The sequence below is a fragment of the Christensenellaceae bacterium genome, from assembly GCA_031260975.1.
Taxonomy (GTDB): Bacteria; Bacillota; Clostridia; order Christensenellales; family UBA1242; genus JAISKJ01.
Genome location: JAISKJ010000004.1, coordinates 1 through 57,671, shown reverse-complemented (window position 1 = coordinate 57,671; position 57,671 = coordinate 1). Strand labels below are relative to the sequence as shown.

Here is a 57,671-nt window from a genome sequence, read left to right as displayed (position 1 = left end):
GGTGCTGCCTAGCACGGTGTTATCCGTCATCTCTATCACTTTGGTTTGTGCATTAGCAGTAAATGCCACATAAAGCATACCAACTGCCAAACATTCGGTTGTTGCCGGATTGTTGTCTATCTTTACGCTTACAAGTGAGTTTTTCAATGTATTGCCGACAAAACTCATTTGAGTATTGGCAGTACTGTAACCAATACCGTAAGCATGACCATAATTATAAGAATTGCCGTTAGAAAGGATTGGCGCGCTGTCAACTGTTACGCTCATCTTTGAATCTTCAACAGTATTGTCAAAGAACCCGCCTTCAAACACAAAAGTATTTTCCAAAGCATAGTCTCTGTTTCCAAAAGGTGCTTCCTGAGCATAGGCTGTTGCAACCAGCAGCGAACCTATTCCCACTGCATAAGCAACATACCCATGATTAACAATTTCTATACTGCATCTGGCTACCGTATTACCAATAAATTCCGAAGCCTGACCAATACCTCTTGCGTATGCAGTCGTAGTGGTTAATACCGGAACATAAACGAAAGTAGTGTCAGACACGCTGCAATCTTTAATAACTGCTGCATATGATGCAATTCCGTTTACACCATAACCGGCACTCCCGCGAACTACACTGTTTTCAACATTGATGTTTACAAAAACAGCATCATAGTTTGCAGTATTCTGGCTTATAATCGCAGCCGAATCCACAGTCGCACCTTCAGAGATATACGCGTTTGTTATAGTCAAATCCTTAACCTGCGCCTTTGGTGTAAGCCTTCCGAATATTGACGGATAAGCCAGCTGTGACGATGCATTATATGATTGCTTTACATAGGCATTACTTATAGTAAAGCCATTTCCGTCAAAATAAATTCTATTGTAATATACAGTGGAACTTACTGTATATGATTCAGCTGTTGCATATACAAAATGCGGCGGAACCCACCTTTTGCCTGCAAGGTCCAAATCGGCACCAAGCTGAAAATATGGCGCTGCGGCATAAGCATCTCTATAGTTGGTCGTATTGCCAACCAAAGAAAGATATCTTGCCCAAAAAGCAAATTCCCGTTCAGTTGATATAATCCATGGATTTGTAGCAGTTTGACCCCTTGTTGACAAATTCGTTGAATTTGCCGCATTAAGACGATAGTCCCCTATCAATGGGTCGGAATTTACATTTATATTGAAATGCGCAAATGTGGTCATACCAATAGTTGCGTAATAATCAATCCATGTATCAGTCCATGTAGTGGGCTCAGAAAGCGTGGCCCCCACCGAAGCCGGCTCCTTAAAGCCTGTTCCTTCAGTATAGTTGGTTTCCCGTCCGCTAAAAGCCTCTTGCTCAACCGATGTTGATGAGACCTTACTTACTGGTTCACGATTATCTCTGATTCCGTTCCCCAAATTAAGTAAAAAAATTCCGGCTATCATTGGCAGCATAATGACTGCGCAAATCAAGCTTTTTCCTAAAGCACTAAGTTGTTTTTTCATTAGTACTCCTCCTTAATGACTGATAATACCAATTTTTCGACAAAATAGCAATCAAATAACACCTTTTTTCTATCTTGCCCAAAAAAATAAAAAAATTTATATCTTTTGAAAATGTCATCAATTATACAAAAAACAAAAGAACTCCGTTTTATGAGTTCCTTTTCAATTAAATTTTCATTTAAAATACTTATCCAAGACTAATAATATATTGCTTTGCCCTGCCTTGGTCAAAGGCAGAGTCTTCCTCAAATCCTGTTCATCTATCCTTTCAAAATGCGGGTTTTCAATAAATTCTTGTGCGGCTTTCATTTTATTACTTCTATTATCAATTTTTAAAACATCTTCAATTTCTTTAGCAAATAATATGAGCTCATAATCATTCTCTCTGCAGTGAGTAGTTATTTCATCTAATTCCTTTTGTGCCACTCGACGTAAACTGCTAGGATTTCCATCCATATCAATGAAGTAAATTATGACAATATTCATACCAGATGAAAAAGCTTCTACTTTCTTGATTTGTCTTTTTGTACGGATTGATTTATAATTCCCTTTACCATCCATATAAACAGGCTGATAATCCGGTTTTACACCATAATAATATCTTATTATTTTTGATACGTAATCCTTATCTGTGGTTGAATTTTTACCATTACACTCTAAACAAAAAATTAATCTTTGGTTTGCGTCGCTCATTTATCATGCCCCCTAAATATGTCAATAAAATCAAACGCTTCCAACGAAAAAGGTAACCCTTTTATTAGACCTTTTTTATAAATATTTGACGGAGAATAACTACCCTTGTGTTTCCAAATTGTCAAATTGTTTTCAGTATCTAAGAAACAAATTTGACACTTATTTCTTCTATTTTGACAATTCATAACATCCATCGGCGAAGTATTATGTGTTGTGAAAATAATTTGTCCTTTTGAATAATCCGCAAAATATTCTATCATTTTTGAAAGATAGGCATCATTAATCGCTGAATCAAGTTCGTCAATGACAAGCACTTTTCCCGGTTTTGACAAATTCTTAAAAAACAAAAATAATTCAAAAAGTTTTTTTATCCCCACACTCTCCAAATCAACATCAATTCGGTAATCTGTATATACAAAATTAAGATAAGTATAATATATGTTTCTATCTTCTTTTTTTATGATTTCAATTTTCTTAAGGTCAGGCTTAAAAATTCTAAGAAAGTCCGCCGCATCTTTTACATCTTTTTCAAATTGAGAAAACATTTCTTTGGGAAGAATGCCCGCATGTAAATTATCTAAATCAATTTTTTTATCACTAAAAAATTTTTCAACTATTTGGATATGTTTTTCTTTATTAATTAAAAATTTTGCATGCGCATCCGCAAATTCCAACCGACAATGTAAATTTGTAATTAACTCACCAATCGGTTTTTGTATTTCATCAATAAGCAAATCTTCTTCTTTACTTACTAAGTTTTTCTGTTGAACATCAAAAAAAACTGTTTCAAAAAAACTTCTATTTATTAGTCTGTTTCTTAAAACCTCCTTTGTCTTAGGTCCCAATACACCCTCTTTAATATCACCGTTTTCTACAGATACAATCACACTAACATCGGGTTTCAATTGAATAAACTCTTCTTTGAGAATATCAATATCCTTTGTAAAAGGATTGTTTTTTTGAAGACTGATTAAATATCTATATTTCCTTGGTTTCTCAATCTGCTGTTCCGATACAAAAAACTCTACTGCCAACATCATTGAATTGGTTTTTCTATTCATAATGGCATTCAAATACTCTTGTCTCTCATTCATAAGTAAATAGTTTCTATCCAAAAGTATTCCTATTAAAATTTCAAAACCATGAATAATTGCACTCTTACCCGAGCCATTTGGGCCATAAATCGCTGTAGTGTTTTTATATGAAAAAACATTATGGTAATCTGGTCCATCTTTTCTATCATCAGCATAATTCATAAAGTCAATTTCAATTGGCTTTTCAATATTTTTTACTCCACAAACAGTAAATTTTGATAAAATAATTCCCATAATTTTTTCCTCTTTTGTATATTATACAGTAATTTCCACAACCACATTATAACATAAAAATCTGTTTTTTTCAAACATTTTTACTAATTTAGTAAAAAAATGTCAAATCCACATGATTATTATAGCATATATCAACTAAAAGTCAATGGACAAATGACAATCGGGACCTAACTGAAAATACATAAAACCAACAATTGCTTTTACTGTTTTTTGTTTTTGTGCTATACTAAAACTATGGAGGTCATTATAATGAACAAACAACTTAATGAAATTTTTAAAAACCATAAAGAAGGCAAAGATGTGTCTTCGCTGGTAAATAAACTTGCTGCAAAAATTATTCCGATAGGCAAAAAAGACCCTCTATGGGAAATCGGTGCACAAAATCTTTTGAAAGGCGTAATTATATCGCTGCTAAACAACCCCAAAACCACCGCCGAAACTTTTACTACTGACAAAATCAAAGAAATTTGTGAGCTTGGAAATCTCAAGGGTGACAAACTTGAAAAATTGCGCTCCTATTTTGAAAAGCAACCCCTTGCCTGCCGCCAGCTGGCAGACGCCGTTGTAAACAACTCCGACAACACCGCAAAGAGTTATCTGGGCGTTTTGTATAACTATTTGGCAAGACTGTAAAACTTCATCTTGCAAGACTAATAGTCTTGCTGCTTTACAACAACAAAAACATACAAAAAAATAGTAATTAAATTTACTGTTTTTTGTTTTTATGGTATAATGCGGTTGAACAAAGATTGGGGGGTATAGGTCACAGATGGATACAAAAGAAAAATTGAATTTTATTGTCAACCCAAATGCGGGCTGCGGAAAAACAACAAAGGCCATCGGGCTGATTGTTGACATTCTAAAAGAAAAAGGCATAGACTATCACATAGACTATGCCACAACTCCCGAACTCGCGAGGGAGTTTTCAAGTGCGCTTGAGGCTAAAGGGGAAAAGAAGATTATCATCGTTGGCGGAGACGGCACCTTCAGTGAGGTTTTAAACGGAGTGAAAAATCCGTCCGATTTGACTTTTGGGTTTATTCCCGCAGGAACAGGCAATGATTTTGCAAAAACGCTGGGTATATCCAAAGACCCCAAAAAAGCGCTTGAACATGTTTTAAACAGTAAAGTGACACAGTTTGATTATTTTCAGGGAAGATCCCGCAGAGCTCTTAATACTGTGAGCACCGGCATTGATATTGCCATAATACAAAAGTATAATTCTTATAAAAAACGCAGCAAGCTTAATTATTACCGTGCTCTGCTCGGGGCAGTTTTCAAGTTTAAATTTCCTTGCTTCAGGCTTAAAATTGATGACACAAAAGATATTCCCGAAAAAGATTACTTTGTTGTTTCGGTCTGCAATGGTCAATATTTTGGCGGCGGAATGAAAATCAGCCCCAACTCAAAACCAGATGATGGGAAAATAACTTTGGTCAGTATTCATGGCATGCCAAGACGAAAAATTTTTTTCCGGATGCTCGACGTTTTAAAAGGCAAGCACATCGGAAAATCTTATTCCGAAGAATATATCTGCGACCATATAACCTTAAACGACAACCAGCTCATGACAGTCAATTTTGACGGGGAACTTATCCCTAATGAGCCGTTTGATATTAAAGTTATAAAAAACGGACTGAATGTATTTCTTGATAAACAATAAAACTTAACTGTTTCAAAATTTAGGGGATAAAAAAGAATGACGCTTTTTCAGATTTTGGCTCAGGTAGTCGCAATAATAATAATTGTCATAATGGCGATCGGAGCGCAGGCCAAAACTCAGAGGTCTTTTTTGTTTTTTCAGCTTATTATCAACATTCTATACTGCGTGCATTATGCCTTTCTTTCTGCAACAACAGCCACTGTAGTTTGCATCATTTGTGTAATCCGCACCCTAATATTTTACCTCTATCGAAGAAAAGATAAAACAGTACCGATTTGGCTGCTGATTGTAATTCTTGCCGTTGTAATCGGATCCGGCGTATTTACGTGGGAAGGCTGGCTGAGCCTGCTGCCTATTGTCGCCACAATTTTGTTTACTTTTGGCCAATGGCAGTCAAACGTTAAGGTTACAAGACTGTTTGTAATCGCAGGCGACCTGACATGGATAGTCTATAACATTTTCTATCTTGCATATGCAGATATCGCAGGCAGAAGCGTTGAAGCACTGTCCTGCCTGATTGCATCACTTAGATACCGCGACGACACCAAAAAACAGCCTATGGAGGTTTCACCCAATATAAACCCCATAAGAGAAGTAAAGTTTTATAACCTTGAAGAAGTAGGTGAAGCACAGATTAAAATTGCTGTAGTAGCTGCTAAATACAAAAACAAATGGATTTTTTGCAAACAAAAATCAGGCACATGGGAGCTTCCCGGAGGGCACAAAGAAGAAAATGAGACTATTCTTGAAACGGCCAAAAGAGAATTATTTGAAGAAACAGGGGCTGCGAAATTTGATATCACCCCCGTCTGCATATATTATGTAACAAGACACGCTATGCTGTTCTATGCCAAAATAACAAAGCTGGGAGCCCTTCCGCCAACTGAAACCGAAATAGAGAGTATCGACTTCTTTGAAGATTTGCCGCCAAACCTCACCCTCCCGCAAATTCACCCCAAACTTTTTGAAAAAGCTAAAGAATTTCTGACTTCAACCAAAACTTAAATAATTCAATCAATAACTTAACAATAAATAAAAAAGACAGTATATATTTACTGCCTTTTTTGTTGTATTTTTTATTTATTCTTTTCAGCCCACAGGTCAGTCAAAGGCTTTGTCAGTGCCACAATTTCGGGGCTTGTCAAGCCATAGCTATTGGAGTCAAACACATCCACTACAACGGGAACTCCACCTATTACAAACTTGCCTAAGCAAACATTCTGGCAGCCTTGGCTCAGGCCGTTGCCTCTGATTGTGTTAGAAGCCACACTGTTTGAGGCCGTATCTGCAAATACATATGCTTTCACTGAATCGCTACCCTTTGTTATCAAAAAGACTTTCTCAAGACCCTCAAAATTTGTTTCACTTACAATTTCACTAACAGTGAACCCCGCACCTTCATATGCTTCTTTTGTTTCTGTAGCTGTTATTCTATCTTCGCTGGTACAGGCCGCCAGAGTAAATGCACAAAGCAGAAAAACCGCCGAGACCGCCAAGATTGTACTAAATTTTTTCATAATATTTCCTCCTTGATTTATAAACCGATTATATCATGAATTAAAAAATTATCAAACAAGTTTAATAATTAGTCAGAGCCCGGCTGATTATTTTCATCGTCGTCAAAACCTCTTATTCTTCGCCATAAATCTGCTTTATTAGTCCATCCAAAAGGTTGTTGGCCGCCAACAAACTTGCTATACTTTTTTTATCATAAAGGAGGAAATTATGAAAAAATTTGCATTTACCCTTGCCCTTTGTTTTACGGTAGCCATGAGCTTTGTTCTGGTTGGTTGCGGAGAACCAAAAACATATCTTGAGGGCACATTTGTTATGACATCTTTTGAGAAAGACGTAGGTATAAGCAGTCTGGACTTTGACAACGCAACTATGAACGAATATACCATAGAGCTTGACGAAGAAGGTAACACAACTTTTATATATGTCAAACCCGTAAGCAACACTTCAGGCGAAACTACAACCATTGATGCCCAAAAGGATACCATTGAAGGAAGTTATTATTTTCAGGGCAGCAAAATGACGGTGCTAAAAGATAACGCGGCGCAGGCAAGTATTCAGGTGAGCATCAATGATGCAGAGGACGAAATAACCGTCAAATATGTTTCAACGGGAACAACCTATTACACTGCAAAGTATACCAAACAATCAGCAGCAGAATAGCAAAAAAGAGAGCTTAGTCTCCCTTTTTTCTTTTAATATTTTTTTAATTCGTCTTTTATAATCTTTACAAGTTGCTCTTTTGCCATCAGTGTTTTTTCACGCGTCTTACGGTTTTCCACTTCAAGCTTATCACCGCTCTGTTTATTGCCCAACACTATAATATACGGAATACCATTTAGCAACATATCCTTAATCTTCACGCCAAGTGACATATCACGGTCATCCCAAAGCGTCTCTATATCCTCGCCGTTAAGATAGTCATACAGCTTTTGTGCTTTTGGAGCCTGCTCTTCACTCAGGTTTACAATGCCCACTTGATATGGTGCAATTGAAAGAGGAAAACATAAACCGTCGCTGTCGCAGTTAAGCTCAAGCGCCACATTTACGGCACGGCTCACGCCAAAACCGTAAGTTCCCATATAGCAATAGTCGCGCTTGCCCTCAGCATTAGTGAATTGAAGATTCATTGTTTTTGAATAGAATTGGTCAAGGTGAAAGATATGTCCCATTTCAACAGCACGTCTCTCAACCAGCTTTTTAAAGTCCACCTTGCCGTATTTTTTAAAGACATCCTGCTTCAGTTCTTCGTGCTCCAAAATCTCTTCGTTCAAAACCAATCCCGTTTTGTCATCACACAAAACCTTATCTTCGCCAATCTCACAAAAACACATAATCTCCTCTGAAATCTTTCCGCCATATCCGTTTACAGCACGCACAGCCACAACATTAATACCAAAAGCCTTGGCAAGCTCATAATAACACTGTTTCATTTTGTCATATTCTGCTTCCATAGCCTCTCTGCTGTCGTGAAAGGAATATCCGTCGTGCATAATAAATTCTTTGCAGCGCATAAGTCCGCCGCGCACTCTGATTTCATCCCTGAACTTTTTGCCTATCTGATAAACGTTAAAGTTAAGGTCTTTATAACTATTGATGTGAGTTCTTACAAGGTCAGCCATAAACTCCTCAGCCGTGGGGCTAAAGAAAAATTCATTATCTCTGCCTTTTGAATAAAAAGTTGTGTCGCTCGCCTTATACTTTTCCCACCTCCCGCTTTGCTGCCAAATAGTCTTTGCCTGAAGCTCAGGAAGACTCACATTAATGCAGCCATACTTATTTAAGTACTTTTTGGTGAGGTTTATCGCCTTGTCAAGCGAGCGCAAAAGCAATGGTCCTATGCTATAAATCCCCGCCGATGCTCTCTTCAGCTGTCCTGATTGAAACAGCATCTCCACCGACTTAAACTCCTCTTCACCTCTTGACTTACTGCTTTTAAACGGCACTTTGCTTAATCTCATATTTTTCTCCTTCTAACAAAACAACACGAGTTATTCGTGTTGTTAAAGTCTTTTTAATCTCTTCAAAGTGAGACCAGCCCCCAACACAAAAATACACATAATTTACGTGTGTGGAGCTGGGACAAAATTTGCTTTGATTGTTTTCATGCCTTCATTATATTCTTTTTTTTTATATAAGTCAATAAAAACGTCAAGCCCTTTGCTGCGGCATCCGGAAAATTTTGAGTATTGACAATCCTAGCATTTACATATATAATAACTATGCTAAGGAATTGTTATATTAACATCTCCCATGCCCATGTGTCCAAATTCATGAAGGAGCAATCCTTAGGGGGTATGCGTTTGGACACAGCAAACAAAAAGGCTTTGGTTTAATAAACCAAAGCCTTTTTTGAATGATAAACAAAATATGATATCAATTAAGTATAGCCTTAATCCTGCGAATGTTTGCCGCGGCACTTTCTTCTTTGATTATCTTAAAGCGGCCGAGCTCACCGGTGTTTTTCACATGCGGGCCGCTGCAAATCTCTTTACTGAAGTCTCCCATGGTGTATACCGTTACATCGTCGCCATATTTTGCGTCAAACAAACCTATTGCTCCGCTCTGCTTGGCCTGCACGGGCGTCATATGCTGACAAGTCACTTCAAGCTTTTGCGCTATGGCATCGTTAACCAGCTTCTCTATCTTTTCAAGCTCCTCGGGCAAAACCTTGCGCTCAAAATTAAAGTCAAAACGCAAACGTTCGGGTGTGATATTGCTGCCCTTTTGGCTCACATGCCCGCCCAGAACTTTTCTAAGCGCTGCATGCATAAGATGGGTGGCCGTGTGAAGCTTGATAGTTTCGGGGTCAGTATCCGCAAGCCCACTCTTAAACACAGCGTCTCCCGCCTTCGAAAGTTCTTTATGCCTGCTCAAAAGCTCATTAAAAGCCATATCCTCAACGCTAAACCCACGCTCGGTCAAAAGCTCACGGGTAATTTCTATAGGAAAGCCGAATGTATCATACAACCTAAAGGCGATTTCTGCCTTCAAGATTTTTGCGCCGTTTTTATACTCAAAACTGTCTTCAGACTTTATAGCATCCTCAAACACTTTAAGTCCCTGTTTGAGGGAGGCTGAAAATTTATTCTGTTCTGCAACAAACTTATCTACAATCTGAGCCTTTTCAAATCTCCACTTGGGCGACATGCCGATTGCAACGATATTATCAATCGTCCTTCCAACAAGCTCAGATGCTTTGCTTTCATCAAATTCAATGGTACGCATGTGCCTCAGGCTTCGTCTGATGAGGTTTCTCAAAACATACCCTGCTCTTACGTTGCTTGGTTCAGCTCCTGAATTCAAAATTAAAACCGCAGCTCTCACATGGTCAGCAATAATCCTTATTGACCTCGTGTTGGACACTTTTGAGCTTTCGTTCAAATATTTCATTATAGGCAAAAAGATTTCAGTTTCATAAACGCTATTTACGCCATTGAGCGTAGCCAATAATCTCTCAAGTCCAGCACCGGTATCTACACTTCTAAACTTTAGCGGCAGATACTTTCCGTCAATGGTCTGAAGATATTGCATAAACACTCCGGCGTTCCAAATTTCGGCATACCTGCCCTTTGTGTCAAACTCGCCGCCTTCAAGAAAGCTTTTCACCGGAGTTCGTCTGTCAAAAAACACTTCAGTGCAAGGCCCGCAAGGGCTTTCTCCGTCACCCATACGCCAGAAATTATCTTCAAACGGCAAACCTAATATATGAGATTTCTCTATTCCCGACTTTTCCCAAAACCCGCTGCTAAGGCTGTCAGGCACAAGGCCTCTCTTTTTATCTCCGGCAAAATAAGTCACAAACAACCTATCCTTTGGAATTTTCAGCCTATCAACCAACAACTCATACGCCTGTCTGATAACATGCTCATGGTCATAGTCTCCGATAAACCAGTTTCCCAACATATGAAAGGCCGTCAGGTGAGTGTCGTCACCAACGTCCTCAATGTCAATTGTTCGAATGCAAGTCTGAATGTTGCACATCTTGTCGCTCTCGGGTTTTTCTTCACCGGTAAACACCTTTTTGATTGGCGCCATGCCCGAATTAATAAAAAGCAAAGTCGGGTCATTTTCGGGCACGAGATTTGCGTTTTTTATTTTTTTATGTCCATACTCTACAAAAAAATCTATAAAAGCATCCACCACTTTCTTAGCCGTATACTTCATTGTCTTTTCCTTCTTTTCCCCTATCATAGGGGGCATATTACATATATCACTAACACCGCCAAAAGTCAACCTAAAATAAACAAAGTTGTGTCTGATAACACAACTTTGCTTCAACTTTTCTATTTGTTAATTATATCTTACAGCAAGTTAGTCAGCTTATCTTCCTCCTCAACTAAGAAATCCTTTTTCATCCATTTATTGTTGTTACTGCTAAAAACTATGCATGAATCCCCTTTCCTTAAATATTGTCTAAGCTGAAAAGAAAGGTCTAAATATTGTGCCTTATCAAGGTCTCCTTCAAAAACCGAGTTTTGAACATGCGTCAGAAACTTTTTACATATCTTAAACACATTGTTTGTAACATTGCCGCCGCCCTGGCTTTTTATGTCATAAACCAATACTACATACATACTCCACCTCACCACCAAATCTTAAAGGGCTCATACTCCTTGTCACCGATGAAATGCTTTATGAGTTTATACAGTTCCAGCCTGATTAAATATCTATATGAAACATCTCTCTTAAGACTTCTGTGCATGATTGTAGTCTTTAGTCTTTCATCAAATTTTTGCACTATAAGCTTAAGGGCACTATCCTTAAGCCTTATGCCGTTTGTGTCACTATAAAAATCACTTTCCCCAATCTCACCCTTATTGAGAAGTGAAAATATAAGCCTATCCACAATCAGCGGCTTAAAAATTTCGGTTACATCCAAAGAAAGTGAAAATCTTTTTACAAACGGTTCATGCAAATAACTTATAGACGGATTAAGCTGAGTTTTATATATCTCGCTCACTGTCTTACTATAAAGCATACTGTTTAAAAAAGAAATTAAACTGTTGACCATATTGTCAGGCGGACGCTTAATTCTTTTTTCAAAATTGATATCCTGATTAATTATATCATTCCATAGCCCATAATAAATCTTTCTGATATTCCCTTCTATCCCCATAATGGCCTGTATGTCGTCATACCGCTCAAGCGTAGAAAGCAGAGCTTCAATTTCATCAATAGCCTTGTCAAACTCACGGCCGCGGTTGTTATAATATCTGATATTTCTAAGAATGTTTTCACCGGCTCCTCTCACAAACTTACGAGCAAGCTCGCAGCGTTTGGTATAATCCATATAAAATCCAACCTGACTTACCAAAAGCGAACCCGAAATATGCTCTTCTTTAGGGTGAAAGCTGCCTATATAATGCTCATAATAGTTATAAAAATGAAGTACTATTTTGTTCTTATACAATATATTAAGCAATGCCGAATTTAGAGAAACCTGACCAAATATATGAATGTCATAGACCTTTTCTATAGGAATATCCTTCTTAATCCCGTCTTCTGTGCAAAGCCTTATGGTGTTGTCCTTTCGCATAATTTCACCATTTGAAAATATATAAAAACTCTCTTGCATATTGCCCTCCCAAATAAAAGTAAATCATACATAAATCATAATAAGCACATGCCCGACATACTTTAAGCGGTTCGATATGCGGCGGAAACTCACTATTTATTATTTTTTCTATCTCTTCAATTTTGCCGGCAATAATTTCCACGTCACCCTCTTCAAGCTCAACAGTTTCTGTCTTTTTTTGAAGCGGCAAATCAATTTTGCCCTTTATGTCTTTGACACCCCGCAAATGCAAGTGATACAAATAAAACTTAACCTGCCAAATGGCCGCGTCAAGCTGACTTTCGGACTTTTTAACTTCATGAACCGTATTATTTTTAAGATAGTCAATATTTGCAATATCCTCTATCATAAAATTATGTTTTTCCTCTTTATAAGTTGTTTGATCAATAAACTTGCCAACCTTTACAAGTCCGCTTTCATTTTCCATATTAAGGCGATGCGACGACAACCATACTTTACGTTTACAAATATGAAAATAGCCGAACATATATCCCGTAACCGCCATAACAACCTCCCAACACATAAAATAACATAAGTAACTTCTCTTACAAAATCCGCTTATCAACCCCCATATCAGCTTCATCATCAATTTTTGCCTGCAATCCTAGCTTACTGTCATATAGCAAATCAGTCAGATATAAATCCGCCTCTTCTCTATATATAAACTCAACATTTTTGCCCTTAAGTGTATACATGTTCTGTTCAGATATGCTTATCACAAAATCTTTTAATTTTTCTCTCGCGATAGCTTTTTGTCCCTTATTTTCATCTTTTAATCTTGGCAAAAGCTTTTCAACATCGTTTCTGAACTTATACGGCACAATAGTGACACTGTGTATCTCCCTAAATTTGTTCTTCGCTTCGCTTTTGTTATAGTCGCCTATCCTAAAGTTTTGTATCAGCCTGAGAGTGTTTTTAAATTCCTCATAATACTTACTGCTTTTGACACTCTCAAGCGAATAAACCTCTTCTATATACCTCTGCTTATCCTGCTCAGTAAAATATTTGTTGTCATATGGTTTCAGTGCTTCAAAACTTTTGTCATATATATACTTATCATACACCGAGCCTCTTCCAACACCGGAATTAAGTATAAATACATTGGGCTCCTCAGAACTATAATCTCGCTTTCTATAACACCTGCCAAGCCGCTGGATAAGCGAATCAGCCGAACACATATCCGTATAAAGCAAATCAAAATCAATGTCGAGACTAGCCTCCACAATTTGGGTACTTATAAAAATCCCGACCCTACCCTTGCTTTCAGCCTGTCCCGCTTCTCTTATTGCAATTTCTTTCCGGTCTCTATCAATCTTAGTAAATCTTGAATGCAGCAATGTGGCGTCTTTTTCAAACTTGCCATAAGCCTCCTGCGCCCTCTTTATAGTGTTGCAAATAACCAGCACGCGTTTAGTCTGAGCTGAGTGTCTGATTGCGTCATAGTCAAAGTCTTCACCCTCAAGCAGTTTTATCCTGTGTCTTATTCTATCCATCAAAAAAGCTTTGGGTTTGCCTTCTTCCAGCACAAGCGATATATCATTGCCATAAATGTCTTTTCCGCATATTTCCTGCTTCAGATGCTCCGTCAGAAACGGCGGCATAGTAGCCGTCATAATACAAAACCTGCCGCCCATTTTAGTAATAATTTTTAGTCCGTATATGATATAAGCCAAAATATTGGGTGAGTAGGCCTGAATTTCATCTATAATAACTCGGCTATAAGACAACGTCGCCGGCAAAATTTCCAATCCCGGAGCCTTAAACACAAACGTAAAAAGCTGATCTACTGTCGTAATTGTCATAGGGTGGATAAATGCTTTGGCACGCTTTCTAAAAAGCTCTGCATCATCATATTTTCCTTCGTCATATTTCTTGTCGTCCTGATTCATAAAAAAGCTTGTAGTATCACTGTGCAAATGCCCTAAAAGTTTACTCTTTCTAGGGCTTGTTCCCAGTGTCCCCTCAGCTCCATCAGAAGCCGGAAAATATCCGTTGTCAACAAATCTGTCATACATAGCATCAATCGACACTTTAAGCGGAAGTGTATAAAAAGCCTTCTCCTGCCCCGTCCACAAAAGAGCGCCTTCTGTTTTCCCGCTGCCGGTTGAAGCTATCACAATCACATTTTTGCCGCGATTTTCAAGCATATACCGCTGACAATCATTAATCTTCCATCCCTCTTTTGTTGCATAGGCCTCAACAAATTTATCATGCTCTATCGGAGCAATCTCACACCCCTCATTATATGCTCCTGCACCGTTAGCACTTCCCGCCCAATCAAACTTATTCAGCATGCCCTTAATTTTAAAATATTTTAGAAGATAATCTTCTTCTGCATTTTTATCTTCCAGACCAATTCTTCCAAGTCTGCCCAGAGACGTTATTCCACTCAGCTTAACCGAGCTGTCATTTATATATTTGGTTAGATTATTGCGGATATATTCTTTTATCATTTCATCGCTATAATTACTATAATCTCGTGTATGATGATTATAAATTGCCTGATAAATAATTCTCGTATATTCTTCTCCAAATTCTTTTATCAAATAAGAAGTATCCAAAAAAGCACAGCTTAAAATTCCATGCGGGATTTCACATGGAAGCATAGGTATCTTGGCTTTTTCATCTTTTAACTTAATCTGCATTCTTTGCTGAAACTCCCTGTTTTTCTTGCCTTCATCATGTTTCTCACACGCAAATCTTATCACTTGCCTTTCTTCCTCACTAAAATACTTGCCAAAAAGCAAGAAAAACTCCTCTGCGTTTTTCATAACATTTTCTATATGTTTTTCAAGCGTTTGTCCGTCTGATTTAGCTAAATATTCCATAAAAATTCCCTTTGTTTTTATAATATTTTTTTTGTCTTAAAACCAAAAAGCGGGCAATCCCGCTTTATGCAAAAAATATTCCGAATTTCTCTTCAGTATTCATTTCCTGATGCGCAACCTCGGCAGTCAACACTAAATCATTATCAGCCCTATAATGAAAGGCATGAACCTTCTCCCATTCTCTAAAGCCGCTTTTATCGTTTATATTATAAATTTTGTTTAGTGTATATCTTGAGCATGGTGCATAGCTTCCCATCAATCCCTTTGCTTTTGCATATATTACTTCAGGAATATACGCATCCAAACAAACTTTTGGGCTTTGGGTGGGCTCAAACTTTACAACGTCAACCTTATCAATTCTGAGCAAATCCTCATACCTTCCAAGCGATGGATAAATCGCTGGATTTTTCAGCCCACTCAAAATCCTGTCAAAATCCTCTTGCTCCTGCGGCAAAATATGAAGAACAAGGTTGACATCAATCAATAGTTCCATATCACTTGGCCCCACTGTTATGCCATCCCAGCCATCTCCGTTTTTAACTTTTAGTTGGTGACGGCCGCCTTCTTCATAAGCTATACCCATAAAATATCTCGTGTACATATCGCTTATCATAGTGGCATGCTCACCTTGAATACTTACCTTCATTGGCATATACGGCTTTTCTTTTGTAGGTCTAAAACCGCACATATTATGCACAAACCCAATCACCGTGGAGTATGGCGGCAGAGGAAAACTCTCGCCAATGTCAATGGAGAGCGGTTTTTTATAGTTTGCAGATATTTGGCTGCACTTTATCCTTATACACTTACTCACAGTTTTCTCCTATCTTTTTTGGATTAAAAACTTATTTTCTTTGTGAGACTGTCAAAAAATTCACCTATCATCTTGGGTTCCAGCTTGTCTTTAATTGCCTGCTCATTTGCAAATGTCCCCGTCAAATAACCTACTTCAGTGTTAGCTTTAACTTCCCCTTCAAGCGAAATCGCCTGCAACAATGTCTCTATATTCAACTGATTATTCTTAAGCTTAAGTTTTCCTTCAAAAAACGGATTTTTAATATCATAAAGCCCGCCTATTACAAACACAGGGCTAAGATTTTCTCTTCGGCCTCTAATATCTCTATAAAGCATCTTTATGGTATTAAGCAAACTCACTACTCTTTTGGTTTTTTCAGCGGCACTGATTTCTATATTTCCGTTTTCATCCTTACCTACTCTATCCAAATCTATTGTCAAAGTATAGGCATAAAATGACTGGTGATTTTCACTTTGAGCCAGCGCATTGTCCTCGCCTATTCTTCTGCTTTGCCCCATATTGTTTAAAAAGTCCGTATCTCCCTTATAGCTTTCAAGTGAAATTGCATGCGAAAGCCTTGCCACAGCATTTCGGGTGGAAGCATTGTTACCCTTGGTGGTCTTCATATATCCAAACAAATCTATTTCGGGATAATCTTTTATTGAAGCATCAGGTGCAAATTGAACAACCTTTTTATCCCCGCCGCCTTCTGCCTTGACAGGAGTATTATCCCATGCCAGCTGATTTATTATGCTATATCTCAATGCCTGCCTTGAAATATAAGTATATGTATTCCCATCCCCTCTTGTAAGTTGTTTGAGTGAAGAAATATTTCCTATTCCTTCGCCGTAGTTTGCGCTCTGCGCTTCAAATATTACACTTATCGTTAAACCATTTTTCATAATTATTCTCCTTTTCCTTCTTTATCTTCTTTTTCTTTACGAGGCTCACCTAAAAGTCCCAGAATAAACGCAAGGCCAATTTCTTTAAAATCATCATCGCTTTCAATTCCGTTCAGAAAGCCGCTTGGGATGGGCATATTGATGCCCGAATACAAACGTATTAAAATATCAAAAAATAATTCCCTATTTTCGCTTCTGACCGCATTTTGAAGTTTAATAACTATCCCGTTCAGCTTATTCTCATTCTTGCTACCGTCATTAAATCTGTTCTTTACTTCCTGTCCGTTATTCCAAACGGCCCACGCCCGTTTTATGTTGTTTTGCACTTTTTCTTCCTCCTTCTTTTTTCTTTTTATTTCAATCATAAGCATCTGCATCAGCGTATTTGCATAAGCGCCATATTTCAAAAACTTGTGTATCGTATTATACAGCGCTTTGTTATAGAACAAACAATCCAACACAGTTTCCAGCACACTTATCCATTCGGGCTTACTTGAGTTTCCTATATTCACTTTGTTTTTTGAAATTGAATTAAGCTCAATCTTACAATCAGTAAATATCTTAATCAATCTTTTATCTACAACATTAAGTGAATACCGCGTTTTGTCATTACTCAGTTTTTGGTTTATCAAAACCTCTATGTTATTAAGTTCCCGCTTCTTTTCTGCCATTTCTTTCAAAATAAGCTGAGTTATCACCGAGAATCTGGACTTGTTTTCAATATTATCAAACTCTCGTTTTGAGTTTGCATTAATTAGTCCGTCAATCGTTTCGTTCTCGTTTATAAAAATCAAATCCTGATCAATTGAATTAAACCCAAGCGGAGCGCAGGTGTATATAAACGTACATAGCGGACAAGCAGATAAATCCGGTTTATAGTTCCAGAACGGTGATTTTTTCTTTCCGTCATCTATACCTAGATTTTGGATAAACGACAGCGATTGTAAATTATCACACTCTATATCACAAACACAACATCTCTTTTTTTGCTTTTTGCCGCTGATAAGCATTTCTCTTATTGAATCAATAAGTCTGTCATTTAAAACCTTTGTAATGTTAAATTTAACTTGATTTTTATGTAAAAATGCAATTCCCGACCAAATCATGTTTATTTTGGTATACATAATGTTTTTCATATACAACGTCTTTTGAATTTCTTCTTTTTCAAAGTCGTTATAAATTTCTCTAATCAAGCTCTTTGTAGCCTCTAAATTTTCAAAAGTATCTTCTTTCAGTTTAGATATATTTTCTGCAATATTGTTTTCAATGCCGTCAGCTTTTAAAACCTCAAAACCTGTGAGAACACTTTGCTGCACAAAAGAACCGACTATATATTTTATGTTTTCCTTAAACTGTTTGGGGTCGTCGACTTTCTTCATATCTAAAATTGAATTCATTTTACTCATTGAAGTATACAGCCTTGTTGTTTCCTTATATCTATCAATAATAGCCTCAACATACAACGCTGCCAAATCAGCTTTTATGAGGTCGGCTTTTGAGATTGTCAGTTGGTCACGGTTGATTTGATGTTGAATACCTCCGCGCTCCAGAATATTAACCAGCCCAACAACTCCGGCGTTAAAGAGTGCAGTATCAAGGCGAACGATTACTTCGCTGTCGGAGTTACCGGAACCTTGTTCATGATGTTTCTCATTCATGCATCCGCCTCCTTTGCCGAGATTATGTCAAAGAGTCCAAAACCTTCGCTTCTTCGGCTGCCCATGCCTGCCATATAAGCTTCTTCTATTATTTGCGGACTTGCTTCAAGCTCAAATACACCGGCCGAACAATCTATATTCATATCTTTATACTTAATCACCAGCCGCTTGCCTGTCACCGGCACAGGTTTTATGGGCCTTAACGCAACCTTGCCATCAGGGATATTTCTTATTTTTAAATAATTACTTACAACAAACTGCAGAGTTTTGGCAAAGCCGTCATCATAGTAATTCAGATAAAAATTCTTGCCGCCCTCAAGGTTTTTCCGCACCACAAGCGGACTTAAAAATTTAATCACAACTTTGTTTGTGTTTCCAAAAATAGGTTTAGTATTTGAATAATTTACACCCACAAGTTTCATGCTGTTTGAGCCCGGCAGAGGATATTCGTCGCATCCCTCATATTCACTGTTTTTCATACTCAAAAAAGAGTTATACAATTTCATAAGCATTTTAGTGTCGGCGCATGAGAATTTCACTGAAATCGCATTCTCTTTCAACAAAAACCTGTCACCTTCAATCTTGTCCACCGGCAGAAATACAGAAAACGAATAGGTTTTCATCCTATTTGCCAAATAAAGCTCGTTGTATGTTTCCGGATATTTTTTCTCAAGTACCGATTTTATAAAAGACAAAATAACCGATCTATAATCAAGCGGAATACACTTCTGCTTCAGCAAAAACTTTAATTCTAATCTTAATTTTGACATTCGTTTTCACCTCAACTAAAGTATAGCGCTTTTTTTTTAATAATCAAACAATTTTGACAATTTTTTCTAAATTTTGGAAAATTTCCCTTTTCTTTTCCAAGTTTATTTTGAAACTATTGTGATTTATGTTAGAATAACGATATGAAAAGAAGTCTTAACAAGTTTATTTACAAAACCGAAAAAGAAATTGACACCGAGCAGCTGGTTGGTCTTTTTAACAGTGTAAATTGGAAGATTTCAAGGTTTCCGCAAAAACTGCATAATGCCATCAAAAACAGCGCTTATGTGCTGTCGGTGTGGGAAGATATTCATCTGGTGGGCATTTTAACCGCCGCCCAAGACAGAGCGGAAAGCAGCAAAAAAGCTGACGCCTTTGGGGTCAACCTTGTTGTTGAACCCAACTATCAGGGTATAGGTATCGGCAAAAAACTTATAAGCGATTTTTTAACAGCCTCCAATGGCACCATAAAAAAACTTTTGACTACCGAAAAAGACCTCGAAGGATACTATGCCAAGTTCGGATTTATCTCAGGCTGCACAGCAATGTTTAAAGAAGAAGATTGGAGGTGGGGAACACAAAATGCATGAAGAATACGGCACACTCAGCACAAAATTTTATGAGCTGTCAAAGCCTGTCGGGCATTCAATCGACGGAGATATTGAATATTATTTTGAAAAACTCAAAAACATAAAAGGCAAAATCCTGGAGGCCGGTGTAGGAACAGGCAGGATGTTTATACCCTTTTTAAAAAGGGGCCTTAATATTGACGGCGTAGACTTATCCTCCGAAATGCTTAAACAATGCAGCATCAATATGAAAGCACATGGTGTAAGCGCAGAACTTTATCATCAAGACCTTACAAAACTGTCGCTCAAAACCAAATATGACGCCATAGTAATGCCGACAGGCAGCTTCTGTCTGCTGCCTAAAAATACCATAATGCAGACGCTGTCTCTGTTTCGCGAACATCTGCGCAGCGGCGGAAAAATCATAATAGATATTGAACTTCTCCCCGAATTCAGTGCAAGCGAACAAAACATCCGAAGCATCAAGCTGGAAAATTTGGACGAACTACTTCTCACCACAACCAGCGAAAGCATAGACTTTAAAAATCAAAAGATATTATATATTAACAAATACGAACTGAAAAGCGGCGGCAATACGTTGAAAACCGAGGTTTCCCGTTTTGTGCTCTATTGGTATGACATATACGAATTTGAACAACTCTTGAAACAAGCGGGATTTAACTATATTTCATATCAAATCGGATACGGAACAAATAATAATTCTTCCTGCATAACATTTATAGCAACCAATTAGTCGTCATGACTAATCGGTCGGACATATATATTCTTTGCCTCTAAAAACCGGCAACATAGCTAAGTTGCCGGTTTTTCTATTTTCTATTATCCTCATTCCTTTTTGGGTGATTTGATAAAATATTTGTTGGTGCGCTTATTCAAAAAGTATACAACCGATCCGCTTTTTTCAACAATTTCGACAACATAACTTTTAAGCGAATGTATATCATCAAAAGTCATGCCCAGCAGGTTGTATATTTGCCTGACATTTTCAACGGACGTTTCAAAAATCGGATCATTGTCGGGGTCAAGCTGGTCCTTAATCAGGCCGCGTATGATATTTATTACTTTTATTTCCTGCTCCGTTAAAATATCGTTAATAAGATAAACATCCTGCATATCATACATTTTGTCACACTCAACCTCTATCGCTGCAACATATTGAGTTATGATGCCAAGCAAATGCGCTCTATTACCTTCTATCCGCTTGATATCCTCCGGCAAAAGGCTGTCGTTTGTGCTATAAACCTGAGAGCAGATTATTGCATCTGTCGCCGCAGCAAGCGCTTCATCCAGCGGCTTGTTATTCACATTATCCGCTTGAAGGTCCCCATTATGCAGTCCAAGGTTAATAAACTTTCGTGCAAGCAGCAACACCCTATAAAATATTTTTTCAAAGTCAAAACTTCTGACCGCCATCGCCTTCTGCTCGGTTGTCTTACGGTTTGACATATCTACCAAAAAGCCTGTTATGGCAGATGCCAGAAAACCGGTTCCAAGCGACAAAAACAAAATCCCCCAAAACCCGCCCGAGGGCAGCCAGATAGTCACAACAGAGCATACTAAGCCTATTGCCAAAATGACAAAATACATAGTGTAGTTATATATAAATCTTTTCTTTTTATTATTCATATCATTCCTTTTAAATCTCTCAGATGATTGAGCCTTTTTTAAGCAAATATTTCCACTTCTTTACCGCACGCATAAGTCCCTTATCTTTTTGTTTTTTGTTAAGCTCCCCAAATTCTTTTTGGTCAAACCACTTTAGCTGCTGACCTTCAAAGGGGTTAAACTCCTCAGTTTTTACAGTAAACACAAACCAGATGTCAAGGTGAGTGTGCACAACATCTTTTTTCATTGTATAAATCACCACATTAAAAATCTTGCCGTCATTAAAAACCTCAATATCCTCTTTGCCGCTTTCTTCTCTTGCCTCTCTTAAAGCCGCATCAATCAAAAGGACATCGCTTTTTTCGATATGCCCGCCCAGTTGCTGCCACAGTCCCGTTTTCTTGTGCTTTACCAAAAGCACCTTAGTTTTGTCAGCATTAAAAACAAAAGCGCTCGCCGTAACATGAATATCGGGGTTGCTTGATATATCGTTTTCCTTAACGAAATTAATGACCTTTATCAAATCCTCTTGCTCATCAAAATCTGTCGGGTGATGAAAAAATAGGCGTTCAAGCAATTCTTCTTTCATAAATTTCTCCAAATATGTGACAATTATATCAAATTTTTAGTAACGTTCAAAACAAAAACAACAAAAGTCCCTAGCCCAGCCTAAAATTTTCTTGCGCAAACTAAACAAAACCACTTCCTTTTTCGTATATTTTAGGTTATAATAATAAAAGTTTTCACCAAGACTCTTAAACTTTTATTGCATAATTTAAACCAAAATATGTAGAGGTGTCAGAGTGGCCGAATGTGCCGGTCTCGAAAACCGGTGTGCAGAAATGCACCGAGGGTTCAAATCCCTCCCTCTACGCCAAAAGTGCCAGAAGCAGAACTTATAAACATACTCCGCACCACAAAAAGACGGTCGGGTTCACCCTGCCGTCTTTTATCCTTTATTCTCTGCTTCCTTACCCTTGCTGCTTATACCATTGTCCATGCTTGACATGCTCATTGGAACCACAACATGTTGTTATACAATACCTGTGTTAAAAACTGCACAGGTATTGTATAACAACAAGCGACGTAAGATAGCCCATTGACAGCGATATATAATAATGATATAATTATACGTATTAAAAAGCGTCTTAAAGGAGAAAAGTTATGGTAGCAACCGAAAACCTGCAGAATAATTTAGAGCCATTTTGCCCGGAAACAATGGCTGCAACCGCATGGTGGGCGAATAATTTAGAAACCTTGTTAAAGGGAGACGACAAAACTTTGAGTTCTGAAGACGCCAAGCGTCTGGAAATTTTTAAAGAAAAGCTTCCCAAAGAAATACAATCACACATTGATACACACGGCTTTAATTTTTCGTTAATATCAATCCATGATTATTACCCAACCATCACAACTGATTTTCAACTGACAACAACTGAACTTTTATGGGCGGAGGGAAATATAGGAATACCTTCCTATCACCTTGCAATGCATATCAGTAAAGGCCATGTCTTGATAAATACAGAAGGGGAAAGTAAAATAATATATGACGCCGAAGCCAATAAACTCAGTGATTTAAACAACACCCATGACGGCAAGCTTTCAGCATATTAAAATATGTGACACTGACGACAGCAACTTTTAGATGCCTTAAAACCTATTACTCCGACGATGGCAAATTCAGTATTTTTTCTTAAGTATAAAAAAACGAACTTAAAGTTCGTTTTTTATTATTGTATGTTCTTTATAACCTTCTGAACCAACCCCATGTCCACCTTGCCGGCAAAATTTAGCCTAAAGTGCTTCATAACATTTGGCAGGCTCTTGTCACTCAGCGTATTAATTATCTTTAAAATCTCCCCCTCGCTCATCATCTGAGGCAGATATTTTTTTACAATTTCTGTCTGCCGCTCTATAACGGTCACCTGCTTGGCATTGCCCGCCTTTTTATAATTTTCACACTCATCACCAAGCTCTTTAACTGTCTTTTGCAAAATTGCTACCATATCAATATCACTGAGCTCCTCCCCCTTTGCCCGCTTTTCAACCGACTGCAAAAGAGCTTTATTCATAACTACGCCAAAAATCGCTCTGGCTTCGCTGTCTCTGCTTTTTATGGCATCCACATTATCTTTTTTAATTTGTTCAAGTATGTTCATTTACTTCTCCCTTTATATAATTATATATTCTTTTCTTCCAATCTCAACAATTCGACAAAATGTATTTGCTGCAATCTTTAATATGAGGCAAAATCTTTGAAACCTATCAGTTTTTTGCCAAACAGCCAAAATTCACATTAAATACATTTTGCGGGAAATCAAATTCTCATCCTGTGCTTTCGCACCAAGAAAACTATCAATATTACAATTCCTGCAATAACCAAAGCCCCCGCAACCGAACCCAATATTATATATAGTACAATATCATTCTCGTCACCATCTCCGGGACCAGGACCGGGGCCTGGACCGGGGCCTGAGCCACCACTGCCTACAGTTATAGTTACACTCTTTGAAGTAATGTTGCCCGCAGCGTCACTAAGCGTGCATGTGAGAGTATATGTGCCAACCAACTCAAAGTTCACGCTACCTGTTATATTAGCATGGGTCACAACAATTACACCGTCAATTTCGTCACTTGCAACAAAGTATGCCGCCGAATCAAAGTCTGACGGAGCCTCCCCCACATTAAAACTAACAGGCAGCTCTGTCAGAGTTATGTCCGGAGCAACATCATCAACAAAAGTTAGTCTTATTTGCGCTTGAGGACGAGGATTTACTTCGCCGTCGCTTACCTCATAATTAAATATCACCACTGCCGGCAAATTATTTTTGATATCAGCAAGTCTGACCTTAACCATTAAAATGTTGTTTGTTATACTAAACACTTCAAACGGCGGACTGATATACTCCTGCCCTGCATCGTCAACATACCATGTTACTGCCACCCAATAATAATATAAATCATCCCCATCGCTGTCTGAACCCTGCAGGGTTATATCATGCGTGCCGCTATAGCTCAGTGCTAATTCAATATTGTTTACCACCGGCACAACATTGACAACCGTCACCGCTATAGTCCTGACTGCAGTGTTACCGTTGCCGTCAGAAAGCATATAAACCACACTAAAACTTCCGCTGAGGTTAAAAGTTTGTATGTCGCCGCCGTCAATTGTTACATTGCTAATCAAAAGGTCAGCTACATTGTCGCTTACGCTCTCAATAAACGAGCGCAGGTTGGTGGGAGTTTTACTCTTATTAAGCGTCAAGGTTCCGCTGTTCATGCTGGCTATATTAAACACAATAGTCGGAACCGCTGTGTCAACAAATGTCACACTAAACGTAACTGCCGCCCCTTCAAGTCCCTCACTGTCAACAGCATATGCGGTAATTATAACGGTACCCAAAAATTTTGAATTAGGTACCAAACTAAAGCTTGTGCCAGACACCGAAAGCACGGCGCTTGAAGAGGCTACATTTATGCTTGCAAAAATTGTGGTGCTGTCGCCGTCTAAGTCAGTTACAACAAAGCTTCCCAAAACAGTTGTTCCTGCATTTATGCCGGCTCCGCTGCTGATACTGCTGCCTGCAGTAACCGAACTGAAGATTGTCGTAGGTGCATGATTAGAAATAATTACGCTGATATTTAAAACGCAGGTGTTGTTTGACACACCCCCCGTCCATGTTATGGTACCGCTGTATGTGTTATAAGCATTAGGATTATAGCCGCTGATACTTATTACAACAGGATTTGAAGTTTTTACGCTTGAATAATACACCGAGGCCCCCATATCCTCAACCATATAAACACAACTTTCAATAGCGGCAACTGCGTTTAAAAGGCTAGTCCCTTTTATAGTATCAAACGAAATTTTTCCGTTTTGCATAATAATCTGCGGTTGAATATCGGTGTAATATTCAACGCTCACAAACACAACCGGACTGTCTAATAAAAAGTAAGAAACGGACAAACCTTCATCTAATGTAGCAAAGCCCGCTTCCCAGCGCGGAGTAAGCGTCACCGAATATACAAAGCAGAACTCTCCGCCAATGGTTGTTGTCTCAATATATCTTGTATTGTTTAAAATGTCAGTATTCATTACGACATCAAAATTTCTTTGTTGCTTATCAAATAAAATAACATTAAAGTAATTGCTTACAAGATATAACTCCACTTCCCCGCCATCATCATAACTTACATTACTCAACACATAGGGCAACAATTGCGAAGTTGAAACAATTTCCCACTCACCTAAAATTTCATTATATTCAACCAAATCCAAGGCAACAGAAGAAATATCGCCAATCTGAAAACTCAAAACATTGTCAAGCATTATTCCGCTATAGCCGATTATGTTGTATGTAACAGTAAACTGGGCATAAGGCTTATAAAACACCAACTCATGTATTCCGGCATCATAATGATCTCCGCCAAATGTTATAGTTACATCATTTTGGTTATAGCTTATGCCGTCTATAACAATAGGGTAATTAACCAGACCGTAAAAATCACTCTCATTCTTAATATCCCCAAAATCAATATCCGGATTATAGGATACAGCCGTTATTTTATTCCAAACCGATACAGCTACATGAGCGGGATTGCTGTCAGATTTATAAAGTATATCGTCTATGCTAAAGTTGTTACCAAGGTTGTCCAGGCTGCCGCGAGCAACGATAGCAGTACTGTCAAATGTTGCAGGGTCTACATTGCTTACTCTTACGATATAATCAAATTCCACCGGCACACTTAATGCATAAGGTGAGGATATCTCTACACGCCCTAGGTATGGATAGTATTTAATCGTTGTTCCCAGCGGAGAAGATATCAGCGTACGCACTTCAGTATTATATTCAGGAAAAAGCAAATCGTTCGGAGGAGGAATCGGGTTATAAATGCTCGCACTATAAGGCAATACCGAACCCAAACTATCTGTCAGAATAAAATCCACAGAGTTTCCGCCGGCACGAATATAATTCAGTAGATTTGTACCGTCTTCCATCTGAATTGCAACATATCCGCTTATAGAATCAAGTCCATTTAAAAAGCCGTCGCTGTTGCTGTCAATTGAATTAATAATACTATATTCACCGTCAACAAGCTCAGGATAAGGCCCCACTGCAAAAGCTATACGGCTTTGACTTAGGTTCAAACCTAAAACCGCGCTTACAGAGAGCGCAAATAATATTAAACTAAACAATATGCCTTTTATTTTCATTCTTGACTATAGTATTAGCAAATTCTCGCTTTTTTGTCAATTTAATTGAGCTGTTTGATTGACTTGCTGGCTGATAAAAATATATAATTAGTATAAATATACAGGAGGGCGCAAAATATGAAGAAACTGAGAATAACAACCTTTATAATAGCACTTGCGGCGATTATTTCATTTTCGCTGGTCGGATGCGCCAAACAAACCTTTGATGACATAGCCTATGGCGACAGCACTCAAGCCGCCCTTTCGGTGGTGCAAAGCTTTAACAATGCCAAAACAGGTATGTTTAACAAAATTGCCGAATATGAAACTACTGATATTAACGAAACTCTCAGCGGCACAGTCAAAACTGTTAAAATATCCAAATTCGGCAGAATTGCAGGCGTATCCTTTACGCAACAAAAGGTTATAACCTACTCAGGTGACACCGAAAGCTATGTAACCACAACACATTATAACGGCGTAATATATACAGACACTAATGGCACAGTTATAGGCACCGCTGCCGGCAGCGCAATAGACATTCCTGCGTTTATATCATCCTTCATCCCAAGCATAGGAGAAAGCACACCAGCCAACGCAACTTTGGTTGAAGAAAAGCAGTTTGAGGAAGTAAACTATTTCAGGCTGACAATAGCTGCAGGGTTCATCAACACTGAGCGCCCCCAGCAAGGAAACCTCTATATTGATGAGTTTAAATACGAGTTTGGCATACACGCTCAAAACAATTACCTTATGATGCATCGCACCATAGAAGTTATTGTAACCGACACCCCTTCAGCCACTCCTGGCGGAAACTATTGGATGGTGTCGTCGCGCCACACAATTACCACAATTCTCAAAAACACCGGCGAAAATGTGCACATAGAAATTCCCGTTGTTTCATAAGAGAAACCCCTTTGACATAAAACATCCACGGACTAAATCCGCGGATGTTTTTCTTAATACTCTTTTTTCCATTTATTCACTATTTTTGCCTGTATCTAGAAAGTCCAATATCCCGCACACTATACTATAGCAAACCTTATCCTGATAGTCCCGGCTTACAAGCAGCTTTTCCTCCTGAGAGTTGCTAAGAAACCCACATTCCACAATCACTGCAGGAAGGTCAGTGCAATTAACCATAAAATAGTCGCCTACCTTGGCCGTTGATCTTGCATATGGCAGAGAATTGATAAACTGACGCTGAATATCCTCGGCAAGCTGCTTGCCGCATTCATTCTTGTTTTTATAAAACACCTGTGCTCCTCTGCTGCTCTGCAAAGCAAAGCTGTTCATATGAATTGATACTACCATATTCGGTGCACTTTCTTCAATTATTTGTTTTCGTTTTCGCATATCGCTTTTTTTAAGATTGGATGCTTTCGGGTTATAAAGACCCATCTCACTGTTTCGTGTAAGCACCACGTTTATACCCAAAGCGTTCAGCTGCCGCATAAGATTGAGAGCATACGAAAGTGTAAGTTCACTCTCTTTTATACCTGTACTTCTGCCTACGCTGCCGCCGTCAATTCCACCATGGCCCGCATCAACCACCACCAGAATTTCATCCTTGGGCATATCTATTACAAACTCTGTTTGTTTAAAGGTAAACGCAAAAATCGCCGCGCAAAACACCAGAGCGCAAACAGAAGCAATAATTATATGTCTTCTTTTTATAGTTAAAAACATTTTACCTCGCCCCACTTGTCCACATACAAAAACTTTGTGCCGAAGCACAAATTATGGCTTATTTTGTCAAAAAAGCTAAAATATGCTTGACAAGACAAAAAATGCCCACTTATCCACAGAGTTATCCACATAAAAAGTGAGATATCCACCGCATATCCACTTTTTAGCTAAATATATTCGTCCGTGAAACGCAATATTCCTCCGATTGTTTCACACGAGCGGCAGTACCCCCTGAAAGCCTTATAAAACAACAGCATTTTTGCAGTATAAAGAGTTAAAAATAAAAAAGACGTTACCGTCTTTTCTTTTTTTTGCGTTTTAAAGAAGCCAAAATGATGAAACAATCATTAGCTTAAATATTTAAACATGATTATTGGTTTCAATCAGTTCCTTATGATTATATAGGTGATATACCCTACATACATAGCAAGAAGCACTATGCCTTCAAATCTGCTTATCTTGCCCCTCGTATACGCCGCCACCGAAACAAATATGGTTGCAGCCAACATTATTATCATGTCTATAACAACATTGGTTGTTATCAAAATTTGACTTGTAACGCCCATTATACTCAAGATAAAGCCCATATTAAGAATATTTGAGCCTATAAGCGTACCTATAGCCAAATCGTTTTCTTTGCGTTTTATTGCAAACAGCATAGTGAAAAGCTCAGGGAAGTTTGTGCTTACGCCCACAATAGTGGCGCCGATAAGTGTTTCACTGAGGCCCGCTAGCACAGCTATTGTCTCACACGCCATACTAACCGCCTGTCCGCCTGCACCCACAAGCACAATACCGCCAAAAAGCAGCAGCAAAACCTTCCATATTTTCATTTCTTTTTTGGTTTCTGTTTTGGTTTGGACACTATCCTCAGTCTTGCTTTCGGCCTCAGTTACAGTCTTATCCTCAGTCTGATTTTTGGTTTCAGCTTCAACTTCTTGCTTTATTTCAAACGGCGTTAGTCTATTGCGTTTGGCACCAACTATAATAATAGTTTCATAAACCGCTACCGCCAAAAGCAGAATTATAGATTCTCCTCGCGTCAACATATTTTCGTCGGCACCGTTAAGCCACGGATCAAGGCAGAAAATTAAAAGCATAAAAGACATTATCATCAAAGCCGGAAGGTCAATTCTTCTGGTTTCTTTCTGCACACTCAGAGGCACAATAACTGCAGCAAGGCCCATAATCAACAGCATATTGACCATATTGGAGCCAATTATATTTCCAAGTGCCAAATCGGTATGCCCGGTAATTCCTCCAATAAGAGCCATTACTATTTCAGGCAGCCCCGTTCCGAATGCTACAATCGTAAGGCCAATCATGAGGGTTGATACCTTCAGCTTTTTTGCAAGGCTGCTTGCTGAGCGCACAAAAAACTCCGCACCTACTACAAGAGCGGCAAGACCGGCTATCAATAATAGTATATTTAAAAATAGCTGCACTCTTTATCCTCTTTTGTTATTATTGACAAAAATCATTCAAATTTTTCTTAACATATTTACTTGTTTCTTCAAGCGACTTGATTGTCCCCAGGTCTGACCAGTATCTGTCAGTGACTACACAGTTCAGCTGCATGTCTTTACTGTTCACAATAGCAGGAAACAGCGTTCTTCCAAAGTCATAGCCTGTGTCTGGCAAATCATCGGGTATAAGGTCCAAAACCTTGCTGTTAAAAATATATACCCCTGTATTGATAATCGGCTCCCCCTTAAAAGTCACAGGGTCGGGCTTCTCTAGAAACTCAATTATCTTGTTCCCTTTGGTCTCCACAACCCCAAGACCGGTGATATCTTCTACTCTCTTTAAAACAATAGTCGCAAGCGCACCGTTCTGCCTGTGCTCTTCATAGGCACCTCTTAAGTCTATGTTAGTAAAATTATCCGCAGCCACCACCAAAAAGTTTTCACCATCTTCAATAAAACTTGCGTTTTTGCCTGCCCATTGGCTTTGTTGCTCTGCCATAAACGGTTTATCGTATACTTTTGCCAGTGCTGCTTTCTTTACACATCCCGCCGTACCCAAAACTTTGTTTCTGTTAACTTCATTTTCGTCCAGGTCATAAGAATACTTTATATTTACACCAAAGTCCCTCATACCTTTAATGTCTTTGTTTCTGCCGTCACCAAAATAATTTTTAATAACCTCTGGCATGTGACCTACCGCCAAACAAATATCACAAAAGCCGTGTTCTTTGAGCAACTTTACTACCCATTCAAGCATGGGCTTGCCCAAAATTTCCACCATAGGCTTAGGTCTATCCGCTGTTAGTGGCATAAGCCGCGTGCCCTTTCCGCCAGCCAAAACTATAGCTTTCATCTTCTATATCTTTCCTTTCTCTTTTGTCATACTGTCCAAGTTAGCTAGATTGTATCATTTCAAAGTTCCAAAGTCAAACGGTTATATGTTGATTGTACTTTTTAAAAAACGAGCTATGCATTCTCTATAAAAACTCTGAATAACAAGAACATTCTTGCAACAAAAAAACAAGGAGATTCCTTGTTTTTTGTTGTAAGCGTAAATTAACCGTCACGTCTGTTGTTCATCATGCTTTTGCGTTTGCCACGGCAGTCTTTGCATCTTACGGGTGGGTGTTCAAGTCCTTTCTGCTGGTAAAATTCTTGTTCACCTACAGTCCAGACAAAATCAGCGCCGCAATCTTTGCATTTCAAAGTTATGTCTTCCACAGTATCCTCCTTTAAGGGATGGTAGAACCCTTCCCTAAGTGTTTTGGATACCAAGGCATAGAAAAATGAAGAAATAGAAATATGATTATCCAAACAATATTAGTATTTTAGCACACTTTACACAATTTGTCAAACTTTGGTGACAGATTATGCTTTTTTAAAAACAATCCGCATCATAAGGCTTGCGTTAAATCTTACATCCAGCGTAAGTCTGCTGCCGTTAAGCACTCCGTACCAAATTTTGTGTTCTCCTCTAAAAATAATGGTAATAGTAACATTATTGCCAACTCTTGAATAAGTAAACCCGGTCTGCTCACTCAAAAAACTAAAAACTCCCGTCTGGTCTTCATTAAGCACAAGTACGCTTGCCTCCGCCTCAGTTTGCATCCACGCCTCTTCTTCGACGGCCTGTATTGTCACACTTTCATAGTTATAAGTGCCGGCTATGCTGTCGCTTGTGGGAGTCCCTTCCTCACAAGCAGCCAGCATAAACACAACACCCAAAAGTGCCGCTACCAGAGCAAACGATAACATCATTCTTGAAAAACTATTTTTTGTTTTTGTCATAATTGCCTCCAATATAATGTTTTAATTATAACACAGCCACAAAGTTTTTTCAACTGATATGTGTGTCAACCCCTTTAATCAGAAAATGTAACAAATTATTTAATTTTTCTGCGTTTTTGTTTGTTATATAATAAATAAATATGTTAGAATTATAATAAGATAAGATTGTTTTGTCAAAAAATGAGCAACTTGCATAAGAGACCCCCTTTAGCAAGCCATAAAATACATTTACCCGCCTTTGCTTTGGGTGCGCTTAAGGCCTCTCGCCTTATCGTTTTAATCTTTTAAAAAGGTGGTATTGATATGAAAAAAACAGTCCTGATGACACACTTAAAAGGCAGTTTAATTCTGATTTTGGTTTTGCTGTTTTGCTCGTCTGCACTTTTGCTGATGTCTTTTAAAAATGACAGAGGCAGCAGAACAAATGCCTTTGACGGCACAATCGAAGCAATTGCTCAGGGTAACGGTTCGGTCGGTGACCCCTATATTATTTCCAGCGAGGGTCAACTAGCTTTTTTGATTGACGCCATTGAAAATAACAATGCTTTGCTTTGGAATGAAAAGGATTATCTGCTGACCGAGAATTTGGACCTGAATAATATTGATATCGGTTTAATCAGCAGCAACAGCGTCAAGGCTTTCTCGGGTACATTTAACGGAAACAATAAAACAATTTCAAATATCAATATTTCAACTCAAACAAGCAGTGTGACTTACGGACTGTTTGGTTTTGTTGACAGCGGAACTATATCTGACCTAAACATTTTCAACATAAATATTGACTTTATAAACAACAGCGGAGCTGTTGCAGGCGGTATTGCGGGCAAAGTCTATAATGGCGCCCTAATTGAAAACTGCTCCGTTTCGTCTTCAAAGCTTGCAGCCTACAAAGACGTAGGCGGTATTGCAGGTATAGTATCCGGAGCAAGTATAGAAAACAGCCGCGTGCTTTCGTCAGGGGTAAACGCACAAATAAATGCCGGGGGCATTGCAGCCTCAACCGCTGACAGCGGTAACTTCATTCTGGGCTGTGTCAGCACCAACAACAATATTCTGGCACAGAGCTACACCATAATAGCCGGAATTGACTCGGTTTCAGCGGGTATAGTTGCTCTTGGCCGCAATGTATATGTTTATGAATGTCAAAGCCACGAAAACACCATTTTATCGCAGCGTTATGCGGCAGGGCTCGTGGGGGTAGCTTACAGCACGGATATAGAAAAGTGCTATAACACCGGCATGGTGAAGGGCCTTGACGGCATCAACTTTGAAAATAATACAGCTCTCAGCGGAGCGGACGGCGTAGAAGGCATAATAGGCACCAACGGCGTGGACGGCAAAGCCGGTGAAACAGGAGTAAACGGCGGGTTCGGCGGAAGCGCAGGCGGGCTTGTTTGCATGTTTGACTTTGGCTCTTCAATAACTGACAGCTTTAACGCAGGACTTGTCAGCGCAGGCATTGGCGGCAGCGGCGGAAACGGTGGAATAGGAGGAAACGGAGGCAATGCCGTAGGCGGCAGCGGGAACGGAGGTGCGGGAGGTGCCGGCGGCGTAGGCGGAAACGGAGGTGCCGGCGGCAGTGCGGGTGCACTGTTTGTATACTTTATTAACAACGACCTTAGCTTTGAATTTGTATACGACAAAATAACCAACTCTTTTACAAAACCCAATATGGTTTCACTTGGCATTGTGGGTGACAACAACGGAGGTGCCGGCGGCGTAGGCGGACTTGGCGGCATGGGAGGCTCTGGCAGCAACAACGGCGCCAACGGCAAGAAAGGTGCCAACGGAAACAATGGTGACAGCGGCTCCATCATTCAGCTGAGAAACGTATCAAACGTTGTTGTCGAAGACAAAATCCCTGAAATTTTATTTAATTACAACGGAGGAGGTCAGCTTATCCCCTCTAAAAGTGCTCCCTACAACGAGCCCTTCGGCACACTGCCTACACCCACAAAAGCAAATGCAGAATTTGTGGGCTGGAACACCGAACCCGACGGAACAGGCGAATATCTTGGCAGCAGCACACTTTTCCTGTTTCTTGATGATATAACTCTTTATGCTCAATACAATGACCTGCTTCTGGTTTACATAAATCCAAATTACGGCGGCGGAGCTGCAACAGAACAAGCATTCCAGCCAGACGCACAGGTATATAATCAATTGTCTATACCCTCAAGGCAAGGCTGGGCTTTTGACGGCTGGTTTACAAATTCGCTGTGCACTGTCCCGCTTCAAAAAGCAACTACAGCACAAGAAATAAACGACAATTACAGCGGAACAGTTTATGCAAAGTGGCTGCAAGAAATTGAAATACACTTTAATATTACCGAAAGCGGAAGCATTATCAATAACGAGCCTGCAAGCGCACTCAACAACTATCAAGCGCCCGCATCGGGGCAGGATTACGTCGTTCGCGTAAGTGAGCGGCCTCTGGGTAACCTGCCTACAGCAGCACCGGCTCCCGCCAACAGCGCATATTACTTTGGCGGCTGGTATGAAAACCTTGCCGACACTTCTACTCTTGTGGCAGCAACTACAATATATGAATACGGAAACCTAATAAGCGGCCAAATCACTCTGACTTCACGTTGGAACACAAATGCCTTTTTGGAATATAACCTGATGGGCGGCGACGGAATTGATGAATGCAGCCCCGTGTGGGACGGTTTGTCTTATGAAGCTTATGCCGGCGGAAACGGAACACAGGTCAGCCCCTTTCAAATTGCCAACGCAAAACAGCTGAGGCAGATGGCAAGGGACATTAATGCCAATACTTCGGCAAACCCTATAAACAAAACCGCGCACTTTATTCTGACAAACAATATTGACTTAGGCGGCTTTGCGTGGGCACCTATCGGCACAGGCAGCGGCTCAGGTGCCAATATCAGCCGGTTTGAAGGCAATTTTAACGGAAACGGCTTCTATATTAAAAATCTGAACGTTTCAAATGCTCTCACAGCAGGAACAGTACCTTCAAAAAACTTTATGGGCTTGTTTGGCGCGGCCTACAACGCTACAATCAGCCGCGTGGGTATTGAAAGCGGACAAATTATGCTTTCAGTCAAGGGCACCGCCACTTTCCCGTCTGCAACCAAAATATATGCGGGCTCTGTAGTGGGTTACTGCGCAGGCGCAACAGTAGTTGACCAATGCTATAACAATGCAAGCATTACAGTTGACATCGATAGAGCCGTTAATGTAAATGATGTGGAGGCCTATGTCGGCGGACTTATCGGACGTCTAGATGACGGAAGCTATGAAGGCTACGGCAGTGTTGCCGGCGGAAGTACTTTTAAAGACAGCTATAACAACGGACCTATAATATCTCACTTTAACTATCTTCAAAATAAAGTCTATAACTTTGTGGGCGGAATTATAGGCTACGTATATAGAAGTGATTTTTTAAACGTATTTAACATGGCAAACGTAGACATAAAAACCGTAAGTACAAACTCAAATAGCAGCTCACTTAACAGCACAATCGCCTTTGCCGGCGGCATATGCGGCGAAATTAACAGCCGCGGCACACTTACAAACTGCTTTAACACCGGTTCGGTCAGTGCAATCTGTTATGCCTCAGGCTCAGGCGGCGGCGATAAGCGCTCTGAAGTGGGCGGTGTCGTTGCCCACTTAAACAATACTATTTCGGCAGACTCAACAATATCAATAAACGGCTGTAAAAATTATGGTAATCTAACCTTGACCACCGACAGCAACTCACAAGCTGCCGGCGGCGGACGCGACCTTGGCGGCATTATCGGTTTGATAGTAGGCAGCACCTCCTCTCCTGCTGTTACAGGCAGCAAAAACTTTTATAAATCAAACATAAACTACTACGGAATATGTTCATATAACAACGGTAGCAATAAAACAACTTCATCAAACGGAAATAATCTGGTTACCGGCACAATCAGCCTGAGCGCAACTCCTTCAAACAGCGTTTACGGCACCGGTGACTTTGAATTTACTAAAACAAGTTATTTTTATGACAACACTTATTTTAACAACACAAGCGGCAGCATAAAGTGGGACTTTCAAAATATTTGGGAGTTCAGGCTTGACCGAAACGACAATCTCCCTATGCTCAAATACATGAGCTACCTCACTGAATACAATAGCGGCGTCGTTACGCCCAACCGTAAATATGTTTATACGGGCGAGCGCGTAGGACGTCTTATCACTCCAACACGAACCGGTTATATCTTTAGCGGGTGGTGGAATGTTCCTGTTGAATTTGACCCTCTGTTTGGAGGACTTGCTTACAATGGCACTCCGGCACTTGATGGTCAAAACGGATTTATCCAATATATTGGCAAAGACCCAAACAGCCTGAGTGATACAAACTCCACAATCTTTCAGGGAGTTGACAACATTCAAATATATGCCGGCTGGATACCCGTTGCAAGCGCCATAACAGTCACACTTCACAATATAAGCGGCAGCATAAACCAGAACACAGGATTTACTGCACCTTCTACAATTCAGGCCTATCAAAACTATGAACTGCGCCAGCTTTATACCCCGCAAAAAGACGGTTACGCCTTTATGGGTTGGTATACGGCAGGAAATGTACAGTATTTTAACACAACCATTTATGAAACAGCTCTTGGTATAGACCTCTATGCCATGTGGCAGGCCAACAATTATATTATAACTCTGGACGCAAACGGCGGATATGTGCCTCGAAATACCTACGAAGTTACCTTTGACGCAGCGGTCGGCATGCTGCCTATGCCCTACTATTTCGGAAGAACCTTTATGGGTTGGCAGGCTCCCGACACATCAATGGTTGATGACAACACTATATACAGCTATCCAAACAATATAACACTGACTGCCGTGTGGCAGATTAACACCTATGAAATAACCTTTGACAACAACTCCGGCAGCATTAACGGAACCGTAACCGGCACCATGGCAAATCAATCTTTTGTGTATGGACAAACACAGCAACTTTCAGCCAACACCTATTCTCTTGACGGCTATGAATTTGCCGGATGGGCTCTAACTCCCGGAGCCGGCGGCAGCGTAGTGTACGCTCCGGATGCAAACTACACCATGTCAACCGAAGGCAACAAAACTCTGTTTGCCGTGTGGAAAGCAAAAACATATTTTGTGCGTATGGATACTCAGGGCGGAAGCGTGCTTAACCCCAACAATCTTATCCGTGAAGGAGCTGTAGGTCAAAGAATTCCTTTGCCTGCCGTAACCAAGGCTGGTTTTGACCTTGTAGGCTGGTATATAGTGAATGGCGGCGGAAGTGATATTTTGGTGACAAACACTTATATGACAATCGCAAACAGCGATATAAGCGTTTATTGCGTATGGACCGAAAAACAATTCTATATCAGCTTTAACCGAAACGACAGTGCAGGCAGCACCGGCGCAACGGGGATTGATCCCACAGGTCAGATAGCTCAGGTGTCAAACCCTATTGCTAGCCTCAGCAGCAATACTTATTTGCGAGATGGCTACACTTTTGGCGGATGGACACTCACGCCCAATGGACCTGCAATTTATCAAAACAATGCTGCGCTTTCAATTACTCAGCAATTGCATGAAGCGGCCACAGGAGCACAGAACAACCAAATCACGCTTTACGCAGTCTGGAACCCTATACCCTTTACTGTTTCATTCTACAGCAACGCAGCAGCAATCGGCAGAATCTCTCAAAACACCATGGAAGATCAAACTTTCTACTTTGACGCAACAATCAAAATAAACCAAAATGAGTTTACCATTACAGGGTTCACATTTATCGGCTGGGCCACTAGCTCACAAGATGCAGCGGCAGGAATTTTAACCTACACTCCCGAACACCCGCTGACACTAACCTCCCCGCTTGGCCCGCTTTATGCAGTGTGGACAAAAACAGTTTTCGAAATTGAATTCCGATCAGGCAATCAGGTTTGGGGAGCAACACAGTCAATAATATTTGAAGGTGCCTCTGCCGAAATATTGCTGAGCAACCCCTTCACCAAAACAAGAAATATTTTTGCAGGATGGGCATTTGAGCCTAATAGCAACTCTTGGTTTACCGAGCTTCAAATCGAAGAGGCCGAAGCACTGCTTGCTAACTCCAACAATGTTATCACCCTATATGCAATATGGGCGCCAAAAACCTATAATCTAATTGTCTACAAAGATAGTTCGATGTCAGAGTTTATTACCATCGAAAACGTAAAATACGGTGAGCCCACTGCTTATGACAGCAGCGTTTTTCAAAAGACGGGCTACGACTTTTCAGGGCTTAGTATAGGCGGCTCGCCGGTGGTTTCCTCAATAGGGTTTATTGTCATCAGTGAAACATACTTCAACGATGAATTTACCGAAACACCCAAAGTGCTGGTTGCTATGCACGACCCCATGGCCGTCGAAATTACCGGCATTTCACAGACTTCAATAACTTATAAACAACAAACTACTCTGACAGTGATTGCAGTGCCGGATATCGGCGGACTGACATTTAGCATAACAAGCGGCAACGTAAGCATAAACCCCTTAACCGGTGAAATTACTCTGACTGCGCCCAATATGAGCAGCATCAGTTTCACTGTGCTGGTTCAGCATACAAACGGCACGTCTGACAGCGAAACCTTCACCATAACAATCAACAAACGCGTGATTACAATCTCAGGCTATGACAACGATTTCACCTATAACGGCTTAACACAAAACATAGGCTACACAATAGACGGCAAGGTTCCAAGCGACTTGATAACAACAAACATAAGTACAGACAATCCCTTTCAAAATGCCGGAACATACATTGCCACTGTATCACTTGCAGGAGGTTGGGAAAGCTATTATGAATTTGACGAAAGCTGTGAGTTTGAAGTAGTTATAAAGCAAAAAGCTCTCACTATAACAGGAGGCAGCTTCAACAGAAAATATTACACCGATAATCCTGTTTTCACCAGCACCTTCAGCGGATTTGTAAATGGAGAAAATGAAACAAATCTGTTTATTACAGTTGAGTACTCTACCCTAGCTTCAAAACAAAGCCGCGTAGGAACTTATGTAATATCACAAAATATTCTGCTGCTTCAAAACTACTCTATAACCTATCAAAACGGAACCCTCGAAGTGCTGCCGGCAACGCTGACCGATGCTTCTGTCAACCTGCAAGTGGGAGAATCAGGATACGTTGAAGGCGGTAAGCTATATTTTAACATAAGCGACATTGACTTTGGAACAGACGGCGAATTTACCTATGACGATTATATAATTGTGTGGGAGTGGTCAAGCGCACCTGACGGCCTATGGACAGTAATTGGCGGAGAAAACACCAATCAGCTGATTCTCACAAAATATAAGCTGGGCATGGAAGTAAGCGGACTTTACTTTAGAGTACGTCTCATAGGAACAGGCAATATATCATCTTCAGAAAACATAACATCAGAAGTAAATATATCACAAAAAATCCAGCCTCCTGTGGTCATACCTCCGCTAAGCCAAAATGTTTTGATAACTTCAGGTGTGCTTATAGCATTTGCCTTGAGCATGATTCTTGTCGCAATCATATCAATAATACGCAGCAAGCTTTTGATTAAGCGCATCAAATCAGGAAACTAAGGGGGTATATGACAATGGAAAAAATAATAAAAAAACAAACATTAAAACAAACTATTGTATTTCTTGTTATATCCCTGCTTACCTGTCTGCCTATGCTTTTGCCGGGTATCACTGACAAAGGAGCACGTGCCGCAGCAAGTGGCCTATGGATTGACGAAGTTGACCTTGGCACCTACTCACTAATAGGCACCGGTTTAGAAGCAGACCCTTATCAAATCGGCAGCCCCGAGGACCTTGCCTATATGAGCAAGCAAAGCGCAGTAAACTCCTCGGTACTTAATGACAAATACTACGTTCTTACAAGCAATATTGACCTAAGCGCTCATTTCTTTACACCAATCGGTTCGGCCGATGCAATTTCACAGATAATGGATATCCATTTCAATGGTTACAATGTCGGCACAAATACCTATTATTCAATATCGGGACTGACAATAAACAGCAGCGTAGGTAACACCGGACTGTTTGGTTACTTATATTTTTCAACTGTCAAAAACCTAACATTGTCAGCGGACATTGTGTCAGGCGGCAGCAACACAGGAGCGGTAGCAGGCTTTATGAGCAGCTGTACTCTTGACAACATAACAGTAAACGGACAGCTCACAGGAACAAATAATAATCTGGGCGGGCTCGTAGGCGCAGTAACCGGATATAACAATATCATCATGAGCTGCATCAACAACGCAACAGTTTCGTCTCAAAGCGGTAGCAACACAGGGGGAATATTTGCAAGTGCTATTTCAGGCAATCTTATGCTTTCAAACTGCGTCAACAACGGCAACATCAGCGGGGTTACATACGTAGCAGGCTTGGGCTCCGGCAGCAGTAATACTGACGCGGTGCTGGGCCTCACTAATTGCACCAACAACGGCAATATCATAAGCGTATCCCCCAACCACAACTACTTTGCAGGATTAGTTGCAAATATTGGAATATCACTTGAAAATCAAATGAGCTTTTGTAAAAACACCGGCATGGTTTACGCACCCAACTCAGCTTACGTAGCAGGCCTGCTGTCTTTTGGAAAGTGTCAAATAACAGACAGCTTCAACACCGGCAACATAACCGGTGACACACTTGTTGCAGGGCTTGCAGCCTGCGGCATCTTTGATATAGCCGGTAGCTTCAACACCGGCAACATAGAAGCACGCAGCCTAGGCAGCAACGCTATTGCGGGCGGACTTGTAGGAAAGCTTACTGATTATGCTGTGATAGAAGCAAGTTATAACAAGGGTAACATAACACTTGGTAATGACGGATTTAGTGCAGGTATTTTGGGCTGTTTTGAAGCCATTGATTTAGACCTGATAGACCCTATTATTATAATAGATACCTACAACCGCGGAGCGGCAAACGCTGCCTTTGTGGGAGCAAGCAATTACCATATTATAATAGAAAACGGATATAGTCTGGCAGCGGCTCTTGCGGCTGACAGTGCAAATATCACCCACTCTCATATATATACCACCGGCTCATCAAGCGAAATTTATAATAACCTGTCTGTTAACTCCGCCGCCTGGGGGCTGTGGAATACTTATAATGACGGATATCCCTATCTGCGCTCAGGCCTCGTGTCTGAAATCAGCATAAATCTTAACGGCGGAACTGCTGACGGAGCTTATACGGCCTTCTATGTTACAGACCTGTTTGACATGGTTTCGCTTGATTTTAATGACTTTTTAAAAACCGGTCAGACCTTTACGGGTTTCAGCACCATTCAAAATGATATCTACCTTGAAGCGTTTATATCAAATGCAGCTGCAACCTTCACAGCAACACAACCGATTCACACTCTATATGTGCAATATTCCTTAACTCAATATAACGTATCGGTTCAGATAGAAAGTATGTTTGCTGATCAGGCGGGATTATTTGAAGCGGATGGCCTGACACCGTCAGCAACACTTTCACTGTTTAGCGACAAAGTCTTGATTTCAACCCAAATTGGCACAAACGACTTTGCATATTGGGCAGTCAAGATTGGAGCAAACCTGTTTCAAATATCCAACAATCCAACATGTGAACTTGCTGATATCTTTAATGAACAGTTCCTGCTGGACTACCCTTATGACAACACCTCCTATGTTTTTGTGGCAGTGTTTGAACAGTCTTGGACGATTGAAATTGAAATTATTGCAGGTGACAAAACCTGGGGCAACTTAGATATTATAATTGGCAGTCAGACCACTCCTTTTAACTTTAACAACACCGGATTTCATGTGACCAAAGACATAAATCCCACACAAATAAATTTTGTTCTGACAGCTCTGCCCTACTACAAAATTTCACAGTTTTCAATTACTGCAATAGGTGACATATACCATGACACAACTATTGATCCGTTTGACTTTGATGAATTCACTATGAACCGCGGCGTAAACCTACAGAGTGACCTCAAAATCTCAATAAGCTTTACAAAACAAATATACTACCTGAGCTTTGCTTCTGTATACGAGGATTTTGCACCAACCGAAACTTCACTGATTTTGTCAGGCAACAATCTGGGCTTTTATATCAACCAGACAATAACAGGAAGCAGTATCATAGCACAGACCGAAAATCTTATTGGCAGCAGATTTGTAGGGCTCAAACTCCAACAAGCTAATGGCTTGGGATATAGTCCCTTCCTCAGTATGCAGACAGCCGGTCAGCCAAACAGCTTTCTTGTTGACAATGACCTGTTAGATACTTATCTAAACAGTAGCGGCAGGATTATCATTGTTGCGGTATATCAAAAACAATATCAGCTGAATGTGAGCGTCAGCAATGCGGATGGTGAATACGGCAGCATAAACGTTTTGATTGACAATATAACAAAAAATGATTTCAATCAAAAATATTATGATCTGGGCACAAACATAAAAATCAATATTTCACCATCATCTCACTGTTATGTTGCAAGCATACTGATAAACGGCACTCCGCACATGGGCAACATTAACATGACTTTGAATGAAACTAAAACTGTCACAATCATACTCGAAAAAACAAGGTATTATTTGGATATTTACACTATAGATTTTTATGACCAAAAAATAACAAGCCTGCAGGCCGAAAATCTGTTTGTGGTTGACCCAAAACAGGACGTGAACGGCACCTATATAGGCTATGATGACAATCTTTATATAATCAACAGTCAGGCACTTGAATATAGCAGCAACATGAAGTTTATTGGCTGGTATTTTGTTAAGGGTGGCGTGCTAATAGAAGCTCCATGCGACATTGACGACAATCTTAACATTATTCTAGGAAAACCTGACCTTGACAATTTGGTGTGGACAGAGAGCGGCAAAAACTATATTACTGTTGTTGCAAAAATAATTAACATCTATGTTTTGGACATGAACCTGTCAGAAACACAAAAACATCGCGGCGACTATGCAATAGAGCTGTGGAACGGCACCTCCTTTGAAGAAGCCGACAAACTGATTACTGAATTTAACATTGGTTCAACTTTGAGGATAACCGCCATTGCAAACAGACATTTCGCTTTTGTTAATTTTGAGGATACCTATGGAAATACTATAGCGACAGATTTGGTGGGAGGCCTAACAATAACCTTTGTTTTAGACAGAAGCCAGACTATATCATTATACTTTGACATGGTTGCATTTGGCATCCAAATATCACAAGACTTAAACTCGGCAAACGGAGCACTGACAGTTTCAACGGACACCTCCTACCCCGAAAACCTCAAAATAGGAGAAAATCTGGTCATTTCATTTGCTCCTGATTATAACCTTCAGGTGCACTCATTTGAAATCAACGGTAAAACTCTTCAGCAAATACAATCTGACTTTGGTGGGCAAATTCTTGGCAACTCTATTATAATAAGCGTATCAGGAGCCTTTTTGGATTGGCTTGACGAAAATGACGGACAGCTTGACATCACCATTTCAACGGGTATTACAACTATGTTCTTAATTATACTGCTAGGCTCGCTTCTTGTGATAGTTTTCCTGGCATTATTTGTTACAATTAAGATAATAAACAATAACAATAAGAAAAAGCTTCTAACGTCCGAAAATATACGCAAAGCCAAAATCAAGCACGGCCTTGAGTTTGAAGGTAAGCTACAGGCTCTCAAAAATGAAGCCCATGGCAGCCCCGAAGTTCAAGACGACATAAAGAAAGATTAAGGAGGAGCACATATGGAAAAGATAAAAACAAATAAAAAAATATACTTGCTCGTCCTTGTTCTTGCCCTGTGTCTGATATTCAGTGTCCTGTTGCTTTTAAGTCATCTGGCGACCTCTCAAAAACAAAGCCCGACCGTATCAAGCATTGAGGAAGCGGTATCCACAGCAAATCAGGTTTTTACTCCTCCCACGCCTACGCCAAACCAATCTGCCGAAATTGACATAGGCGGAACAATGTATCCTGTAACTTTTCTGGGCAGACTCGGAAACAATCTTCTGAGTGTGGATGCAGGCTTTGAAATTGAGATATTTGGCAGCACTATTATGTCGGCAAGTCAAACCGGAGTAGCCTCCTATAGATTTTCTCACTTTGAAATTTATAAGGGCAGCGGATATTACGTTTTAAGTAATGGTCTCGTTCTGGATGCAAGCTATATTAACACGCAAAGCGAAATAGAAATAGTAGGCGTTTATATCAACATCAGCACTATGACCGTAAATATACCCCGCGACTATCAGTCTATGGGAAGCTATGCAGTATATCTAAAAGATGATATAACAGAGGCTCTCACAAAAATGTATCCGACCGACGGTGACACCTTTGTGTTTGACACAGGCACAACAATAATTTTGCAGGCTTTGCCAAACCGATTTCACAGCTTTAGGGAGTTTAAGCAAAACTATAAAAGTGAGTTGATTGAAAATGACCGCACAAGACTTCAGATAAAGCTGCTGATTGACAGAGAGCTGACACTATACTTTGAAAAAATCATATATACTGTTCAGGAAACCATCGCACCCGCTTCACAGGAATTAGTTACCATAAGCACCGATACGATGAAACTCGGCGACGATGTGTTTATATCGGTTGACATAAGCTCATTTTATAAAATTAAAGACTTTAAAATCAACGGACTTTCGGTTAATCGAGAAACTTATGCAGGAGATGTGCGCTTTGCAGGAAATGTGGCCACAATTAAGATTACTGAGGATTGGTTGCAGGGCTACGGAAGCGTTTTGGATATTGAAGTTACAACCGAACTGAATGAGATTTTTCTCATAATAATCCTGTGTGTTTCTGTTACAATACCCTTCTTTGTAATGCTTTTAATAACTCTGATTGTTATTGGCAAGCACCAGCGCAAAGTGCTGCATGTTCAAATACAGGGAAAGCGAACAAAAGATCAGCGAATGAACACCGGTGACTTTGTGCGAGGACTTCAAGACGGTTCCATCGGCAGTCTTTCAGACAAAACCCTTCAAGAAAAAATAGACAAAATGAAACAGTATGAGGAATAGAAAAAACCACGCTATGCGTGGTTTTTTGTGCGATGTTGCTAAGATGCAAGGACATTCCCAAAAGATAGGCGGTGCCCAATCATGCTGTTTAATTTTGTTAAAACTCCATTTTATCTTCAATATACTTTTTGATTTCATCAATCTTTATTACTTCCTGTTTCATGGTATCTCTGTCTCTGATGGTGACGGTGCCGTTCTTCAGCGTTTCATCGTCAACCGTAATGCAGAAAGGTGTTCCCGAAACATCCTGCCTTCGATACCTCTTTCCTATACTTCCGGTGTCGTCAAAAGAAACCGGAAAACTTTTTGCGAGCTTAGAAAAAATTTCATCAGCTTTCTCGCTGTGATATTTCTTTACCAGCGGCAGAACTGCAACCTTATATGGCGCCAAAAACGGGTGGAAATTCATCACCTCTCTGGTTGTGCCGTCATCCAGCTTTTCCTCACGATAAGCCTCAAGCAAGAAAGCCAAAACCATTCGGTCGCATCCGACCGATGATTCGACAATATAAGGAATATACTTCTCGTTTGTATCAGAGTCAAAATACTCCATTGACTTTTTTGAAAATTCCTGATGGCGCGTCAGATCATAGTCGGTGCGGTTGTGCGTGCCCCACAGCTCGCTGAAACCCATAGGAAAGTTATAATAAATATCACACGCAGACTTTGCATAATGACTGAGCTTGTCGTGGTCATGAAACTTCAGATTTGATTTATTCATTCCCAAGCTGATCAAAAAGTCAAAGGCATATTTTTTGTAATAATCATAAAACTTTTCATCCGTTCCGTTTTTGCAAAACAGCTGATGCTCCATCTGCTCAAACTCAATTGTTCGGAATGTAAAGTTTCCCGGAGTAATTTCATTTCTGAAGGCCTTTCCAATCTGACCTATGCCAAAAGGTAGCTTGGCTCTCATCGAACGCTGAACATTCAAAAAGTTTACAAACTCACCCTGTGCTGTTTCGGGTCTAAGATATATAATGTTCTTGCTGTCTTCTGTCACACCCCTGCTGGTTTCAAACATAAGATTAAACTCTCTGATATCCGTAAAGTTTGTTCCTTTGCAGCGTGGACACTTGATTTTGTTGTCTTTTATATACTTCATCATTTGTTCGTTTGACAAAGCATCCGGATTAGCCGAAGCGTCAAATTCTTTTATCAGGTTATCCGCTCTGTGCCTTGTTTTGCAATCCTTGCAGTCAATTAATGGGTCGCTAAAAGAACTGACATGACCCGATGCTTCCCATATTCTGGGGTTCATCAATATTGCCGCGTCCACGCCGTAGCTATTTTTGCTCTCGGTTACAAATTTCTTCCACCATGCTCTTTTGACATTATTTTTTAGCTCAATCCCCAACGGACCATAGTCCCATGTATTTGCAAGTCCGTCATAAATCTCACTGCCCTGAAATATAAAGCCGTACTGTTTGCAAAGGCTCACCATTTTTTCCATATCAATTTTTTCCATTATTTAATTTCCGCCTTTATTAAAACATTATCGGGCTTGCCCGCCCGATAAATTCATATTAAATTTTACACTTATTAAAAAATAAAGTCAATGCTTTTAGTTTGGTTTAATGCAAATGTTTCTTTATTTTACTACTTATTATTTAGCCAAAAGCTTAAACTTAAATTCTTTTTCCATTTTTTCTTTTTTAAAAATTACAACACATCTAATATTTTCTTTAAACTAAAAAACTTTTTAAATCTCAGTCAATTTTATTGATTTTATCAACAAAATCATATAAAATAGTATGTGACAAAATTTTCACACAACAAGCAGCATGACCCTATCAAATCATGCTAAGATATCACCTTAAAACGCTTTTGGCAATAAAAATAACCTAAGGCGTTTTATGGTTTTTTAAAAAGGAGAAATTGTATGAAAAAGACAGGTTTGCCAAAATACATATTCATAACAGGAGGTGTGGTATCAGGCCTTGGCAAAGGTATTACCGCAGCGTCATTGGGAAGACTTCTTATTAACCGAGGACTTAAGGTTACCATACAAAAGCTTGACCCATATATCAATGTGGACCCCGGCACGATGAGCCCCTATCAGCACGGAGAGGTTTTTGTAACCGACGACGGTGCCGAAACGGACTTGGATATAGGACATTACGAGCGTTTCTTGGGCAGGTCTTTTTCAAAAGATTGCAATTATACAACCGGCAAAATTTACTCCAGCGTCATCGCAAAAGAAAGAGCCGGCGAATATCTTGGCAAGACCGTGCAGGTAGTGCCTCACATAACAAACGAAATTATTGACGCCATGAAAAGTGTGGCCGGCGGTGAGGACATAGTTATCGTTGAAGTGGGCGGCACCATAGGAGACATTGAAGGCATGGCATATATTGAAGCAATCCGTCAGTTTAGAAAAGAACTCGGCCCCAAAGGCAGCCTATCGGTGCATGTTACTCTTATTCCCTATCTGGATTGCAGCGGCGAAATTAAAACAAAGCCCACCCAAAACAGTGTACGAGACTTAAGCCGCATGGGTGTTACACCCGACATCGTTGTGTGCCGCACAAATGCAGATGTAATATTAGACAGCGAAACACGCGACAAAGTCGCCATGTTCTGCAATCTTGACAGCCCGTCGGATGTTATTCTAAATCAGGACTGCCGCAGTATATATGAAGTGCCCATTCTCTTAAAACAACAAAAGTTTGATGACATAGTTTTGAAAAAACTCGGACTTAAAGCCTCTAAAGACAGCCTTGGCACATGGAAAAAAATGGTGAAAAGTATGACCCAAAAACATGTAATCAAAACTATTGCTATCGTAGGAAAATACGTTGCTGTGCCTGATGCATATATCTCAGTCACCGAAGCGGTTAAACATGCAGGTCTTGCGTGTGGTGTTTCGGTAAGCGTCAAACTTATAGACAGTGAAGATATTGAAAAGCAAGGAGCCGAAAAGCTGCTAAGCGGCACAAACGCCATTATCATTCCGGGCGGATTTGGAAACCGCGGCATTGAAGGAAAAATTATGGCAGCACAATATGCCCGCAAAAACAAAATCCCCTTCCTCGGTCTATGTCTGGGTATGCAAATTGCCGTAATTGAATTTGCACGTAATATGGCAAACCTACCCGGTGCCAATTCATCAGAGTTTGCGCCTGAAACTCCATACCCCGTTATTGATATAATGAAAAGCCAAAAGGATATTTCTAAAAAAGGCGGCACAATGCGTTTGGGGCTTTACAACTGCAAACTTACACCTAAGACAAAGGCCGCTGAGCTTTATGGCGCAGATGTCATAAAAGAGCGTCACCGCCACAGATTTGAGTTTAACAACAAGTTTAAATCATCTCTTGAAAAAGCTGGTCTCACAATAGCTGGCATAAATGAAGAAAACAATCTTGTTGAAATAATAGAGCTTAATGATCACCCCTATTATGTGGCCTCTCAGTTTCATCCCGAATTTCTGTCAAGGCCTTATACCCCTCACCCGCTCTTTAGGGGGCTTATAAAAGCAACCATATAAAACCAAGTCTTTGTTGCTCCGCAATAAAACTTCGTCTCTGTAGGATGATATAGCCCTGTTACTGCGGAATTACTTTTTAATTTATTCTATCCATAGTAAAATTACTACTATTATCTTATGGCAAGTCTGACACCTATTGACACTTAATAGCACAGTTTTAGGCGGTAATATGGTTGCGATTTTTATAATATATGATATAATAACATTGAGGTAAAAAATGGCAGGTAAAAGATATATTCCCTTAGATGAACTTAAAGGCGAAAAAAAACTTAAACTAGCACGTACACTTTCGCAGATTAAGGTGTTTTTAATTGACATTGATGGTACTTTAAGAAATGATGACAACATTATTGAAAAAAAATACTCTTGTAAAAATAAAAGAAGCCCGAAAAGCCGGCATTGAATGCGTTATGTCAACAGGGCGCTCTCGGGCTTATCCTGAAAAATGGTATACCCAACTCGGAACAAGCAGATATATAATATCTTCCGGAGGCAGCGAGGTTTATGATTGTAAAACTAAAGAAATTTTACAGGACTTTCCTCTTGACACCCAGATTGCAAAAATTCTTTATAATGTTGCCGCAAAGTATAACTCACTTACTCCGCAAGAGCGCGAAAGAATTTCGCCTTTGTACGCTGCGGATAATTTAAGAGATACTGGGCTGCGCATAAGATTTGTAGGCAACGGGGAAAATGCAACCACTATACTAAAAGATCCAAAAGAAGAAAGTTTATTGGGTAAAGATGGTGACAAAATAACATTTTGTAATGAGACAAATGTAGTAAAAGACGGCAAAATTATATTTGATGGTACAACAGTAAAAGTATTTGACCCCGAAGAGTTTTTTAATAACACTCCTATAATACAGATGATGGTAGGTAGTAACAACCGCTTTGTATGGAAATACATGTTAGATAAAATCTGGCCGGCTGATGAAAGAGCGGTAACCCCCAACGACAAAATGAAAAGACACAACGACAATCCAAAGGCAATCACATTACCTTTTTATGCAAAAGCTCTTGTTGATGAAACTGCCAATCGCGGGAACATGGTAGCCGATGTCCAAGTTGAAAATACCAATAAAGGTGAAGCAGCAAAGTTTTTATATAATCTTTTAGACAAACCCCAAATGGCTATGATAGGGGACGCCAACAATGATGTGGAAATGGCTGAGGTCTTGCGTGAACTAAACGGAATTTCATTTGCTGTAGGAAACACCAAAGATGAATCATTGCTTAATGCTGTTGATTTTAAACTTGATGCAACAGCCACCGATGGCGCTGTTGGCTTTGCAATTTCTGAAATGCTTAAAGCGCGAGAATATATGCAAGAATATAATATTCAACAGTATGCCGCCCGTTAAGTTTAATTGACTGCAGACGTACATATCTAAAGTTTAATTAAGGAAAATAAACCATGAAAAAAATGATTATTTTAGAAGGTTTGCCCGGCGTTGGTAAAACTACCCTTTTGCAAAAAATAAAAGAAAGAAATATTAAAAATATTTTTATCTCCAACGAGTTAATTCATCCTTTAGTTACAAGCGGAAAGCCGACTACTGAAGATTTTATGCAAAATGACGATATGAAAATGCAGGGCGGAAATTGCGATTTTGCGGTTGTAGACAGAGGTCCTATCAGCACCTTATCTTATAACCAAACAAAAAGAATTGTTGATTTAGCTTATAAGTTTAACCTAAGTATTTTATCAAATTGGTTTAGTAGATATATACCAATACTTCAAAGTGAAAAAATTGCTGTTTATTATCTTATAAACAGCAGTTCAGACTATTATTTGCGGCGCAATAAAAATTCTGATCCGCACGGAACGGTTGAAAATCAGAAATTGATGGAAAACATATCATTATTTAATTGTAAAAAATATGTTAAAAACTTAATAATAAAAAGCTATAACCATAAAAACATAGCGGAGGTTGCAGATGAAATTATTAATCAACTTATGCGCCCATGACGGAATAATAAGTTATTATGCCGGTGTAGGCACTATTGTAAAGGGCTATGTAAAACTTTTTTATAAATATTGCAATTCTTTAAATTGTGAATACAAAATCAATTTATTTACACCCGAATATAATACAAATAGTTTTGGATACAGCAAAACAATACATATTGAACATTTAAACTTAAAAAATGTTGAAATATTCCTTATCTCAAACGGAACAAACGGACAAACAGGTTTCGGCAATGTACCAGAATGGCAGAATCTTGTTAACAATACAGCAAAAGTTATAAATAAAATTGACATAAGCTGTTTTGATAAAGTAATTACCGTTTGCAATGACGGACCTTTTGCAAAACTCCCGGAAATAATAAAGCCGGCTGTTAATCATAAAAAAATATGGATACCCCATTCATCACATGCAGCCTCACCGGGCAGCTTAAAGCTGAAATGGGAACAAGAAGCGATTGATTTTATAAATAATGACAATCTGTCGTTTTTAGGGGCTAATAGTGAGTTTATGGGACGTCATATGTTGGATGAATTTAGTATAAAAAAACACAAAATTTTACCGATTACCTGCGGCGAAGTGTTAGATTCAAAAGAACCTGTTATTTATGGAAAACCATTCGCAGAACTGTTTAAACAAATTGAAAACTATGATGCAATGGTATTTGCTTTTGGCAGAGCGGAAGAATATAAAAATCTTGAAGCTGCACTACTTTTAAAAAAGGAATTAAACTTACCCTCAGTTGTTATCGCCCGAAGCTATAGCACAGACCAGCCGATACTAAACACATACAGGCAGCTTGCAGCAAAAACCGAAGCCACTTTATTTATAGACCCTCCGGATAATTTTTCTAAATATATTTTACAGAACTTTAAAAAGAAAGTGATTATGCTTATTCCCTCTAAAAGAGAGCCCTTTGGGCTTATAATAAACGAAATACGAAGATTAAACCGAAACAATATTCTTATTGTTGCAAACGACATTGGCGGACTAAGCGAACAAATTGACGATACTAAAGACGGCGTTTTGGTAAACTTAGACAATTTACAAGAGAGTGCATTAAAAATTTTAAAATATTTTAACGATAAAGACATGCATAGAATGAATTTACAAGCTCAAATTACATTAAAAAAAGATATGATTTAGAAAAAAATGTTACAAACTTTCTAAATATATTATTGGAGATATAATATGAATAAGTTATTGCCCGAATTACAAGATTTAATACCAATAACACAAGAAAGGGTCACCTTTTCTGACTGCGGCTTTAATAAGCCTTTTAACCAATTAAGCTTTGAAGTTAAGTTAAAAGTAATTAACGACATAGTACGGCAGTCAATGCTGTTTGATTCCTACCCCGACCCTAGTTGTGATACCGAACAACTTATTGGTGATTGCCATACGGTAGCTCTTGCAAGTATTGAGTATATGAATTACTTGGGAATAGGCACTAATTACAGATATGTCATGTGCGGACCAAGACCTTTTGACCCAGAAGATATTGTAAGCAGGCATGGTGCGGTGCTTGTAGATGACGAACATGGAAACACATATTTTTATGACGCAACTCCACTTGTAGGATACGGCTACGGAAAGGTTGCCCCTTTAACACAAGATATGGTATACTGTAGTTATGAAAAAATTGAAGGGGAAAGTTTTAAATTCTTACATTTAATAAGAGACTTTCTGTACCAAAAATCATGTAATGCTGTAAAAGAAAAAGATATTCCGCAATATTTAGAGGTATTAAACGGCGCTCTAAATTATTCGGTATTAAACGGTTATCTAGCTTTTTGTTATGAAGAATTAGCCTCAATTATTAAGAGCGAAAATAACAACTTACTTAAAAGTGAACTTGAAACAAAAGCATATACACTAAATCCTTACAGTCACTGTAATCCAAACTACACATTAAAAAAACAAGAGAAAGAAAGTTTAAAATTGCAGCAGATTGAAACCTGGAAAGATGAACTTTCGGTATTAACACAAAACAACTCAGATTGGCAAAAGCAACTGCAACTGGCTCAAAACATTATGGGTGAATTTAAAACAATCGATAACCACTATGAAGTGATATTTGATGTTGAAGGCTGCAACAAAAGCATTTCCAGCTTAACCCCAAGATTTTTTTAGAAAACAACTTAAATGTTGTAATGATTAAGCCTTCTGCTTACCTTCTTAATGTCCAATCGGAAATCAGAAACAGATTCTTTGGCGGCGGATTAAGTTCTATATTAGAATACCCTACCAATTTAGGAGCCGAAAGAGATTTAACAAAAATAAAACCAATGCCATTTTCACACTCAATCGGTCTTGAATGTGAAAGGTCTATGACAGGTCCTGCAGATGTTATTATGCTAAGAGAGGATCTTAAAAAATTAAAAACCATAAAACACAAAGCACGCAAAGAACTTGGAGAGGAAAATTACTATAAAGAATTTGATTGGTTTGACGGAGAACCGCTGGAGTTTCTGCCATATACAACAAACTTGGTTCATTCAACCGATGACCCAAGTGAAGCAAGTTTACATTTTCTTATCAGTTACCCCGAGCACCAGGTTATGACACGATTTATGTACCCTAACCCGGCTTTAGCAAAAGAATCAGAACAAAATTTTGAAAGGAGTGAATAATATGACGGAATACGAATATAGTTTTCGGGTAAAAAGTTTAAAACCTTATATCGACTATTGTATAAAAAATAATTATACGTTAAAGAGCAATAACAAACAGGAAGGTATGGTTTACAGAAAGCGGAATAAAACCCTTGCACGCGTTATGATAAACACAATGCCGGACGGCAATGTAACAAAAAAGATAGACTTTAAAGATGAGGATTTCTCAACTGCAGTTTTAAAAGAACGCCGTGAATCTTTGCCGTTAAATTTTACTGATGAAGATGCAATTAAATCAATCTTGGAGTTTTTAGGATATAAAAAATATAAATCATTTATAAGAACCAGAACCGTTTACACAAAAAGCAATACGGTATTTGAATTAGATTTTTATGAGCAATCTAAAAATCAGGTTATAGCCATAGAAGGATTAAAAACGGAAGTTGACGCGGTTTATAAAGAAATTAAAAATATTGAAAACGAAAATAAAGACAGCTTTTAAGCTGTCCCTATTTTTTATAAAACTAAATTTATTTCCCGTCGGGACAATGCTCTTTATAAGCTTTAAGTATGGTCTGTAAACTTATACTGTGCCTAAATTTAATATTTTTAATATCATTTAAACTCACCCATTCCGGCATATCATTGGTATACGTTTTTTCACTTTTTGCAATTTTTCTATTGCTAAGTTCACCAAATAACTGACTATGTGTAAAATACAATTGCACCGACTGATTGGGTTTTGCATCTTTGTCCCGTTTAAAAAAGGTTGTGGCCTGATATATAATTTTGTCGGGCATAATGGTTAAACCGGTTTCTTCTTTAACTTCTCTAACAAGCGCTTCTTCTATCATTTCACCTTTTTCAACACTTCCGCCAATTAAACTGTAGCCGTCCCACTGATGCGTTAATAAAATTTTATTGTCTTTTATTATTACCGCATAAACTCCAACCCTAATATTTAAATCTTCTGCTGGTACTTTATACTGGTTACCAAATACGTCTTTACAAATTATAGTTTTCTTCATTGTTTTTCCCCTTTTTTATAATATTTAGCTTTATCTTTTATATTTGCGTTTTTAAAACCCAACTGCCGCTGTTCACAAGCATAACACTCTCCACAATGATACAATTTACCATCAACCTTTACCGGTGTCCAACAAGTCATTGTGTGTTCATCAGGAAAGTTATTGGCATGTGCCCACATAATTTCATCATGCTTGCCAAATAGTTTGTCACTGATTTCTGGATCAACATTTATAGATAAAATGTTCCACTCCGGTTCTTTTGTCATTTCACATATAGCCAATGTGTTTATTCTATGAACGGTTATATTTGCTCTGTCAGTTGCTAAAAATCCGGTACAGATCGTCTTAACATCTTCGCCCAAAGATGCAGCATATTGGGCTGCAAACATAATCATAATAAAATCACGCATAGGGTAGCGGCGTGTTTTTGAATATTCTTGTAATTGCTCTTTAATTTCTTTTGGCGGAATAGTAATTGCCGGGATTAATACATCATGAAACTTACCTTTACCAAATTCTTTTCTTAAGTACTTGGTATAAAATTCAATTGAAGACAGTTCCCCTTCTCTGTTTCTTGCCCCGCGGTCTATATATACCGGATACAACTCCATACCATAATCCTTAATTAATCTTGCAGCGGTTACTATCGAATCATACCCTCCGGAAACTAACATTACCGCCTTTTTGCTTTCGGGTATTTTTGATATCCAGCCACGCTTTTTTAACAATTCATTGCTATATGCTAATAACGAACTCATTTATATATCCCTTTCATTTTTATAATCAAAATGTATATTCTGCGCATTTTCATAAGCATTTTCGTAAATGTGAATATCTGTAACAAGCCCGTCAAGACGGCCGCATTCAAGCTTAACCTTTAATTTTTCTTCCAGTTTATTACGAACCAAATCACCAAGCATAGAAACTACTGTCAAGTCGCCTGCCCCCTTCTGAAAACCGTCCCAAGAACGCATAAATAAAGTTAAGTCAACATATTTTTTATTCAATCTTGTGTTAACTCTAAACTGCAGAGCTGTTATACACGGCAAATAATCATTCCACGGGCTGGTTAAAACAGCATTATAATCTTCATAGGTCGGAAACACCATAACAGCTTTCTTCGACTCAGGTATTTTAGAAAGACGCCCTACTACAAATTCAATCATTTTGCCTTCTTCAATCCTTTTTTTATAACTTTTTGCACCATTGCGAAACGAAGGTTTAATATCAAAATCCACCATTACATCCGATTCAAATACAACTTTCTTCATGGCGTCAATCTTTTTTTTGTCACCGTATTTTTCAATCAGTATATCTTGCGAATTGGCAACTCCGGCAGCAAACCGTAAATTTCTTACAGCAAACCGCCCCCTGTTTTCATCCATTTCATAAGCACCATTTTTTAAAACAGTTTCTACTAAATTAAGCCATAACTCACCGATACTGTCTCCATATATAGAAAATCCTACGTTTTCAACTTTTGTTATCATACTTACCTCTTTGATATATATAATCGCATTTTTGATTTTAAAAAATCTTATTTCAAACTAACAACTTAATTATAGCAATTGCTATAAAAACATAATCGGCAAGGCTGGTAGAATATTAAGGCATGATGATGTAGAGGAAAATGCGTATTCATTTTTAATAACCCATTATTCGGGTAAATTCATTGAAGAGTGCAATGACTTTTTAGATAGTGTAGCCCTTCAACATAATTATCAAATAAGGCGGCTTGGAACATTAAGCCATGCAGAAAAAGCAACAAATGAATAAAACTTTAATTTGACACCTATTGACACCTAATAGCACAGTATTGGGCAGTTTTAAGTAGTCTCAAACCGATAATTTGAAAGCTGCAATTATTGGTTCTTTTTTACTGGAAAATAGCCCAAAAAATGTTAGGTGTCAATAGGTGTCAAAAATTTAGCACGCAAGACATGAAAAAAGCCCGTAAACACGGGCTTTTTTGGTTGGACTGAGTGGACTCGAACCACCGACCCCTGCCTTATCAGGGCAGTGCTCTAACCAGCTGAGCTACAGTCCATTATCGGAGTATTTTGAATTTTAGCATAAAATCTTTGTTATGTCAACCTTTGCCGCCGAAAAAGTGAATAAAAATTGAACTGCGCATTAAGCTTACTTTAAAAAAATCATTACACAAAACTTATATAAAAATTTTGATAAAATGGCAAAAGTAATAATAAATCAAAAGATTGGCCAAGATGTGATAGAAAGCAACCAAAAAGATTATGGCGTGTAAAACACTACCTCTCTGTGGATGGTCGTGTATTATTACTTCTTAATAAAAAAGGCACATCCAAAGTGTGTCTTTTTTAATTCTTTACATCATTAACTTGGGCACATATTTTTCAACAATCTTAATGGCCTCAGCAAAATCATCAAAATAAACATTGGTCGGGATAACACCTTTCTTTGGATATAGAATGCAACAGTTGTTCATACACGCGTATGCCCTGACATCAACAAACGACAGAAACGCTGCCTTTGTCCCGAAGAGCGCCTTTTCTTCTATCCAAATTCCCTTTTCTGTTATGGCATATTTATACGGAAACTCTGTATAGGTTTGGTTTTTAAAAATACTTGTTGATATCATCTTGCCTTCCTTCAGCACTTCTTCGGCCTTCACATCAAAAACTACTTCTTTTCCCATAAACACTACCTCCTTAGAAGATTCTCTTAAATTCTTCTTTACAAAATTATAACACAACCTTTTAACAACCGCAACAAAAACCCTATAAAATCGTATATTTTGGGGCAAAAATGACCTTTCACTCACAGTTTCACGCATAATTTCACGCACAAGTGGAAAATCAAAAACAAAAATCGGTGGTGTTTGCTTTCATTTTGCTTTGAGTTACGCAAAACTTATGCTATTATCGTTTTATGGAATACATAACAATAACCGCCGACAATTTGGCGAATGAACATTTGTGTTGTGCGATTGCAGACAAAAAACATCAATGCGGTGTTGACACAAAAAGACAATGGCTTGCCGAGCGAATTAAAGAAGGACACATTTTTCACAAGTTGAATGAGCGTGGCAAAGTGTTTATTGAATATGCACCGCTTGAAAAAGCGTGGGTTTCTGCCTGCGGCAAAAATTATATGTTCATATATTGCCATTGGGTTTCGGGCAGTTTCAAGGGCAAAGGGATTGGCAAAGAACTTTTGGACTATTGCATAAATGACAGCAAGAAAAAAGGCAAATCGGGCATTTGTGTAATTGTAGGAAAAACAAAAAAGCCATTTTTGACGGACAAAGCATTTATGACAAAGTTTGGTTTTAAGGTTGTTGATACTATTGACGATTATGAATTGCTTGCATTGTCGTTTGACGGCACAAATCCACACTTTACAGAGAATGCACACAAACAAAGCATAGCAAGTAAAGATTTAACGATTTACTATGGTTTACAATGTCCGTATATACCGAATTGTATAGCCGAGATTGAAACATTTTGCAAGGCAAACAAAATTCCTTTAAGTCTTGTTAAAATTGATACATTGGAAAAAGCAAAGTCTTGCCCTTGTGTTTTTAATAATTGGGCGGTTTTTCATAACGGCAAATACCTAACAAATCATTTACTTAATGAAAGTTATTTGAAAAAATTTTTGAACATTTAAGGTTTTCGGCTCAGAGGCGTTCAATATTTGTTGATTATGGGAAAGTTTATTTCGTCTTCTTTTTCTTGCAAGGTGTCAAGTAATGTTTCGAAAAACTATTTTCAACACCAAGAAAATGTTCAAAATATACAAAAAAATATAAACTTCCTGATTAGCAAAAGGTTCATGTACATCATGTGTTATGGAGAATATAACGCTCTGCTATTATTCTCAATCAAAAAAACCGCTTTACGCGGTTTGTTTTTTGGTGGAGCGTGTGGTTTTAAAAACGAACCCAACATTGATTAAGGTCGGTGTCGTTTGTTATGCTGAAAAAACCATCACGCTACCTTCTAGCCAAAAACTGCTTTAAGCAGTTTTTTTG

The 57,671-nt window shown here is 39.0% G+C and carries 47 protein-coding genes, 2 tRNA genes and 1 pseudogene (1 of these 50 running past the window's edge); 21 read left to right on the top strand and 29 right to left on the bottom strand.

What is annotated here, in order from left to right; all coding sequences use genetic code 11:
- From LBN07_04625 to LBN07_04615, 3 genes are all read right to left on the bottom strand, one after another.
- Window positions 1-1,479 carry the start of a hypothetical protein gene (locus tag LBN07_04625; GenBank protein MDR0850731.1) on the bottom strand. The gene continues 4,026 nt to the left of window position 1, outside the view, so 1,479 of the gene's 5,505 nt are visible here — the first part of the coding sequence; its start codon is at window positions 1,477-1,479; its stop codon lies off the left edge, out of view.
- A 174-nt stretch (window positions 1,480-1,653) separates the two neighbouring features.
- On the bottom strand, window positions 1,654-2,172 hold the full coding sequence (locus tag LBN07_04620; protein ID MDR0850730.1) for a hypothetical protein: 519 nt from the start codon (window positions 2,170-2,172) through the stop codon (window positions 1,654-1,656).
- Window positions 2,169-3,500, bottom strand: a complete 1,332-nt coding sequence (locus tag LBN07_04615; GenBank protein ID MDR0850729.1) for an ATP-binding protein — start codon at window positions 3,498-3,500, stop codon at window positions 2,169-2,171. The genes LBN07_04620 and LBN07_04615 overlap by 4 nt, the downstream gene beginning before the upstream one ends.
- Before the next feature lie 234 nt (window positions 3,501-3,734).
- On the opposite strand from LBN07_04615, the gene LBN07_04610 reads away from it, so the two are divergent.
- From LBN07_04610 to LBN07_04600, 3 genes are all read left to right on the top strand, one after another.
- Window positions 3,735-4,133 (top strand): hypothetical protein, encoded by a 399-nt coding sequence (locus LBN07_04610; protein ID MDR0850728.1) that lies wholly within the window; start codon window positions 3,735-3,737, stop codon window positions 4,131-4,133.
- 136 nt (window positions 4,134-4,269) lie between these two features.
- Entirely contained in the window at window positions 4,270-5,163 is an 894-nt protein-coding gene (locus LBN07_04605; protein MDR0850727.1) for a diacylglycerol kinase family lipid kinase, read from the top strand.
- Window positions 5,164-5,199: 36 nt separating this feature from the next.
- Window positions 5,200-6,168, top strand: coding sequence for a YgjV family protein (locus tag LBN07_04600; protein MDR0850726.1), 969 nt, complete (start codon window positions 5,200-5,202; stop codon window positions 6,166-6,168).
- A 71-nt stretch (window positions 6,169-6,239) separates the two neighbouring features.
- On the opposite strand, the gene LBN07_04595 is transcribed toward LBN07_04600, so the two are convergent.
- Window positions 6,240-6,680 carry a hypothetical protein gene (locus LBN07_04595; GenBank protein ID MDR0850725.1) on the bottom strand — a complete coding sequence of 147 codons (441 nt, stop codon included), beginning with the start codon at window positions 6,678-6,680 and terminating at the stop codon, window positions 6,240-6,242.
- Window positions 6,681-6,888: 208 nt separating this feature from the next.
- Between LBN07_04595 and LBN07_04590 the strand changes: the two genes are divergently transcribed.
- Window positions 6,889-7,341, top strand: a complete 453-nt coding sequence (locus LBN07_04590; protein ID MDR0850724.1) for a hypothetical protein — start codon at window positions 6,889-6,891, stop codon at window positions 7,339-7,341.
- A 32-nt stretch (window positions 7,342-7,373) separates the two neighbouring features.
- On the opposite strand, the gene LBN07_04585 is transcribed toward LBN07_04590, so the two are convergent.
- The 10 genes from LBN07_04585 to cas6 all read right to left on the bottom strand — a co-directional run bounded on the left by LBN07_04585 (window position 7,374) and on the right by cas6 (window position 19,210).
- A complete protein-coding gene (locus tag LBN07_04585) occupies window positions 7,374-8,639 on the bottom strand; it encodes a hypothetical protein (GenBank protein ID MDR0850723.1) in 1,266 nt (421 codons plus the stop codon).
- 415 nt (window positions 8,640-9,054) lie between these two features.
- Window positions 9,055-10,872 carry an alanine--tRNA ligase gene (locus LBN07_04580; GenBank protein MDR0850722.1) on the bottom strand — a complete coding sequence of 606 codons (1,818 nt, stop codon included), beginning with the start codon at window positions 10,870-10,872 and terminating at the stop codon, window positions 9,055-9,057.
- A 110-nt stretch (window positions 10,873-10,982) separates the two neighbouring features.
- Window positions 10,983-11,255, bottom strand: a complete 273-nt coding sequence (gene cas2, locus LBN07_04575; protein MDR0850721.1) for a CRISPR-associated endonuclease Cas2 — start codon at window positions 11,253-11,255, stop codon at window positions 10,983-10,985.
- A gap of 8 nt (window positions 11,256-11,263) precedes the next feature.
- Window positions 11,264-12,256 (bottom strand): type I-B CRISPR-associated endonuclease Cas1b, encoded by a 993-nt coding sequence (gene cas1b / locus LBN07_04570; GenBank protein ID MDR0850720.1) that lies wholly within the window; start codon window positions 12,254-12,256, stop codon window positions 11,264-11,266.
- On the bottom strand, window positions 12,222-12,761 hold the full coding sequence (locus LBN07_04565) for a CRISPR-associated protein Cas4 (GenBank protein ID MDR0850719.1): 540 nt from the start codon (window positions 12,759-12,761) through the stop codon (window positions 12,222-12,224). Before LBN07_04565 ends, cas1b begins: the two co-directional genes overlap by 35 nt.
- A gap of 40 nt (window positions 12,762-12,801) precedes the next feature.
- Window positions 12,802-15,084: a CRISPR-associated helicase Cas3' gene (gene cas3 / locus LBN07_04560; protein MDR0850718.1), complete on the bottom strand. Its 2,283-nt coding sequence runs from the start codon at window positions 15,082-15,084 to the stop codon at window positions 12,802-12,804.
- Window positions 15,085-15,148: 64 nt separating this feature from the next.
- Window positions 15,149-15,898 (bottom strand): type I-B CRISPR-associated protein Cas5b, encoded by a 750-nt coding sequence (cas5b, locus tag LBN07_04555; GenBank protein MDR0850717.1) that lies wholly within the window; start codon window positions 15,896-15,898, stop codon window positions 15,149-15,151.
- 23 nt (window positions 15,899-15,921) lie between these two features.
- Window positions 15,922-16,785 (bottom strand): type I-B CRISPR-associated protein Cas7/Cst2/DevR, encoded by an 864-nt coding sequence (gene cas7i / locus LBN07_04550; protein ID MDR0850716.1) that lies wholly within the window; start codon window positions 16,783-16,785, stop codon window positions 15,922-15,924.
- Window positions 16,785-18,440, bottom strand: a complete 1,656-nt coding sequence (cas8a1, locus tag LBN07_04545; protein ID MDR0850715.1) for a type I-B CRISPR-associated protein Cas8b1/Cst1 — start codon at window positions 18,438-18,440, stop codon at window positions 16,785-16,787. The genes cas7i and cas8a1 overlap by 1 nt, the downstream gene beginning before the upstream one ends.
- Window positions 18,437-19,210 (bottom strand): CRISPR-associated endoribonuclease Cas6, encoded by a 774-nt coding sequence (cas6, locus tag LBN07_04540; protein ID MDR0850714.1) that lies wholly within the window; start codon window positions 19,208-19,210, stop codon window positions 18,437-18,439. Before cas6 ends, cas8a1 begins: the two co-directional genes overlap by 4 nt.
- A 141-nt stretch (window positions 19,211-19,351) precedes the next feature.
- Between cas6 and LBN07_04535 the strand changes: the two genes are divergently transcribed.
- Both LBN07_04535 and LBN07_04530 read left to right on the top strand, forming a co-directional pair.
- A complete protein-coding gene (locus tag LBN07_04535) occupies window positions 19,352-19,798 on the top strand; it encodes a GNAT family N-acetyltransferase (protein MDR0850713.1) in 447 nt (148 codons plus the stop codon).
- Complete coding sequence (locus LBN07_04530; protein MDR0850712.1) at window positions 19,791-20,531, top strand: class I SAM-dependent methyltransferase; 741 nt, start codon at window positions 19,791-19,793, stop codon at window positions 20,529-20,531. Before LBN07_04535 ends, LBN07_04530 begins: the two co-directional genes overlap by 8 nt.
- A gap of 92 nt (window positions 20,532-20,623) precedes the next feature.
- On the opposite strand, the gene LBN07_04525 is transcribed toward LBN07_04530, so the two are convergent.
- Together LBN07_04525 and LBN07_04520 are read right to left on the bottom strand one after the other, a co-directional pair.
- Window positions 20,624-21,424: a hypothetical protein gene (locus tag LBN07_04525; GenBank protein ID MDR0850711.1), complete on the bottom strand. Its 801-nt coding sequence runs from the start codon at window positions 21,422-21,424 to the stop codon at window positions 20,624-20,626.
- Between the two features lie 19 nt (window positions 21,425-21,443).
- Window positions 21,444-21,992 carry an NUDIX domain-containing protein gene (locus tag LBN07_04520; GenBank protein ID MDR0850710.1) on the bottom strand — a complete coding sequence of 183 codons (549 nt, stop codon included), beginning with the start codon at window positions 21,990-21,992 and terminating at the stop codon, window positions 21,444-21,446.
- Between the two features lie 200 nt (window positions 21,993-22,192).
- On the opposite strand from LBN07_04520, the gene LBN07_04515 reads away from it, so the two are divergent.
- Window positions 22,193-22,280: transfer RNA gene (locus tag LBN07_04515), tRNA-Ser, on the top strand.
- Between the two features lie 287 nt (window positions 22,281-22,567).
- The gene (locus LBN07_04510; GenBank protein MDR0850709.1) at window positions 22,568-23,017 is read left to right on the top strand and encodes a hypothetical protein; all 450 of its coding nucleotides are present in this window, start codon (window positions 22,568-22,570) and stop codon (window positions 23,015-23,017) included.
- Window positions 23,018-23,133: 116 nt separating this feature from the next.
- On the opposite strand, the gene LBN07_04505 is transcribed toward LBN07_04510, so the two are convergent.
- Both LBN07_04505 and LBN07_04500 read right to left on the bottom strand, forming a co-directional pair.
- Window positions 23,134-23,562: a GatB/YqeY domain-containing protein gene (locus LBN07_04505; GenBank protein MDR0850708.1), complete on the bottom strand. Its 429-nt coding sequence runs from the start codon at window positions 23,560-23,562 to the stop codon at window positions 23,134-23,136.
- 158 nt (window positions 23,563-23,720) lie between these two features.
- Window positions 23,721-26,618 (bottom strand): DUF5011 domain-containing protein, encoded by a 2,898-nt coding sequence (locus LBN07_04500; GenBank protein MDR0850707.1) that lies wholly within the window; start codon window positions 26,616-26,618, stop codon window positions 23,721-23,723.
- 117 nt (window positions 26,619-26,735) lie between these two features.
- Between LBN07_04500 and LBN07_04495 the strand changes: the two genes are divergently transcribed.
- A complete protein-coding gene (locus tag LBN07_04495) occupies window positions 26,736-27,503 on the top strand; it encodes a hypothetical protein (GenBank protein ID MDR0850706.1) in 768 nt (255 codons plus the stop codon).
- A 72-nt stretch (window positions 27,504-27,575) separates the two neighbouring features.
- Here the strand turns inward: LBN07_04495 and LBN07_04490 are convergent, their stop codons facing one another.
- The 5 genes from LBN07_04490 to LBN07_04470 all read right to left on the bottom strand — a co-directional run bounded on the left by LBN07_04490 (window position 27,576) and on the right by LBN07_04470 (window position 31,540).
- Complete coding sequence (locus tag LBN07_04490) at window positions 27,576-28,286, bottom strand: N-acetylmuramoyl-L-alanine amidase (GenBank protein MDR0850705.1); 711 nt, start codon at window positions 28,284-28,286, stop codon at window positions 27,576-27,578.
- Window positions 28,287-28,669: 383 nt separating this feature from the next.
- Window positions 28,670-29,731, bottom strand: a complete 1,062-nt coding sequence (locus tag LBN07_04485; protein MDR0850704.1) for a calcium/sodium antiporter — start codon at window positions 29,729-29,731, stop codon at window positions 28,670-28,672.
- Between the two features lie 19 nt (window positions 29,732-29,750).
- The gene (locus LBN07_04480; protein MDR0850703.1) at window positions 29,751-30,605 is read right to left on the bottom strand and encodes a nucleotidyltransferase family protein; all 855 of its coding nucleotides are present in this window, start codon (window positions 30,603-30,605) and stop codon (window positions 29,751-29,753) included.
- Window positions 30,606-30,808: 203 nt separating this feature from the next.
- Window positions 30,809-30,973: a zinc-ribbon domain-containing protein gene (locus LBN07_04475; GenBank protein MDR0850702.1), complete on the bottom strand. Its 165-nt coding sequence runs from the start codon at window positions 30,971-30,973 to the stop codon at window positions 30,809-30,811.
- 147 nt (window positions 30,974-31,120) lie between these two features.
- Window positions 31,121-31,540: a hypothetical protein gene (locus LBN07_04470; GenBank protein MDR0850701.1), complete on the bottom strand. Its 420-nt coding sequence runs from the start codon at window positions 31,538-31,540 to the stop codon at window positions 31,121-31,123.
- A 1,434-nt stretch (window positions 31,541-32,974) separates the two neighbouring features.
- On the opposite strand from LBN07_04470, the pseudogene LBN07_04465 reads away from it, so the two are divergent.
- The 4 genes and pseudogenes from LBN07_04465 to LBN07_04450 all read left to right on the top strand — a co-directional run bounded on the left by LBN07_04465 (window position 32,975) and on the right by LBN07_04450 (window position 44,556).
- Window positions 32,975-33,313, top strand: a pseudogene (locus LBN07_04465) (hypothetical protein).
- Between the two features lie 39 nt (window positions 33,314-33,352).
- Window positions 33,353-39,118 carry an InlB B-repeat-containing protein gene (locus LBN07_04460; protein ID MDR0850700.1) on the top strand — a complete coding sequence of 1,922 codons (5,766 nt, stop codon included), beginning with the start codon at window positions 33,353-33,355 and terminating at the stop codon, window positions 39,116-39,118.
- 14 nt (window positions 39,119-39,132) lie between these two features.
- Window positions 39,133-43,257, top strand: a complete 4,125-nt coding sequence (locus tag LBN07_04455; GenBank protein ID MDR0850699.1) for a hypothetical protein — start codon at window positions 39,133-39,135, stop codon at window positions 43,255-43,257.
- Between the two features lie 12 nt (window positions 43,258-43,269).
- The gene (locus LBN07_04450) at window positions 43,270-44,556 is read left to right on the top strand and encodes a hypothetical protein (protein ID MDR0850698.1); all 1,287 of its coding nucleotides are present in this window, start codon (window positions 43,270-43,272) and stop codon (window positions 44,554-44,556) included.
- Window positions 44,557-44,653: 97 nt separating this feature from the next.
- Here the strand turns inward: LBN07_04450 and LBN07_04445 are convergent, their stop codons facing one another.
- A complete protein-coding gene (locus LBN07_04445; protein MDR0850697.1) occupies window positions 44,654-46,024 on the bottom strand; it encodes a glycine--tRNA ligase in 1,371 nt (456 codons plus the stop codon).
- Window positions 46,025-46,438: 414 nt separating this feature from the next.
- Between LBN07_04445 and LBN07_04440 the strand changes: the two genes are divergently transcribed.
- The 7 genes from LBN07_04440 to LBN07_04410 all read left to right on the top strand — a co-directional run bounded on the left by LBN07_04440 (window position 46,439) and on the right by LBN07_04410 (window position 53,133).
- Window positions 46,439-48,046, top strand: coding sequence for a CTP synthase (locus LBN07_04440; GenBank protein MDR0850696.1), 1,608 nt, complete (start codon window positions 46,439-46,441; stop codon window positions 48,044-48,046).
- A 335-nt stretch (window positions 48,047-48,381) separates the two neighbouring features.
- Complete coding sequence (locus LBN07_04435; GenBank protein MDR0850695.1) at window positions 48,382-49,410, top strand: HAD hydrolase family protein; 1,029 nt, start codon at window positions 48,382-48,384, stop codon at window positions 49,408-49,410.
- Window positions 49,411-49,463: 53 nt separating this feature from the next.
- Complete coding sequence (locus tag LBN07_04430) at window positions 49,464-50,018, top strand: hypothetical protein (protein MDR0850694.1); 555 nt, start codon at window positions 49,464-49,466, stop codon at window positions 50,016-50,018.
- A complete protein-coding gene (locus LBN07_04425) occupies window positions 49,987-51,162 on the top strand; it encodes a glycosyltransferase (GenBank protein ID MDR0850693.1) in 1,176 nt (391 codons plus the stop codon). Before LBN07_04430 ends, LBN07_04425 begins: the two co-directional genes overlap by 32 nt.
- Before the next feature lie 45 nt (window positions 51,163-51,207).
- Complete coding sequence (locus LBN07_04420) at window positions 51,208-52,149, top strand: hypothetical protein (protein ID MDR0850692.1); 942 nt, start codon at window positions 51,208-51,210, stop codon at window positions 52,147-52,149.
- Between the two features lie 20 nt (window positions 52,150-52,169).
- Window positions 52,170-52,649 (top strand): hypothetical protein, encoded by a 480-nt coding sequence (locus LBN07_04415; GenBank protein ID MDR0850691.1) that lies wholly within the window; start codon window positions 52,170-52,172, stop codon window positions 52,647-52,649.
- A 1-nt stretch (window position 52,650) separates the two neighbouring features.
- A complete protein-coding gene (locus tag LBN07_04410; protein ID MDR0850690.1) occupies window positions 52,651-53,133 on the top strand; it encodes a hypothetical protein in 483 nt (160 codons plus the stop codon).
- A gap of 28 nt (window positions 53,134-53,161) precedes the next feature.
- On the opposite strand, the gene LBN07_04405 is transcribed toward LBN07_04410, so the two are convergent.
- The 5 genes from LBN07_04405 to LBN07_04385 form a co-directional block, all read right to left on the bottom strand.
- Window positions 53,162-53,659, bottom strand: a complete 498-nt coding sequence (locus LBN07_04405; GenBank protein ID MDR0850689.1) for an NUDIX domain-containing protein — start codon at window positions 53,657-53,659, stop codon at window positions 53,162-53,164.
- A complete protein-coding gene (locus tag LBN07_04400; protein MDR0850688.1) occupies window positions 53,656-54,417 on the bottom strand; it encodes a 7-cyano-7-deazaguanine synthase in 762 nt (253 codons plus the stop codon). Before LBN07_04400 ends, LBN07_04405 begins: the two co-directional genes overlap by 4 nt.
- A complete protein-coding gene (locus LBN07_04395) occupies window positions 54,418-55,149 on the bottom strand; it encodes a thymidylate synthase (GenBank protein MDR0850687.1) in 732 nt (243 codons plus the stop codon).
- Window positions 55,150-55,629: 480 nt separating this feature from the next.
- Window positions 55,630-55,706: transfer RNA gene (locus tag LBN07_04390), tRNA-Ile, on the bottom strand.
- Between the two features lie 297 nt (window positions 55,707-56,003).
- Complete coding sequence (locus LBN07_04385; GenBank protein ID MDR0850686.1) at window positions 56,004-56,333, bottom strand: hypothetical protein; 330 nt, start codon at window positions 56,331-56,333, stop codon at window positions 56,004-56,006.
- A 233-nt stretch (window positions 56,334-56,566) separates the two neighbouring features.
- Between LBN07_04385 and LBN07_04380 the strand changes: the two genes are divergently transcribed.
- Window positions 56,567-57,307, top strand: a complete 741-nt coding sequence (locus tag LBN07_04380) for a GNAT family N-acetyltransferase (GenBank protein ID MDR0850685.1) — start codon at window positions 56,567-56,569, stop codon at window positions 57,305-57,307.
- Window positions 57,308-57,671 lie beyond the last annotated feature (364 nt).

Bases quoted from the DNA above. Each gene is read 5' to 3' on its own strand.
- LBN07_04620 (MDR0850730.1), bottom strand. From the start codon at position 2,172: ATGAGCGACGCAAACCAAAGATTAATTTTTTGTTTAGAGTGTAATGGT.
- LBN07_04615 (MDR0850729.1), bottom strand. From the start codon at position 3,500: ATGGGAATTATTTTATCAAAATTTACTGTTTGTGGAGTAAAAAATATT.
- LBN07_04610 (MDR0850728.1), top strand. From the start codon at position 3,735: ATGGAGGTCATTATAATGAACAAACAACTTAATGAAATTTTTAAAAAC.
- LBN07_04605 (MDR0850727.1), top strand. From the start codon at position 4,270: ATGGATACAAAAGAAAAATTGAATTTTATTGTCAACCCAAATGCGGGC.
- LBN07_04600 (MDR0850726.1), top strand. From the start codon at position 5,200: ATGACGCTTTTTCAGATTTTGGCTCAGGTAGTCGCAATAATAATAATT.
- LBN07_04595 (MDR0850725.1), bottom strand. From the start codon at position 6,680: ATGAAAAAATTTAGTACAATCTTGGCGGTCTCGGCGGTTTTTCTGCTT.
- LBN07_04590 (MDR0850724.1), top strand. From the start codon at position 6,889: ATGAAAAAATTTGCATTTACCCTTGCCCTTTGTTTTACGGTAGCCATG.
- LBN07_04585 (MDR0850723.1), bottom strand. From the start codon at position 8,639: ATGAGATTAAGCAAAGTGCCGTTTAAAAGCAGTAAGTCAAGAGGTGAA.
- LBN07_04580 (MDR0850722.1), bottom strand. From the start codon at position 10,872: ATGATAGGGGAAAAGAAGGAAAAGACAATGAAGTATACGGCTAAGAAA.
- cas2 (MDR0850721.1), bottom strand. From the start codon at position 11,255: ATGTATGTAGTATTGGTTTATGACATAAAAAGCCAGGGCGGCGGCAAT.
- cas1b (MDR0850720.1), bottom strand. From the start codon at position 12,256: ATGCAAGAGAGTTTTTATATATTTTCAAATGGTGAAATTATGCGAAAG.
- LBN07_04565 (MDR0850719.1), bottom strand. From the start codon at position 12,761: ATGGCGGTTACGGGATATATGTTCGGCTATTTTCATATTTGTAAACGT.
- cas3 (MDR0850718.1), bottom strand. From the start codon at position 15,084: ATGGAATATTTAGCTAAATCAGACGGACAAACGCTTGAAAAACATATA.
- cas8a1 (MDR0850715.1), bottom strand. From the start codon at position 18,440: ATGAATGAGAAACATCATGAACAAGGTTCCGGTAACTCCGACAGCGAA.
- cas6 (MDR0850714.1), bottom strand. From the start codon at position 19,210: ATGTCAAAATTAAGATTAGAATTAAAGTTTTTGCTGAAGCAGAAGTGT.
- LBN07_04535 (MDR0850713.1), top strand. From the start codon at position 19,352: ATGAAAAGAAGTCTTAACAAGTTTATTTACAAAACCGAAAAAGAAATT.
- LBN07_04530 (MDR0850712.1), top strand. From the start codon at position 19,791: ATGCATGAAGAATACGGCACACTCAGCACAAAATTTTATGAGCTGTCA.
- LBN07_04525 (MDR0850711.1), bottom strand. From the start codon at position 21,424: ATGAATAATAAAAAGAAAAGATTTATATATAACTACACTATGTATTTT.
- LBN07_04520 (MDR0850710.1), bottom strand. From the start codon at position 21,992: ATGAAAGAAGAATTGCTTGAACGCCTATTTTTTCATCACCCGACAGAT.
- LBN07_04510 (MDR0850709.1), top strand. From the start codon at position 22,568: ATGGTAGCAACCGAAAACCTGCAGAATAATTTAGAGCCATTTTGCCCG.
- LBN07_04505 (MDR0850708.1), bottom strand. From the start codon at position 23,562: ATGAACATACTTGAACAAATTAAAAAAGATAATGTGGATGCCATAAAA.
- LBN07_04500 (MDR0850707.1), bottom strand. From the start codon at position 26,618: ATGAAAATAAAAGGCATATTGTTTAGTTTAATATTATTTGCGCTCTCT.
- LBN07_04495 (MDR0850706.1), top strand. From the start codon at position 26,736: ATGAAGAAACTGAGAATAACAACCTTTATAATAGCACTTGCGGCGATT.
- LBN07_04490 (MDR0850705.1), bottom strand. From the start codon at position 28,286: ATGTTTTTAACTATAAAAAGAAGACATATAATTATTGCTTCTGTTTGC.
- LBN07_04480 (MDR0850703.1), bottom strand. From the start codon at position 30,605: ATGAAAGCTATAGTTTTGGCTGGCGGAAAGGGCACGCGGCTTATGCCA.
- LBN07_04470 (MDR0850701.1), bottom strand. From the start codon at position 31,540: ATGACAAAAACAAAAAATAGTTTTTCAAGAATGATGTTATCGTTTGCT.
- LBN07_04455 (MDR0850699.1), top strand. From the start codon at position 39,133: ATGGAAAAAATAATAAAAAAACAAACATTAAAACAAACTATTGTATTT.
- LBN07_04450 (MDR0850698.1), top strand. From the start codon at position 43,270: ATGGAAAAGATAAAAACAAATAAAAAAATATACTTGCTCGTCCTTGTT.
- LBN07_04445 (MDR0850697.1), bottom strand. From the start codon at position 46,024: ATGGAAAAAATTGATATGGAAAAAATGGTGAGCCTTTGCAAACAGTAC.
- LBN07_04440 (MDR0850696.1), top strand. From the start codon at position 46,439: ATGAAAAAGACAGGTTTGCCAAAATACATATTCATAACAGGAGGTGTG.
- LBN07_04435 (MDR0850695.1), top strand. From the start codon at position 48,382: ATGATGACAACATTATTGAAAAAAAATACTCTTGTAAAAATAAAAGAA.
- LBN07_04430 (MDR0850694.1), top strand. From the start codon at position 49,464: ATGAAAAAAATGATTATTTTAGAAGGTTTGCCCGGCGTTGGTAAAACT.
- LBN07_04425 (MDR0850693.1), top strand. From the start codon at position 49,987: ATGAAATTATTAATCAACTTATGCGCCCATGACGGAATAATAAGTTAT.
- LBN07_04420 (MDR0850692.1), top strand. From the start codon at position 51,208: ATGAATAAGTTATTGCCCGAATTACAAGATTTAATACCAATAACACAA.
- LBN07_04415 (MDR0850691.1), top strand. From the start codon at position 52,170: ATGATTAAGCCTTCTGCTTACCTTCTTAATGTCCAATCGGAAATCAGA.
- LBN07_04410 (MDR0850690.1), top strand. From the start codon at position 52,651: ATGACGGAATACGAATATAGTTTTCGGGTAAAAAGTTTAAAACCTTAT.
- LBN07_04405 (MDR0850689.1), bottom strand. From the start codon at position 53,659: ATGAAGAAAACTATAATTTGTAAAGACGTATTTGGTAACCAGTATAAA.
- LBN07_04400 (MDR0850688.1), bottom strand. From the start codon at position 54,417: ATGAGTTCGTTATTAGCATATAGCAATGAATTGTTAAAAAAGCGTGGC.
- LBN07_04395 (MDR0850687.1), bottom strand. From the start codon at position 55,149: ATGATAACAAAAGTTGAAAACGTAGGATTTTCTATATATGGAGACAGT.
- LBN07_04385 (MDR0850686.1), bottom strand. From the start codon at position 56,333: ATGGGAAAAGAAGTAGTTTTTGATGTGAAGGCCGAAGAAGTGCTGAAG.
- LBN07_04380 (MDR0850685.1), top strand. From the start codon at position 56,567: ATGGAATACATAACAATAACCGCCGACAATTTGGCGAATGAACATTTG.